52 protein-coding genes (1 of these 52 running past the window's edge) are annotated in these 56,585 nt (G+C 60.3%); 30 read left to right on the top strand and 22 right to left on the bottom strand.

Annotation, left to right across the window (positions count from 1 at the left end; all coding sequences use genetic code 11):
* The 3 genes from AC07FD_RS05385 to AC07FD_RS05375 form a co-directional block, all read right to left on the bottom strand.
* Positions 1-604 carry the 5' portion of a branched-chain amino acid ABC transporter permease gene (locus AC07FD_RS05385; protein ID WP_478348989.1) on the bottom strand. The gene continues 434 nt to the left of window position 1, outside the view, so 604 of the gene's 1,038 nt are visible here — the first part of the coding sequence; the start codon lies at positions 602-604; its stop codon lies beyond the left edge, outside the window.
* Positions 601-1,473 carry a branched-chain amino acid ABC transporter permease gene (locus AC07FD_RS05380; protein WP_478348988.1) on the bottom strand — a complete coding sequence of 291 codons (873 nt, stop codon included), beginning with the start codon at positions 1,471-1,473 and terminating at the stop codon, positions 601-603. The genes AC07FD_RS05385 and AC07FD_RS05380 overlap by 4 nt, the downstream gene beginning before the upstream one ends.
* A 129-nt stretch (positions 1,474-1,602) precedes the next feature.
* Positions 1,603-2,817, bottom strand: a complete 1,215-nt coding sequence (locus AC07FD_RS05375) for an ABC transporter substrate-binding protein (protein WP_184871728.1) — start codon at positions 2,815-2,817, stop codon at positions 1,603-1,605.
* A gap of 162 nt (positions 2,818-2,979) precedes the next feature.
* On the opposite strand from AC07FD_RS05375, the gene AC07FD_RS05370 reads away from it, so the two are divergent.
* Complete coding sequence (locus tag AC07FD_RS05370) at positions 2,980-3,966, top strand: aldo/keto reductase (RefSeq protein ID WP_478348987.1); 987 nt, start codon at positions 2,980-2,982, stop codon at positions 3,964-3,966.
* Between the two features lie 201 nt (positions 3,967-4,167).
* Positions 4,168-4,677, top strand: a complete 510-nt coding sequence (locus AC07FD_RS05365) for a hypothetical protein (protein WP_478348986.1) — start codon at positions 4,168-4,170, stop codon at positions 4,675-4,677.
* Between the two features lie 696 nt (positions 4,678-5,373).
* Here AC07FD_RS05365 and AC07FD_RS05360 read toward each other — a convergent pair.
* The 4 genes from AC07FD_RS05360 to AC07FD_RS05345 all read right to left on the bottom strand — a co-directional run bounded on the left by AC07FD_RS05360 (position 5,374) and on the right by AC07FD_RS05345 (position 10,746).
* Positions 5,374-6,093 carry a Crp/Fnr family transcriptional regulator gene (locus AC07FD_RS05360; protein ID WP_477289915.1) on the bottom strand — a complete coding sequence of 240 codons (720 nt, stop codon included), beginning with the start codon at positions 6,091-6,093 and terminating at the stop codon, positions 5,374-5,376.
* A gap of 183 nt (positions 6,094-6,276) precedes the next feature.
* Complete coding sequence (locus AC07FD_RS05355; RefSeq protein ID WP_478348985.1) at positions 6,277-6,486, bottom strand: hypothetical protein; 210 nt, start codon at positions 6,484-6,486, stop codon at positions 6,277-6,279.
* Between the two features lie 405 nt (positions 6,487-6,891).
* A complete protein-coding gene (locus tag AC07FD_RS05350) occupies positions 6,892-9,198 on the bottom strand; it encodes an AGE family epimerase/isomerase (RefSeq protein WP_478348984.1) in 2,307 nt (768 codons plus the stop codon).
* Positions 9,199-9,225: 27 nt separating this feature from the next.
* Positions 9,226-10,746, bottom strand: coding sequence for a phosphomannomutase/phosphoglucomutase (locus AC07FD_RS05345; protein WP_478348983.1), 1,521 nt, complete (start codon positions 10,744-10,746; stop codon positions 9,226-9,228).
* 217 nt (positions 10,747-10,963) lie between these two features.
* Here AC07FD_RS05345 and AC07FD_RS05340 point away from each other — a divergent pair, with 217 nt between their 5' ends.
* From AC07FD_RS05340 to AC07FD_RS05330, 3 genes are all read left to right on the top strand, one after another.
* A complete protein-coding gene (locus tag AC07FD_RS05340) occupies positions 10,964-11,299 on the top strand; it encodes a hypothetical protein (RefSeq protein ID WP_478348982.1) in 336 nt (111 codons plus the stop codon).
* Between the two features lie 220 nt (positions 11,300-11,519).
* Positions 11,520-13,403, top strand: a complete 1,884-nt coding sequence (locus AC07FD_RS05335) for a GumC family protein (RefSeq protein ID WP_478348981.1) — start codon at positions 11,520-11,522, stop codon at positions 13,401-13,403.
* Positions 13,404-13,524: 121 nt separating this feature from the next.
* Positions 13,525-14,319, top strand: coding sequence for a sugar transferase (locus tag AC07FD_RS05330; protein WP_478348980.1), 795 nt, complete (start codon positions 13,525-13,527; stop codon positions 14,317-14,319).
* Positions 14,320-14,331: 12 nt separating this feature from the next.
* Here AC07FD_RS05330 and AC07FD_RS05325 read toward each other — a convergent pair whose 3' ends face one another.
* From AC07FD_RS05325 to AC07FD_RS05310, 4 genes are all read right to left on the bottom strand, one after another.
* On the bottom strand, positions 14,332-14,562 hold the full coding sequence (locus AC07FD_RS05325) for a hypothetical protein (RefSeq protein WP_095080619.1): 231 nt from the start codon (positions 14,560-14,562) through the stop codon (positions 14,332-14,334).
* Between the two features lie 75 nt (positions 14,563-14,637).
* Entirely contained in the window at positions 14,638-14,781 is a 144-nt protein-coding gene (locus AC07FD_RS05320; RefSeq protein ID WP_478348979.1) for a hypothetical protein, read from the bottom strand.
* A 69-nt stretch (positions 14,782-14,850) separates the two neighbouring features.
* A complete protein-coding gene (locus AC07FD_RS05315; RefSeq protein WP_478348978.1) occupies positions 14,851-16,161 on the bottom strand; it encodes a polysaccharide biosynthesis/export family protein in 1,311 nt (436 codons plus the stop codon).
* Positions 16,162-16,175: 14 nt separating this feature from the next.
* Positions 16,176-17,048, bottom strand: a complete 873-nt coding sequence (locus AC07FD_RS05310; RefSeq protein WP_478348977.1) for a glycosyltransferase family 2 protein — start codon at positions 17,046-17,048, stop codon at positions 16,176-16,178.
* Between the two features lie 246 nt (positions 17,049-17,294).
* On the opposite strand from AC07FD_RS05310, the gene AC07FD_RS05305 reads away from it, so the two are divergent.
* Positions 17,295-18,527: a glycosyltransferase gene (locus AC07FD_RS05305; protein ID WP_478348976.1), complete on the top strand. Its 1,233-nt coding sequence runs from the start codon at positions 17,295-17,297 to the stop codon at positions 18,525-18,527.
* On the opposite strand, the gene AC07FD_RS05300 is transcribed toward AC07FD_RS05305, so the two are convergent.
* Positions 18,520-19,650 (bottom strand): glycosyltransferase family 4 protein, encoded by a 1,131-nt coding sequence (locus AC07FD_RS05300; protein ID WP_478348975.1) that lies wholly within the window; start codon positions 19,648-19,650, stop codon positions 18,520-18,522. The two genes, AC07FD_RS05305 and AC07FD_RS05300, sit on opposite strands and share 8 nt — an antisense overlap.
* A gap of 196 nt (positions 19,651-19,846) precedes the next feature.
* On the opposite strand from AC07FD_RS05300, the gene AC07FD_RS05295 reads away from it, so the two are divergent.
* The 5 genes from AC07FD_RS05295 (at position 19,847) to AC07FD_RS05275 (ending at position 26,058) form a co-directional block, all read left to right on the top strand.
* Positions 19,847-21,124 carry a glycosyltransferase family 4 protein gene (locus tag AC07FD_RS05295; RefSeq protein WP_478348974.1) on the top strand — a complete coding sequence of 426 codons (1,278 nt, stop codon included), beginning with the start codon at positions 19,847-19,849 and terminating at the stop codon, positions 21,122-21,124.
* A gap of 39 nt (positions 21,125-21,163) precedes the next feature.
* Complete coding sequence (locus AC07FD_RS05290; RefSeq protein WP_478348973.1) at positions 21,164-22,342, top strand: glycosyltransferase; 1,179 nt, start codon at positions 21,164-21,166, stop codon at positions 22,340-22,342.
* Between the two features lie 280 nt (positions 22,343-22,622).
* Entirely contained in the window at positions 22,623-23,939 is a 1,317-nt protein-coding gene (locus tag AC07FD_RS05285) for a polysaccharide pyruvyl transferase family protein (protein WP_478348972.1), read from the top strand.
* Positions 23,940-24,064: 125 nt separating this feature from the next.
* Positions 24,065-25,042 carry a glycosyltransferase family 2 protein gene (locus tag AC07FD_RS05280; protein ID WP_478348971.1) on the top strand — a complete coding sequence of 326 codons (978 nt, stop codon included), beginning with the start codon at positions 24,065-24,067 and terminating at the stop codon, positions 25,040-25,042.
* A gap of 80 nt (positions 25,043-25,122) precedes the next feature.
* Positions 25,123-26,058, top strand: a complete 936-nt coding sequence (locus tag AC07FD_RS05275; protein ID WP_478348970.1) for a glycosyltransferase family 8 protein — start codon at positions 25,123-25,125, stop codon at positions 26,056-26,058.
* Between the two features lie 60 nt (positions 26,059-26,118).
* Here the strand turns inward: AC07FD_RS05275 and AC07FD_RS05270 are convergent, their stop codons facing one another.
* A complete protein-coding gene (locus AC07FD_RS05270) occupies positions 26,119-27,576 on the bottom strand; it encodes an oligosaccharide flippase family protein (RefSeq protein ID WP_478348969.1) in 1,458 nt (485 codons plus the stop codon).
* A 319-nt stretch (positions 27,577-27,895) separates the two neighbouring features.
* On the opposite strand from AC07FD_RS05270, the gene AC07FD_RS05265 reads away from it, so the two are divergent.
* The 5 genes from AC07FD_RS05265 (at position 27,896) to AC07FD_RS05245 (ending at position 34,523) form a co-directional block, all read left to right on the top strand.
* Positions 27,896-28,963 carry an acyltransferase family protein gene (locus tag AC07FD_RS05265; RefSeq protein ID WP_478348968.1) on the top strand — a complete coding sequence of 356 codons (1,068 nt, stop codon included), beginning with the start codon at positions 27,896-27,898 and terminating at the stop codon, positions 28,961-28,963.
* A 163-nt stretch (positions 28,964-29,126) separates the two neighbouring features.
* The gene (locus AC07FD_RS05260) at positions 29,127-30,560 is read left to right on the top strand and encodes a DUF4214 domain-containing protein (RefSeq protein WP_478348967.1); all 1,434 of its coding nucleotides are present in this window, start codon (positions 29,127-29,129) and stop codon (positions 30,558-30,560) included.
* A gap of 20 nt (positions 30,561-30,580) precedes the next feature.
* Complete coding sequence (locus AC07FD_RS05255) at positions 30,581-31,912, top strand: glycoside hydrolase family 140 protein (protein ID WP_478348966.1); 1,332 nt, start codon at positions 30,581-30,583, stop codon at positions 31,910-31,912.
* 224 nt (positions 31,913-32,136) lie between these two features.
* Positions 32,137-33,198: an NAD-dependent epimerase/dehydratase family protein gene (locus AC07FD_RS05250; RefSeq protein ID WP_478348965.1), complete on the top strand. Its 1,062-nt coding sequence runs from the start codon at positions 32,137-32,139 to the stop codon at positions 33,196-33,198.
* Between the two features lie 5 nt (positions 33,199-33,203).
* Positions 33,204-34,523, top strand: a complete 1,320-nt coding sequence (locus AC07FD_RS05245; protein WP_478348964.1) for a DUF4910 domain-containing protein — start codon at positions 33,204-33,206, stop codon at positions 34,521-34,523.
* Here the strand turns inward: AC07FD_RS05245 and rfbC are convergent.
* A complete protein-coding gene (rfbC, locus tag AC07FD_RS05240) occupies positions 34,518-35,069 on the bottom strand; it encodes a dTDP-4-dehydrorhamnose 3,5-epimerase (RefSeq protein ID WP_478348963.1) in 552 nt (183 codons plus the stop codon). The two genes, AC07FD_RS05245 and rfbC, sit on opposite strands and share 6 nt — an antisense overlap.
* Positions 35,070-35,418: 349 nt before the next feature.
* On the opposite strand from rfbC, the gene AC07FD_RS05235 reads away from it, so the two are divergent.
* From AC07FD_RS05235 to AC07FD_RS05220, 4 genes are all read left to right on the top strand, one after another.
* Positions 35,419-36,714 (top strand): methyltransferase domain-containing protein, encoded by a 1,296-nt coding sequence (locus AC07FD_RS05235; protein WP_478348962.1) that lies wholly within the window; start codon positions 35,419-35,421, stop codon positions 36,712-36,714.
* Complete coding sequence (locus AC07FD_RS05230) at positions 36,711-37,526, top strand: sugar phosphate nucleotidyltransferase (RefSeq protein ID WP_478348961.1); 816 nt, start codon at positions 36,711-36,713, stop codon at positions 37,524-37,526. The genes AC07FD_RS05235 and AC07FD_RS05230 overlap by 4 nt, the downstream gene beginning before the upstream one ends.
* Positions 37,523-38,176 (top strand): PIG-L deacetylase family protein, encoded by a 654-nt coding sequence (locus AC07FD_RS05225; protein WP_478348960.1) that lies wholly within the window; start codon positions 37,523-37,525, stop codon positions 38,174-38,176. Before AC07FD_RS05230 ends, AC07FD_RS05225 begins: the two co-directional genes overlap by 4 nt.
* 146 nt (positions 38,177-38,322) lie before the next feature.
* On the top strand, positions 38,323-38,661 hold the full coding sequence (locus AC07FD_RS05220) for a hypothetical protein (protein ID WP_478348959.1): 339 nt from the start codon (positions 38,323-38,325) through the stop codon (positions 38,659-38,661).
* A 221-nt stretch (positions 38,662-38,882) separates the two neighbouring features.
* Here AC07FD_RS05220 and AC07FD_RS05215 read toward each other — a convergent pair whose 3' ends face one another.
* The 3 genes from AC07FD_RS05215 to AC07FD_RS05205 all read right to left on the bottom strand — a co-directional run bounded on the left by AC07FD_RS05215 (position 38,883) and on the right by AC07FD_RS05205 (position 42,127).
* Positions 38,883-40,304 (bottom strand): glutamate-1-semialdehyde 2,1-aminomutase, encoded by a 1,422-nt coding sequence (locus AC07FD_RS05215; RefSeq protein ID WP_478348958.1) that lies wholly within the window; start codon positions 40,302-40,304, stop codon positions 38,883-38,885.
* A 386-nt stretch (positions 40,305-40,690) separates the two neighbouring features.
* On the bottom strand, positions 40,691-41,449 hold the full coding sequence (locus AC07FD_RS05210; RefSeq protein WP_478348957.1) for a LuxR C-terminal-related transcriptional regulator: 759 nt from the start codon (positions 41,447-41,449) through the stop codon (positions 40,691-40,693).
* 453 nt (positions 41,450-41,902) lie between these two features.
* Positions 41,903-42,127, bottom strand: coding sequence for a hypothetical protein (locus tag AC07FD_RS05205; protein WP_095080680.1), 225 nt, complete (start codon positions 42,125-42,127; stop codon positions 41,903-41,905).
* Positions 42,128-42,678: 551 nt separating this feature from the next.
* Here AC07FD_RS05205 and AC07FD_RS05200 point away from each other — a divergent pair.
* The gene (locus tag AC07FD_RS05200) at positions 42,679-44,106 is read left to right on the top strand and encodes a hypothetical protein (RefSeq protein WP_478348956.1); all 1,428 of its coding nucleotides are present in this window, start codon (positions 42,679-42,681) and stop codon (positions 44,104-44,106) included.
* A gap of 102 nt (positions 44,107-44,208) precedes the next feature.
* Here the strand turns inward: AC07FD_RS05200 and AC07FD_RS05195 are convergent, their stop codons facing one another.
* The 5 genes from AC07FD_RS05195 to AC07FD_RS05175 form a co-directional block, all read right to left on the bottom strand.
* Complete coding sequence (locus AC07FD_RS05195; protein ID WP_167458684.1) at positions 44,209-44,382, bottom strand: hypothetical protein; 174 nt, start codon at positions 44,380-44,382, stop codon at positions 44,209-44,211.
* 32 nt (positions 44,383-44,414) lie between these two features.
* On the bottom strand, positions 44,415-45,536 hold the full coding sequence (locus AC07FD_RS05190) for a WD40 repeat domain-containing protein (protein ID WP_478348955.1): 1,122 nt from the start codon (positions 45,534-45,536) through the stop codon (positions 44,415-44,417).
* Between the two features lie 12 nt (positions 45,537-45,548).
* A complete protein-coding gene (locus AC07FD_RS05185) occupies positions 45,549-45,872 on the bottom strand; it encodes a hypothetical protein (RefSeq protein WP_478348954.1) in 324 nt (107 codons plus the stop codon).
* Complete coding sequence (locus AC07FD_RS05180) at positions 45,869-46,342, bottom strand: hypothetical protein (protein ID WP_478348953.1); 474 nt, start codon at positions 46,340-46,342, stop codon at positions 45,869-45,871. Before AC07FD_RS05180 ends, AC07FD_RS05185 begins: the two co-directional genes overlap by 4 nt.
* 248 nt (positions 46,343-46,590) lie before the next feature.
* Positions 46,591-46,791 carry a hypothetical protein gene (locus AC07FD_RS05175; RefSeq protein ID WP_478348952.1) on the bottom strand — a complete coding sequence of 67 codons (201 nt, stop codon included), beginning with the start codon at positions 46,789-46,791 and terminating at the stop codon, positions 46,591-46,593.
* A 114-nt stretch (positions 46,792-46,905) separates the two neighbouring features.
* On the opposite strand from AC07FD_RS05175, the gene AC07FD_RS05170 reads away from it, so the two are divergent.
* From AC07FD_RS05170 to AC07FD_RS05130, 9 genes are all read left to right on the top strand, one after another.
* Positions 46,906-48,579: an aromatic/alkene/methane monooxygenase hydroxylase/oxygenase subunit alpha gene (locus tag AC07FD_RS05170; protein WP_478348951.1), complete on the top strand. Its 1,674-nt coding sequence runs from the start codon at positions 46,906-46,908 to the stop codon at positions 48,577-48,579.
* A gap of 57 nt (positions 48,580-48,636) precedes the next feature.
* Entirely contained in the window at positions 48,637-49,698 is a 1,062-nt protein-coding gene (locus tag AC07FD_RS05165; RefSeq protein ID WP_478348950.1) for a 2Fe-2S iron-sulfur cluster-binding protein, read from the top strand.
* A gap of 48 nt (positions 49,699-49,746) precedes the next feature.
* On the top strand, positions 49,747-50,805 hold the full coding sequence (locus tag AC07FD_RS05160; protein ID WP_478348949.1) for an aromatic/alkene monooxygenase hydroxylase subunit beta: 1,059 nt from the start codon (positions 49,747-49,749) through the stop codon (positions 50,803-50,805).
* 16 nt (positions 50,806-50,821) lie between these two features.
* The gene (locus AC07FD_RS05155) at positions 50,822-51,193 is read left to right on the top strand and encodes an MmoB/DmpM family protein (protein ID WP_478348948.1); all 372 of its coding nucleotides are present in this window, start codon (positions 50,822-50,824) and stop codon (positions 51,191-51,193) included.
* 73 nt (positions 51,194-51,266) lie between these two features.
* The gene (locus AC07FD_RS05150; protein WP_478348947.1) at positions 51,267-52,289 is read left to right on the top strand and encodes an amidohydrolase family protein; all 1,023 of its coding nucleotides are present in this window, start codon (positions 51,267-51,269) and stop codon (positions 52,287-52,289) included.
* 5 nt (positions 52,290-52,294) lie between these two features.
* Positions 52,295-53,092, top strand: a complete 798-nt coding sequence (locus AC07FD_RS05145) for an iron-sulfur cluster assembly protein (RefSeq protein WP_478348946.1) — start codon at positions 52,295-52,297, stop codon at positions 53,090-53,092.
* 77 nt (positions 53,093-53,169) lie between these two features.
* A complete protein-coding gene (groEL, locus tag AC07FD_RS05140; protein WP_478348945.1) occupies positions 53,170-54,801 on the top strand; it encodes a chaperonin GroEL in 1,632 nt (543 codons plus the stop codon).
* Positions 54,802-54,846: 45 nt separating this feature from the next.
* On the top strand, positions 54,847-55,890 hold the full coding sequence (locus AC07FD_RS05135) for an NAD(P)-dependent alcohol dehydrogenase (protein ID WP_478348944.1): 1,044 nt from the start codon (positions 54,847-54,849) through the stop codon (positions 55,888-55,890).
* Positions 55,891-56,032: 142 nt separating this feature from the next.
* Positions 56,033-56,530, top strand: a complete 498-nt coding sequence (locus AC07FD_RS05130) for a DUF1097 domain-containing protein (RefSeq protein WP_478348943.1) — start codon at positions 56,033-56,035, stop codon at positions 56,528-56,530.
* The last annotated feature ends 55 nt before the right edge of the window (positions 56,531-56,585 follow it).

Below are 56,585 nucleotides of genomic sequence, written 5' to 3'. Positions count from 1 at the left end.
TGGCGCGCAGCGTGCGGCCATAGGACGAGTTGATGATCGCCCAGCTCGCTACCGCCGCGGCCGTCACGAAAGCCACCACCATCAGGTAGTAGCGCGTCAAATCGCTCATATCGGCGCCGAACAGGGTGACCGGGCCGGCGAGGTCAAGTCCTGTTGCAGCGCCGGTATAGTCGCCGCCATTGGTGAGGACGATGGCGAGCAATTGGCCGAAGGCAAAGGTCATGATGACAAAATGGTGGCCGCCGACGCGCAGCGACGGAATGCCGACGATCATCGCGAACACGGCACTTGCCAAAGCCGCCGCCGGCAGTGCTGCCCAAAACCCCACGCCAAAGTCCCGCGCCAGGATCGCCGCCGCATAGGCGCCGACGCCGACCAGCGCCGCGTGCCCCATCGACAGGATGCCGGTCTGGCCGAACAGCACCGACAGGCCGTAGAGCGCGATCACGTTGATGCCGGCCGAGATCGCCAGCGACAGGAAGCGGTTGCTCGGCGAGAACAACGGCACCAGCGCAATCAGCGCCAGGATGACCAGCACCGGCAGCAGCGATCGCAACGCCTTGAGGCCGGAACCCGCGCGATCCTGGTGGAGGCCCTCCTTCATGACGCCATCCTGGGTCCGCTGGTGCCGCCGAACAGGCCGTGCGGGCGGACGATCAGCACCAGGATCATCAGGGCGAAGGAGTAGGCATCGGTCCATTGCGAAAAGCCGTAGCCGGCGCTGAAGCCTTCGACGATGCCGAGGATGAGCCCGGCGGCGACGGCGCCGTAGATGTTGCCGAGCCCGCCGATCAGCGCCACGGCAAAGCCCTTCATCACCATGGTGCCGCCGGTGAACGGCGTGATCGGAAACAGCGCGATCAGCAATGCGCCGCCGAGCCCGGCCAGCGCACTGCCGAGCACGAACACGCCGGTGATGTAGCGGCGCACCGGAATACCCATCAGGGCAGCCGTATCGCGGTCCTCGACGCTCGCCCGCAACGCCCGGCCGTAGCGGCTGGCGGTTATCATGCGGAAGCTGAGCGCCACCACGACAATGGTGATCGCGATGACCATGACCCGCACCGAGGCGATGCGCACGCCGCCGACCTCCCAAACCGTGGTCAGCGGGCGCGGGATGCTCTTCTGGTTGGGGTTCCAGAACAGCACGACGACATGCTGCAAGACGACGATCAGGCCGAGCGAGACGATGAAGCCGTTGGTCGGCCGCTCCAACGTGAAGCGGAAAAGGCCACGCTCGAGGACGTAACCCATCAGCCCGACCGCCAGGATCGCCAGCACCACGGCCAGCGGGAAGCCGAGGCCGGCGCTGACGGCAAGCCAGGTGACGATGCCGCCGATCATTAGGAATTCACCATGGGCGAAGTTGATGATGCCGGTCAGGCCGAAGATCAGGGTGACGCCGATGGCGATCAGCGTAATCACGCTGGCGATCGAAAGCCCGTTGAGGATCTGCTGTATGAAAATGTCCACGGCTCGCTTCCGCTGTTGACGTGGTGGGCGCTGTTGACGTGGTGGCCGGTGATCCGGCTCTGCCTGCATTCCGGGAGGCATGAGTTGGCGGCGCGAGTGACGCCGCCAACTCAAGGTCGGTTCGCCAGATCAGCTCTTCGGCGCTTCGGCCGGCGGCTGCTGCATCGAGCAGGAGATGGCGCCGCCGGGTGCTGCGGCGCAGACCTCGGTGGCATGGGTGACCTGGTGGGTTGGATTAAAGGTCAGGTCATCAGAGACCACACCCTGATGGTGCAGTGTCAGCAGCGCCTCCACCGTCTTGTCCGGATCGAAGCTGCCGGCCTTCTCCCAGGCCTCGGCGAGGAAGTGGACGTAGTCGTGGTAAAGCAGCGACACCGACGAGGTCACGCCGTGCGGCGCGCCGGCGGCGAAGTAGGCGTCGAAATAGGCCTTGGCCTTCGGGTTGGACGACTCGCCCCAGCATACCGGAACGCAGCTCATCGCCACCGGCACGTCGGCCGAAAGCTGCTTTTCCTTCCAGATGCCGGGGTCGACGCCGAACAGGAAGTAGCTCTTGGCGGCTCCCAGTTCGAGCGCCTGCGGCAGCGCCGTCAGCGTTGAATCGCCATTGTACCAGAAGTGGATGATATCCGGATTGAGGCTCTTGGCGCGGGTCAGGAACGGCGAGAAGTCGGTCGTGTCAGGCGGATAAAAGATGATGTCGGGAACGTCCTGCCCCTCGGCCTTCAGCGCCTTGAAATAGTAGGACGACAGGAACTGGCCGGTGGCGTCGTTGCCGACGATCATGACCGACTTCTTCGGCTTGTAGCCAAGCAGCGGCTCGAGCAGCGTCAGCACGCCGCGCGCGGTCGATCCGGACCGCTGGAACTCCTGCGGCTCGGACTGGAACAGATAATGATCCTCGCCGCCCGGCTTGACCGAGTCCGGTGTCAGGATTTTCGCCAGCGTCGAATTGCCGGCGAAATGGATGATCTTGGCCGGCTGCGTGATCTTGGCCATGGCCAGCGTGAAGTCATGCGTTTCCGATCCGAAGATCGCCTGCACCTTGACGTCGCGCACCAGTTCTTGGGTGGCGGCGATTGCGGTCGCGATATCCGTGCGGTCGTCGCGCTTGACCATTTCCAGCTTGTAGTTCTTGCCGCCGACATTGATGCCGCCGGCGTCGTTGATCTGTTTCACGGCAAGTCCGACGCCTGCCGGCAAGGTATGGCCGGCGGAGACGAACGAGCCCGACTCCGCCGCGACGACGCCGATCTTGACGATGTTGTCCTCGGCGAATGCCGGATGAGCAAGCACGCCAAGGCACAAGGCCGCCGACGCGCCCATTTTCAGAACGGTTTTCAACTTGAGATCCTCCCGACTCCAAATCATTGCAGTCTTACCGTGTTGTCATACAACCCTGTTATCTGGTAAATCTAACGAACGGGGATGTCAATCGCGTTGCCATGCGATAAAAGGCGGCCCGCAGATCAGGAATCACCACCAAGCCGCAGTTAGGAACAGGACATGCAGTCACGGAAATTCGGCCGTACCGGCCGCGACGTCAGCGAGATCGGCTTTGGCTCATGGGCGATCGGCGCCGCCTGGGGCGAGGTCAATGACGACGATGCGGTGGCTGCCCTGCATGCCGCCCTCGACGCCGGCGTCACCTTCATTGATACCGCCGACGTCTATGGCGACGGCCGTTCCGAAAAACTCATTGCCAGGGTGATGAAGGAGCGCGGCGGCGAGCGGCCGTTCATCGCCACCAAGGCCGGAAAGCGCCTGCCGCAGCAAACGGTCGAGGGGTTCAACCAGAAGAACCTGACCGACTGGATCGACCGCAGCCTGAGATATCTCGAGGCCGACACGCTCGATCTGGTGCAACTGCATTGCCCGCTGACCGACCTCTACTACCACCCGGAAGTGTTCGAGCGGCTCGATCGGCTCGTCGAGCAAGGCAAGATCCGCAACTACGGCGTCAGCGTCGAGCGCGTCGAGGAGGCGCTGAAGGCGATGCAGTATCCCGGCGTCGTCAGCGTCCAGATCATTTTCAACGCCTTCCGCCAGCGGCCGGCGGAACTGTTCTTCGACCTGGCGAAAAAGAACGATGTGGCGATCATTGCCCGCGTCCCGCTGGCCAGCGGTTTGCTGTCGGGCAAGTTCAAGGCCGATACCAAATTCGAGGACAGCGACCACCGCAAATTCAACCGCCATGGCGAGGCCTTCGACGTCGGCGAGACCTTCTCGGGCGTGCCCTATGAGGTCGGTTTGGCGACGGTCGAGCGCATCCGACCGCTGGTTTCCGACGACACGACGATGGCCAAATTCGCCCTGCGCTGGATCCTGATGTTCGACGCGGTCACGGTGGTCATCCCGGGCGCCCGCAATCCGGCGCAGGCGATATCCAATGCCGAAGCGGCGGACCTTGCGCCGCTGTCGGATGAACTCATGGGCAAGATCCGGGATATCTACGACCAGGACATCAGGCCCCATGTGCACCAGCGCTGGTGATCGAAGGCCCGCAAAGCCTCGTCAATTCACGGACAGCTTCGTGATCGCCTGCCACGGGCTGCGTCCTTCCGGACGCATTTTCCCCTCGACTATCCACAGGTTCGCCCGGCTATTTCGATGCGCGGGGCGGTGGCGTAGAATGACGCGCAATTCGATGGGTCTGCGGCCACCAATGGCTTGGGAACGAAGTGGAGAGCTTGAATGCGGAACACGATGTTGGGCGTCGCGGCACTTGCCCTGGCCGCGTGCCAATCGGCTCCTGAACCGCCGCAATCGGCCGCTCCCGAACCTGCGTTGAACCCCGCTGCCATTGCTCCCCTATCTACCTTGGATCCCGCTGCTGCTGCTCCTGGTTCGGCAACGATGGATCAATCCACGACGATCACCCCGCCAGCGAAAGGCGTTCCAGCAAAGTACGCCGCATTCTCGGGCATGTGGGCTGGACGGTTGGAGGGGACGTCCGAAGCCAAAGTCGCTGTGCAGACGATTTCTCCCAGAGGCGATGTGACGGCCACCGTTGCGTGGGGGAATCTGGGCGACAACAGTCCCGGAGAGGCAGCCGGCGCTGGAAGAATTTCGGGGAGTACATTGAAGCTCAAGCGCCTCCCGAATGGCGCGGACGTCAGTCTTGTGATGCTGCCCGAAGGAACCTTGGCCGGAACCGTAGCGCTTGCCGGCCAGACCTACACGGGCCCGTTCATCAAGCAATGATCACAGAACCATCCAACCGGCGCATTGATTGCGCATTGCCTTCCGGTTCATCGCGGACTGTTCAAGCGTTCCGATGGGCGCCGGGAAGGACGCAACAGACGCCATCGTCTTGGCGCATGCCTCTTCTGCTCGCGGTTTGATTGGAGCGGCCCGGCATCCCTTCTGTTGGGATGAGCTAGGACACCGGGCCTAACCGACAGGATGCCTGTGAGGAACAATGCCGCCGGCTGGGTAATTTATGCGCTTCCGCTAATGTAAAGTGAAGCCCTCCGAACGAGGGAACGCAACGGCCTGGCGATGACCTGCATCGTGAGCGTGTTCGAGAAGCCTAGCTGGCCTACCGTTTTGACGACGAAGGACAAGGCGAAAGGCCTTTGATCTCGCCAAGGAGATCGGAGACGAGGTGCGGACCGAAGAGATCACGCCAAGAAGCGAAAACTGAAAATGGCCGGCACCTGTTGGGCGGGGGGCCTGGTTGGGGTAAAGGCGCCGGCCAAGCGGAACAGGTCCGCCACCCGAACAATCTAACAGACGGACCGCTGGCGCCTATGGTGTTATCGCGGAAGCAGGGCCGGACACCGGTGGACCCGCAATGGGATGCCGCCGACGCACACATGGCGGTTTGGTCCCGCTACCCCTGACACATGATTTCTCGACGGGAGACTTCAAGGACCAGGCGTCGTATGCCGATACGCCCTAGCTTTCGATATATTCGTGCTCGAATCCAGCAAACTTCGTCAGGCCCGGTTGATCGAGCACGCGCACCTGGCCTTGGCGGAACTCGAGAAACTTGCGCTCGCGCAGTTCCCGCAGCATTCGATTGACATGAATCGGAGTGAGGCCGAGAGCGTCCGCGAGATCGTACTGGGTGAGAGGGCATTCAAAGCTGTTCTGGGTAACAGAGCCGGTCCGTTCCAGGCGCGCCTTCAGTTCGAGGAAGAGATGCGCTGTCCGCGCCAATGCGCTGCGTCGTCCTACATTGGTGAGATGTTGAGCGATAACCGCTCCATTGTGCACGAGGGTTTCGAGAACAAGGGAGAAGAGATGGGGCGACTGCATGGCGGCAAGGGTAAATGTCTTGGTCGAAGCCACCAGCACCGTAAGTTCGGTCTGAGCCACGAACGTTTCAAGAGCGCTGCCCGAGTACGATTGAGGCAGCACGATATCGCCTCTCAGTGCAAAATCCAGGATCTGTCGCTGCCCGCCGGCGAGTTCATGGGATCTACAGCCCCAGCCCGACTCGACTATGAACATGCGATCGCTGTCCTCGCCCTGATTGACGATGACCGTCTCCGCCAGATAGCGCTTCGGCGTGAATCCCAACGTCTTGATAAGCGCCGCATCGTCGTCGTTAAGTCCGACATACGATGGACGATTTTCATTCCCGCGCAAAAAAGGATGTGAAGCGTACGTCATCTATAGCCCCGCCCATTGCCCCAAAATACCTCCCTCTGATGGAATGTACATCAAATTTGATGTGATGAGTATCCGTTGATGGCAAACTATCGATCGATGTAGCGACGGCGCTTTTCGATGAAAATGCGCAGGTTCCACCGGCTCGCCACCGGCACGCTTCGAAATTGGCACGTGGCGGCAGGATCAGGTTTTGTTTCTCTTGAAACTTTCCCGCATGGAGTCGACGATTTCGCTGGCAATGAGGCAGCTGCGATTGTCGACCTGATCGGCGGCATTTCGTAACGTCGTCGACGCGTCCTTCAGCAATCCCCTGATCTCTGCCGCGGACAACACCTCGGAGGATTCGAGTTCCAGCAGCACGGATTCACTCACGTGCAGCGCGGCAAGCGCCACCGCTCTCGGCCTGGTAGCAAGCAGTTTTAGAAGGTCGCCGCTGGGCCTGGCACGCGCTTTTTTTTTTGCCATAGTTGCGTCTCAACCGTTCGGACATGAAGGTTCATAGGCTCAAAATTACAACGACTCGACGAGTTAGCCGCAACTCCAAGATCGGAAGAGGTCGCCCAATGCCTCTCTTTGAGGCATCCTGTAAGCATACTATCCCGGTTTGCAGCCACGACACAGAGGCACGGGATACCGAATTAGCCGTAGTTACTACCTCCCTACCACCTCTGGGCTACCGTGGTTACAAGCAGACGCAGGAGAAAGCATAGCTGCTCGTAGCCTCTTTGGATTGGCGTCGCTTTGGTTCGCCGTATACGACCACAGTGGCACGATACATCGTATCCCAGGATCGGCGCATTAGCGGCGGCTGAGGACCTGCTTCAGACCTGGCTTGCCCACGTCCAAAGCTGGAAGCGGGAAAGGCTCGACCTGTCCACCGGTCTTGTCCAGATACTGCATCAACGCCGTCACCAGATGGTAGAAGATGCTTGCCGGGACTTCCGTCGCCACTGATCTTCCGCGCTCGTCGATCCTGTCGACCCACAAGCCAAGCGGTGCGGGATCGATATGCCATCTGAACAGGCGAGCGACACGAGCTTCGATCTCGGGTTTCAGATCAGGCCCGCCGATGCCGTCCAGGGCGACGGCTGCCTTGACGGCTTCGCATTGCGGCCAACTGCGGGAGAACCGGTCGAGAGGCATTCCCTGCCGCGATACGGCTGCGTAAGCCAGACCCGTGGCTCGGTTCAATCCACTGGCGACCGCCGACGAATAGAGCTTCCTGGCGTAGGCGACCAGGTCTTTTTGCCCGCTCGCCCGCGCGAACTCGACAAGGAGCGAGGCCCATTCGAAATGATGCCCTGGTTCGGTCCATTGTCCTTTGTCTCCCGGCAAGGGCAGCCAATCGACGTCGAAATATTCCCCAAGCGTCCAGCTTTCCTGGTCGAAGAAATGGCACCGGAAGAGATCGATGACGCGTGCCGCCCGTCGCAGATAGGCACGGTCGCCGGTGACGCCGTACCAGGCAAGAAAGGATTCCAGCATGTGCATGTGCGGGTTCGAAAACCGTGCCCCGTTGGAGCCGGGGCTCTCGAGGAACCCGCTCAGGCTGTCGTCCTCGAGATGGGTGTCGACGAAATGAAATGTCTGTTGTGCAAGCCGCAGGGCGTCCTGATGGCCGCATCGATGAGCATGAGCCAGCGCCAGGAGCACGCAGGAATGATCGTAGGCGTCCTCGGTCGGGTCAGCCACGCTGCCGTTGGCATTGAGAGTGCGCACCCAGCCGCCACGGTCGGTGCGGCCGTATTTCGCGATGAAGTCGATACCGTGGTCGATGAGTTTGTCGGCCGGTCCAGTCCAGCCGCGTTCCTTGGCCACCGCGAAAGCATAGATCTGGCGAGCCATCGTCCGCATGCGCTTGGGTTTGCCCAACGGCCTTGCATCGAAGCCGAGAGCCTCGTGGAAGCCGCCATGCACATCGTCGACACCGGCAGTGGACCACAATGGCAGGGTTTCTTCGAAGAGCCAGTGTTCGACACGCTTGCGCCATGATCCGCTGATGATGACCCGGTCTTCCGAGGCGGTGAATTTCGTTTCGAGGCGTCCGCTCTTCTCCAGCTGTTCGACGACCTTCTTCACGTGCTGGCTGTGGCTGACCGGGGCGACGAACACCGCGTCCGGCGTCGCAACTATCGCTACATCCTTCATTCCGACGACGGTCAGCAGCCTGCCCTGGCTTCTGAGGTAGGAGTTGCCGCAATCCATGGCGACGATGTCACCCATGACGACGTTGCCGTCGCCGTCGGTTGGGCTGGCTTCCAGCAGCGATTGCCACGATCCAAGGTCGTTCCAGCGGAAGGAAGCCGTGACCATCGCGATGTCGCCCGCATGCTCCATGATCGCGTAGTCGATCGACGTCGAGGGGACAGCGAGGTAGAAGCCCTGTGGCAGGTACAGACCCGAGACCTCGCTCCGCGCTGTCTTGTAGGCCCGTTCCGCAGTCTCCCAGAGGTCCGGCTGGAAATCGAGAAAGGCCTGCCGCATGGCGTCGGCACGGAAAAGGAAGATGCCGGCGTTCCAGTAGAATCGTCCCGAAGCCAGGTATTGGCGGGCCGTCTCGGCGTCTGGCTTTTCGACAAAACGCGAAACGGAGGCTACTCGGTCACCATTTGCCGTGGCCTCGATATAGCCATATCCGGTTTCGGGATGCGTCGGCTTGATGCCGAACACGATGATACTTCCTGCATCGGCGGCAGGCACGCCCGCCTCGACGGTTTCCCAGAATTGCGCTTCGGTCGATATCTGATGGTCGGACGGGACCACGAGCACAAGCGAGTCGGCGCCATGTTCGGAGATCGTTTGCAGGGTGGCTATGGCGACCGCGGCGGCGGTATTGCGGCCGACCGGCTCGAAGATCGGTCTGCCACCGTTCAGGCCGAGCGGAGCAATGTCCGAGATGACGCGGTCGGCATGCCGTTCGGACGCTATCAGGTAGATCGGCGTCTCACCGTCCGGCCGCGCCTTGAGGCGTCGAACAGTCTTCGCAAGCATGGAGCCGTCGCCCGAAAGGTCGTGGAATTGCTTGGGATTGTCTTCGCGCGAAAGCGGCCACAGCCGTGAGCCGACGCCCCCGCTCATGACGAAGCTTACGATCCGGTCCGGCATGGTCCAATTCCTCTCAGCCAATTCCCATCAGAATGTCTGGTTGTAGGCTCCGACCTCTGGATTGCGGCGCAGCACGGCATCGAGAGCCTCGAACATCTCGCGACGTCGTTCCGACGAGACGGGGCTTTCCACCACGACGACAATCTCCGGTTTGTTCGACGAAGCCCTGACTAGACCCCATGTGCCGTCCTGGGCAACCACACGCACCCCATTCACGGTGACGAGATTGGCCAGCGGCTGGCCAGCGAACTCGATCCCGTCCCGCTTCATTTTCGTGAATTCCCCGACAACTTTCGCGACCACGCCGTATTTCACCTCGTCCGGACAGTGGGGCGACATGGTCGGGGTGCCGAAGGTCAGCGGCAGATCGCGGTAAAGGTCGGCGAGTGTCTTACCCAGGTTGCGGTCGAGCATCTCGCAGACGGCGATCGCGGTGAGGAGCCCGTCGTCGTAGCCGCGTCCAATCGGCGGGTTGAAGAAGAAATGCCCCGACTTCTCGAAACCAGCGATGGCATTGAGTTCGGCAACGCGCCTCTTGATGTAGGAGTGCCCGGTCTTCCAGTAATCCGTCCTTGCACCGTTCTGCAGGAGGACGGGATCCGTCATGAAAAGGCCCGTCGACTTGACGTCCACGACGAAGGCGGATTTCGGATGCAGGCCGGAGATGTCTCGCGCCAGCATGACGCCGACCTTGTCCGCGAAAATCTCGTTGCCTTCGTTGTCGACCACGCCGCAGCGGTCGCCGTCGCCGTCGAAGCCGAGCCCGACATCGGCACCCGTCTCCAGAACCTTGTCCCGGATCGCGTGCAGCATCTGCATGTCTTCGGGATTGGGGTTGTAATGCGGAAACGTGTGGTCGAGCTCAACGTCCAGCGGGATGACTTCGCAGCCGATGCCTTCCAGCACCTGCGGTGCAAAAGCGCCGGCGGTTCCGTTGCCGCAGGCCGCCACCACCTTCAGCTTTCGGCCGAGGTTCCTTCCGGCAGTCAGGTCTTCGATGTATCTCTCGCGAAATCCGGACACGAATTCATAGCTTCCCCCGCCTATGAGATCGAAATCGCCGTCCAGAACGAGCGCTTTCAAAGCGGTCATCTCATCAGGCCCGAATGTCAGAGGCCTTTGCGCTCCCATCTTCACGCCGGTCCAGCCGTTCTCGTTGTGGGAGGCCGTCACCATGGCCACCGACGGAGCGTCGAGCGCGAACTGGGCGAAATAGGCCGTGGGAGAAAGTGCCAGGCCGATGTCCTTGACGCGCGCGCCGGCCGCCATCAGGCCGGAGACCAGCGCCATCTTGATCGCCATGGAATAGCTGCGGAAATCATGGCCAGTGACGATGTCCGGGCCAACACCCATTCGGCGGATCAGGGTGCCGAGCCCCATGCCGATCGCCTGCACGCCCATCAGATTGAGTTCGGGTTCTTTGTCCGAGCCTGGCTGCCCGAACCACCAGCGCGCGTCGTATTCCCGGAAGCCAGTGGCTTTGACCAGGGCACTGGTTTCGAAGGCGAACGTGTTTGGCCTGGCTTGGCCGACTATGGTCACGGTCACGGTTTCCGCTCTGCAGTTACAGGCGAATAGTCCTAGCACGGTGCCGGACGCAGCCCCCTTCATGAATTCGAGTAGCCCTAACGCGCTGGTTTGCACCCCCTCATCCAATAGGAGCATGACCGCCGATGGCCGAAAGGATGTCTCGTCCAGGCAATGGGGTCTTGTATTCTATAAGGTGCGTCCTGCTCGGGCGCTGACGAGAAAGGTGGGCTGCAAGATGCCGCTGACCGCATTCATGTACCCGTTCCGCGAGGATGTCGACGAAAGGCGGTTCGGTCGCCTGGCTCGGCTTCTCGAGCTCATTCAAGTGGAAATCGAAAGGGAATCCGCGGCACTGCGTCCGTCCGTGGAAAGGATGACGGACTGCGCCGCGTTCGCTTTGGAGGCCATGGAAAATGGCGAGAGCCCCGAACGCATATCCGCGCGGATCGATTCCCTCGCGCGCGACCTAGCACTCAGCCGCGGACGGCAGGCCTTGCTGGAACAGCAGATGTCCTTTGTCGACAGGACGAGAGCAGGGCTGCCAGGCATTCTCCCTTCCCATAGGGCGTAGGTCCCTACGCCAATTGGCGGCGTTTAACCTTCCCTGACGCGGGCGTAATCTTTTCGCGGCAGTCTGGGATCGAGGGGCCTCTGCTTTCAATGAAAACATCGGCTGAATGTCATCGACCGCCAGCATGGGGACCGCCAGCATGGGGACCGCCTGCATGGGAAGCGCCTGCATGGGGACGGCGTGCGTGCAGGATTTCCCGCGCGCCTGCAGGAGAATTTGAATGAACCGCATGTTTCCCAATCAATGGCCTCCGGCAGCGGACCAGCAGGCTTCCGTCGGTCAGGAGTTTATTGGCCTGTCCGACATAACCGAATTTCTGCGGCACTACGCTGGAACCATCTTCGCCTGTCTTGCTGCGGCTCTCTTGGTGGCCGGGTTCTACAATTCGACCACCGACCCAACTTTCATCGCCAGCGCGCAGATTCTGATCGAGCCGAAATTGCCACAACACCTGCAGGAGGGTGGCGAAGTAGATCTGTCGTTGGACACCGCCCAGGTGGAAAGCCAGATAGCAGTGATGCAGTCGGAAAAGATCGCCGCGATGGTCCTTGAACGGTTGAAACTCGTCGACGACCCCCAATTCAACCGTCCGCAGGCTCCGACTTTGCGGGAGAGATTCAATGAGATAGGAACAGTTCTGCTCGATGCTTCCGAGCTCAAGAAGAGCGCCTGGTTGACGTCGCTTGCGGAGCATTTCGGCCAAAGCGCGCCTGAAACACCCGCGACGCTGACCGATTACCAAAAGTCCCGGCGCAGCATGTTGATTTTCCGCAACGGCCTCGACGTCCGCAGAGTGGGCGTTTCCTACGCGATAGACATATCCTTCACCTCTCTCGATGCCGAAGGTGCAGCCAAGGTTGCGAACGCCACGGCCGATGCCTTCGTGCGGGAGCAGATCGAAACCAAGGCCGATGCGGCAAGGGAAGGCGGCGCGTGGCTCGAGATGCGCCTTAAACAACTGCGCACCCAGATGAACGAGGCCATGGCGAAGGCGCAAGAGTTCCGGTCACGGCACGATTACAGCGTCGGCAGTGAAGCCACGGAGGAGGGTGGGGCGAACGCTGTGCCGACGCTCGAAGAACTCGAGGTGACTGCTGAAACCTACCAGAAGATGTACGAGAGCTTCCTGCAGGCCTACACCAACTCGGTAAGCCAACAGTCGTACCCGGTCGCCGACGCAAGGATGATCACGGCTGCGGCGGCGCCACTCTATCCGAGCACTCCAAGGCCGAAGTTGATGCTAGCCTTCGCGGCGGTTGCCGGGCTCATTTTCGGCATCGGACTTTCGTTTGTGAGGCATACGTTCGACTGGACCATCAGGTCAGCACGAGTGATCCGGGACAATTTGGGTGTCGAATGCGTCGGAGAGCTGCCGCCCACCACCAGGAGAAGGGAATCCGGCCACCTCGACGAAGTCGCAAGATATCCGCACTCCCGATACAGCCACAGTCTCAGGAAAGCGCGAACCGAAATCAGCCTTGCGGAAACCAGCCGCCCGATCAAGTTGCTTGGGTTGACGGCTGTATCCAACGACAGTTCGAAGAGTTCGGTCGCCAGCAATCTTGCCACGCTATATTCGATGTCCGGCCTGAAGACGTTGGTAATTGACGCCGACATCAGGCGACCGACACTGACCACGCGGCTGCTCGGCCCGTCGGGCGCCCTCGACAAACCGTGCCAGGACCCCGTCCGGCTTAACATCGTCCGCGCTCCTGGGCGGCCGTTCGACTTGCTTCCAAGTTCGGTGGTGGACGCCAGGCACCTGCTGGCGCCAAGCAACATGGAAGCGTTCCTCTTGGATCTGACCGCTCGCGACCTTGCCGCCTACGAACTTGCCGCCTACGACATTGTCATCCTGGACCTGCCGACGCTTGCCTCGGGAGCCGACGAACTGATTGTCGGATCCGTCCTGGATGGCGTCGTCGTCGTTGCCCAGTGGGGCAAGACACATGTCCAAACGCTGCGGGAACTCGTCAGGACGCTGCAGGCCAGCAGGACGCCCATCCTGGGCGTGCTCCTGACGAAGGCCCGCGCGATGAAGGCCAAGCCCCGCATGAAACTGGTGGCGAGACATTCCTCCCTCGGAAGTCGCAAAAGCGTGTAGGGGGATCGTTCCTTGGGATTAGGGGGTAGCCCTGGAGCGTCACGCTACCTCCTTTGCCTTTCTTGCCGACAAGCCCCGACCTTGGAAGAGTGACCGGAACAATTCGAACAGCAATCGTCCCATGTCAACAAACGCCTTCGAGTCGCATCAGGGAACACCGATCTGGGTTCAGCCACCTCTTCCCGTGGCGGCTGACAGCCCAACGGCAGTCCTGCACGTTGTTCCTGCGCCCGACCACAACAGTGCCGGGGCAGTATTGACAGACCTGTCGCCCGCCATCAGGACGGGAACGACGAACCCTCCCATCGGAGGTCTCCTGAAGCGGATCATGGATCTGGTCATAGCGGGCACGGCGCTTATCATGGCCGCGCCTGTGATGATCGTCGTTGCCCTGCTGATCAGGATGACGGCAGGAGGCCCGGCAGTGTTCTCGCACAGCCGTATCGGGTTCGGCGGAAAGCCGTTCGATTGCTATAAGTTCCGCTCGATGGTTGCCAATTCGGAAGAAGTTCTGAAAGCATATCTCGAAGCCAACCCTCATGTCTGCAAGGAGTGGGAAGAGACCCACAAGATCAGGAACGATCCCCGCGTCACGCTGCTTGGGTGGATGCTGCGTAAGTCGAGCCTCGACGAACTCCCCCAGCTCTTCAACATCATCCGTGGCGACATGAGCTGCGTGGGCCCAAGGCCCATCGTAAAGGACGAACTCATACGCTACGGCGACCACCTGGGGGAATACCTTCGGACAAGGCCGGGACTCACCGGTCTCTGGCAGGTGAGCGGAAGAAGCAGCATGGACTACGCCAACCGCGTGGCGCTCGACAGCCAGTATGTGCGGAACTGGTCGATCTGGCTCGACATCGTGATCTTGTTCAGGACGGTTTTCGCAGTGATGCGCTTCGACAGGGCTGCCTGAAGTCCCGACCGCTCACCCTTCCGTCCGCTTCCAGTGGACGGACAGCGACAGGCCGACGATGTAGGCGCAAGCCAATACGAATGCCAGGATCAGGAATTTGGTGACGGTCACATGGCCGGGCAACCCAAGGCCATTCCAGGCAAAGCTTCCGATCACAAGCAGCGCGGTCGCCGCGATCAGGGCGGGAGCCTTGAACCGCAGTCCCAACAGAACGCCCCCCGCCGATACAGCCACGACACTCATGAGCACCGAAATCTCCAGTGATACCCGCAGGACTGATCGCCTCACTGCGGCAGGGAAGGTTTCGTCAGCGTGTGCTCACTGATATGCGGCCTCAAAGTGCATGGCAAGTGCCAGGGTATTGCGCAGATGATCCGGGTAAGCATCGCCCCCAGTTTTCTTGCGCCCTTGTTTTCTTGCGCCCTTGTGTTCTTCGCGCTTCCAGGCGGCTTCCAGCCGCAATTTCAGCTTCCGAAGCCCACGCCAATGGGTGCGGCGAGTCGTGGACCTCACTGAACCATGCAAGGTTGATCAGTTGGTGCCCTGAATCGGGAGCGTCTCTGCCTGCACGCTGCCGCCTGCAGGTAGGGCAGCCAAGCCGGACGGGGGCGGGGGGATATCGATCTTCACGGTATCGCCTGGCTCGATCGGCGTCGTTTCCTCAGCCGTGAGTTCTTGCGAGCCGCTGTCCGTCATCCTCACGATCTTGAAGATCGGCTTGGCCCTTTCGCCGCGCTCTCTAAGGGCGAGCAGAGCAGGTGCCGTGACCTCGGTATCGTGCAGCAACTGCACCGCAGTGTTGGCCTTGCTGGTCACTTCATTGAGCTGCAGCTGCGTCTCGCGCAAGGAAGCGGCGACTTCGCTGGCTTGGCTATTGCCGAGGTTGAGGATCTCGATGTCGGTCTTGCTTATCTCCTGCCTGACTCGCAAAAGCGAGGTCTCGGCAACCAACCTGTCGCTCTGCATCTGTGCGACCGTTCCCTGTAGAGAGAGTTCCCGCGGTGCAACCGCCAACCCCTTCTGGACAAGGGCCGAAACACCCGCGAGTTCCTTCTGGATGAGTTCGATCTGTTGGTCGTGGAAGGCCATCTGCTGGCCGAGCGAGGTCAGTTCCTTTTCGAGGAAATCCTTGAGTTCGCGCAGGGCACGGAGTTGCGTCGCCATAGCGTCCTTGCGGACAGCGAAGACCTTGCGCTCCTGCTCCATCGCCACCGCGACCGTCTCGTTCGAAGCTCTGTCCTTCAGTTGCGCAGGGAAGGCGATGTCGTTGCTGCCAGCCAGTTCCGATTCCAGCCGCGCTTTGCGGGCGAGCAGACTGACGTTGCTCAGCGCCAGCAGACCCACGTCGCCCTGGCCCGCGATGACTTCACGCTCGAGCCTCGACATGTCCTCCTCGCGTGTTCGCAAGCCGCCGGCGATTCCCATCGCCTGCAAGACCGTCAGTCCGGGTCTGAAGGGAAACTCGCCGGGCTGCGTGACGTAGCCGACGATGTAGAACGGCCTGTACTGGACAATCTCGACGGCGACGTCCGGCTGGCGGCCGAGTCCCATCTGCTGCATCAGGCGGTCGCCGATCGCACGGGCGAGGTCGCCGGGGGCGGTGCCTTGCGCCCGTATCTGACCGACAAATGGAAGGAAGAGCGTGCCGTCGGCACCGACAACGAAGCTGTCGTTGAGAGCCGTCCATTCGAAGATCACGTCGCGTGATGCGCGCCATTCGTAAACCTTGAGCCTGACCTTGTCCTGGGGGCCGAGGAGATACTCGGCAGCCATCGTCGGCAAGGGGCAGGCAGCCGCTGCCGCCAATGAAGCCGCCGCCACCGTCAAAAGCCATTTCCGCATTGTCTTTCCCGCCGTCAGATTTTCAGGATGTATTCGGGTTCGATTCGTCCCATGGCGATGTGCAGGATCGCCAGCATATTGCCCCTGAGCCTGCCCCTGCGATCGATATACGGCTCGGGCCGCAGGCTCTTTGCGAGGTTGGCCGCAATATTCCTGAACATCAGGGGAAGCGCGAAAGAGGCCGGAACGGAGCCCTTCCTGATCAGGTAGATCGCATTCGCAACCTGGGAATAGCCGAACCGCTTTCCGCTGACCCGTCCTGACTTGATACCGAGGTGAACGCCCGTGATTGCAGTGACGCAGACCACGCGACCTTTGGATCTCATTTGACTGGTGAAGTCGATGTCTTCCTGCCAGCCGTACAGGACCAGGCGCTCGTCGAAGCGCAAATCTCCCACAAAGGAGGACCGGAAGGACATGTTGCATCCGTACGCACCGACATGATCGACCACCGGTGGCCCATCATGTTTTTTGCCCCGGGTTTCCCGCAAGGCGGCTTCGGCATCTTCCCAGGTGAGGCCGGCATTCGTGGCGCCGTCCCTGACGACCATGCCCATCACCACCGCCCATCCGTCATTTTCCACGAAAGCTTTCTCGACCTGCGCCAGGTATTCGGTGGACGGAACGAAATCGTCGTCGAAGAATGTGATGATGTCGAAGCGCGCCAGGGAAGGTACGAGAGCCGTGTTCCGCTGGGCAGACGATCCCATCGGTCCGAAAACGAGCGACAAGGGGAAAGGACAATCTTCCGGCAGTTCGACATGCGTGGCGTCGGGCGCCGACACGATGACCTCGTCAGGAAGTCTCGTCTGGTCACCCAAATACCGAAGCAGGCGCGCGACCTGTCCGCGGCGGCCAAGGGTCGGGATGATCACTGCGAGTCTCATGCTCGATCCAGTTTCGGTTCCCGCCGAACCTAGACCGACGAGGGGACCGAAACAGCCTGCATAAAAGGTGACGGAAGCAGCTTGGCCTACCCCCGGACACAGGCTTTTCGGAGTATCCCTGTAAACGACCCACAGCCATAAGTATTAGATAGGCATGCGTCCGGAACAGCCTGTAACCGATCGTACAACTTGCCGGGGCAACAAGATGGAATGGAGACTACTGGCCTGACGAGGTTAGGGGGAACCATGCTCCACGAACGCTCTTCCGATTTGGCGGTCGCGGCCAAGGTCGATGTGCCCATCGAGGACTTCCCGGCCGCACCGGGGCCTGGAGTCGACAGGTATGCGAAGATAGCCGTCGTTCATGACTGGTGTCCGAATTTCCGGGGAGGGGAACGGGTTCTGGCGCAAATCTGCAAGCAGTTCCCCAATGCGGAAGTCTTCACGCTTTTCGATTTCCTGCCGCCCGAGGTGAAGGAGCAATATTTCCACGACGTGGAATTCCATACCTCCGCGGCCAACCGGATCCCGATGGTCCAGAAATTCTATCGATCCCTCTTCTTCTTTTGTCCCTTCCTGATCGAACAGTTCGACGTGACAGGCTACGATGCGGTGATCTCGTCTTCGGCCGCATTTTCGCGCGGCGTGATCACCAGGCCGGACCAGCCGCATCTATGCTATGTGCACAGCCCCGTCCGCTACGCCTGGGACGAGCAGTTTTCCTATCTTCAGCAAGGGCGGCTTGGCTTCGGGCCCAAGGGAATGCTCTATCGATACATGCTCCATCGCCTGAGGACGTGGGACACGAGAACCGCGCACGGTCCGAACCTGATGCTGGCGAATTCGAACTATGTCCGCTCCCGAATCCAGCATATTTACGGGCGCGAGGCGCGCGTCGTTTTCCCGCCGGTCTCACTGCGAGAACTGCCCTGTGTGGAGGACAAGGACGATTACTACGTTTCGGCGTCCTTCCTCGCCCCTTACAAACGCACCGACCTCGTCATCCGGGCCTTCAACGAGATGCCGTCGCGGCGACTGGTCATCGTTGGCGAAGGACAGCAATCAGCCAGCTTGCGGGCGCTTGCTGGTCCCAACATCACCTTCTCGGGTTACCTGCCCCGGAAAGACTATGTGGACACCCTGGCGCGGGCGAAGGCGATGGTCTTTGCGGGCTGCGAGGATTTCGGCATAGCGCTGGCCGAGGCGCAGGCCTGTGGGACGCCGTTGGTCGCCTTCGGCCGCGGCGGGGCCGTCGACATCGTACAGCGCCTGGGATCATCCCCCGAGCCGACAGGGGTCCTGTTCAAGGCTCAGACCGTCGAGCACCTCAAGGAGGCCGTCGAACGGTTCGAAGCGAACAGCTATGCCATCACGCCCCGCGCTTGCGCCAGAAATGCCGGACGCTTTTCCGAGGAGAACTTCGACCGCGCGATCCTGGAATCACTCGGGGCCGTCCAGGCACTTCACGAGATCATGTGAATTCGCGAGCCCTGACGATCTTCGCTTCCGCATCGACGCCGTCCGCGGCCGCCATCGCCTTGAGATAACGCACGGCCGTCGCCCTCCAGCTGTATGCCGAGGCTCTCGCCCTTCCCTTGCCTATCATCTGCAGTCGCAAGGCCTGGGAACCGCGAAGCTGCGCGAAACTGTCGAACCATGCGTTCGGGTCGTTGGGAGGTGCAAACAGGGCTGCGCCGCCGCAGACTTCAGGCAGGCTGGCGCGGTCGGAAACCACCACGGGGCAGCCGACGGCCATCGCCTCGAGGGCCGGGAGTCCGAAGCCCTCGGTGAGCGAGGGGAAAGCCAGGCATAGCGAGTCCCTGAGCAGGGCCGCCAATTCGCCATCGGAAACGCGGCCGAGCCAGTGGATGTTTCGAGCTTCGGTCCTGGCCGTCCCTGACCTGAAGACGCGCGAATCCGACATGCCGACGATCGCTATTCTGAGTCCGGCCTCGCCGAGACGATCAGCCATGTCCAGGAGGAGATCCACATTCTTGTGGGGTGCGGCACTGCCGATCAGAACAACGGTTTCCCGCGAGGCCGCCAGCCGTGTCTGTGCCGAGTGTTCAGGCTTCCATCGCAAGGCATGCTCATGGCCGTTCGGCGCGACGAAAGCCCGTTCTGCCGGGATGACGCCGCGGCGAACCAGTTCATCCAGGGAGTAGTTGGAAACGGTCGAAATTCCGCACGCCGTCTTGCCGAGGCCGGGCAACAGGTTCCTGTAAAGAAGCCTGAAGGCAAGGGAGTAGCTCTGCGGGGCGTTCCAGACATTTGCATCATGGATGCAGACGATATGCTTGCTGGAAAGCAGCGGCCCGGTGTTGCAGAGGCTGAGCAGTCCGCTGCCATCGAGGGATGAGGGGAGCTGCACCTGCTCCCAGACATGCCCGCTCGTGCGGCCGATCTCGCGACGTTCGATGAAAGCCAGCGGGATGTCCCCGGACCCGGGCGGACAGTGCAGACTGAGTTCGAGGCCGCGGGCGAGCGGCTCCTGTTCCGCGATCAAGGCGTCGAGAGAGTGGACGACCTCGCGCGCATAACGCTGGACACCTGTTGTCGGCTGGGAAAGAAACCGCCCATTGATGGTCCAACGCCGAGCCATGTCGTCCCCCTTTGAAACCTTCAATGTGGAGCCGCAAAGACGCCAGGTCACCATGGCCATCGGGTCATCCGGCTAGGCGGCAATCATCCGGATAGGCGAGGTCGGACAGCGTGCCTACCTCAAACGTTTGAGGGCCTTGGTGCCCCTGGGGATGCTAGTCTGGCCCAAGGTGCGGGAAGGACCGGGGAAGGGGGACATGGGCAAACTCGAGTTCGACACGACGGAGTCGCCGCCACCAAGACGGGCCAGACAGGTGAATGGACACCGAGCCGACACACCCCTGGCCAGATCTGCTGCCGACGGCGCCGAATTCCTGATCGGGCATTCGGCTGGGGTGTGCGTCGACCCGGAAGCGCCGAGACGACGCTGGACGATAAACGGAGACTTCACGACGCTTCGGCCGACTGGAGTGGCCCGTTACGCCCGCGAGGTCACCTTGGCTCTCGACGCCCTCATTTCGGAAGGGCATCCCCTCGGTCGCGACCTGGAAATCGATCTCGTGGTGCCGCGCCCGCTTTCCGAACCTCTCAGCCTCGATGCCATCTCCGTGCGTGTCGTTCCCGAATTCAACAGGCCGCGACTTCCCCAATTCTGGGTGCAGGCGCAGTTGCCCTGGCATGTGCCCGGAGGATTGCTGAGCTTCTGCAACCTCGCTCCAGTCGTGCTGAGGCGCCAGATCGCGTGCATCCACGACATGCACACCAGGCTCATGCCGTCGAGCTACGCGCGGGGGTTCCGGTGGGCGCACCGCCTGATCCTGCCGGCACTCGGCAGGCGGGCCGCCCGCATCACCACGGTCTCGCAACTCTCGCGCAGCCACCTGGTCGATTTCGGGATCGCGCCACAGCAAAACATCGTCGTCACCTACAACGGCAGCGACCATGCGAAGAGATGGGATGCAGCGAGATCGTCTCTGGTCGTCGACCGGGGCAGGCCGTATGTCCTTTGCCTTGGCAGGCGGGACCAGGAATACAAGAACATGGGGCTGCTCGCCAGGCTGGCCCCACTCCTCGACGGGATGGGTCTCGACCTCTGGATGCCAGGCGATGTCGACGAGACCACGGTCCTGAGGTACGTCCCGGAAATGCCCGGAAACATCGTCCTCCCTGGCCGCATAGGGGATGACGACTTCAAGAAGGCGCTCGAAGGCGCCCTGTGCTTCCTGTTCCCGTCACGAATCGAGGGCTTCGGGCTGCCCGCTGTCGAGGCGATGGCTTCGGGCTGCCCGGTCGTGGCCTCGACCTCGCCGTGTCTTCCCGAAATCTGCGGGGATTCGGCCCTCTATGCCGATCCCGACGACGTCCAGTCATGGGCCGAAGCCATCCGCCTGCTGATGCTTTCCCCGGACTTGCGGCAACGGCTGGTCACCAAGGGGCACGCGAGGGCGAGCAGTTATTCCTGGCGGTGGATAGCATGGAAATACCTCGAACTGATGGTTCAGGTCGACGCCGATTTCGGGGAGTACGGCAGTTGACCGGCAGCCAGTACAAGGATTGATCTCCAGGAGAGCACGATGAACGAGCGGCCCGACCCGCACGACCTACGCGCCGCGAGCAGACAGGCATCCGCCAGCTTGCTTCTTTTCGACAACTCCCTGTCGATCCTGAACAGGACTGGCGCCTACCACATTGCCAAGGACCTCACCGGGGAATTTGTCCCGGGCCAGGCCAGGGTCCGCTACTGGCGGCTCGGTTCCTTTGCGCCCGAGGGTCTTGCCCGCAAGATAGTCGCCCGGCTGATGATGCTGGAAATCAACTGGCTCCGCGATAGCGAGTTTCTCCTGATCCGTGACGGCGTCGAAGAGCGTGGCTTCCGGCTGTTTCTGGATCCGCTCTACGTCCTGAGGTCACGCCTGACCGAGAAGGATATCGTCCTGTGCCACGATGTCGGTCCGCTGACGCACAAAGAACTCTACAGCGAACGGACTTGCGCCAACTACCACCTCGCTTACGAGAAGATCCGGCGCATCAAGCCGGGGGTCGTCTTCGTCAGCAATTTCTCTTCGAAGCAATTCAAATCTCTTTTTGGCTCTGGTTTCCGGTTCCTGACGACAATCCCGCTGTATCTGCGCACCGAACTGTTTGACGGCCCTGCGGAAGCAATCTCCGGCTTGAGCAGTCGGTATTTTCTTACCGTGGGCGCGTTCGAAACCCGCAAGAACCAGATCGCCGCCCTGAAGGCGTATCGGGACGGTGGATTCCATCGTGAGGGAATAGAATACGTCTTGTGTGGGTCGCGTGGCGATGGTCATGCAGAGACCGCGGAACTGGCGGGATCCATCGCCGGAGTAAGGCTCATGGGCTACGTGCCCGATGCACAGCTGCGCTGGCTCTATGCAAACGCCGAGGCATTCGTGCTGCCGAGCCTTCTCGAGGGTTTCGGGATGCCGGCACTGGAGGCGGCTTACATGGGATTGTTGCCGATAGTGTCCGCGGACAGTGCGCTCGTGGAGGCGGTGGGAGGCCAATGCTTGCAGGTGCCGCCGAACGATCCGGCGGCGATCGCAGACGCGATGCGAAAAGCGCTTTCCCGAAGCCCTGCGGAGAAGGCGGAAACAAGCCGCTCGCTGCGCAACGCGGCGTCAGCTGCAACCAAGGATCGGTTTCTCCAACAATGGAGGGATTTGCTGGTCGCAGACGCAGCCAGACGTGCAGGTTTGCGCAACCTGCAGGCAACAAAGCCCATTGGCTGAAATGCCCGGCTAGCCCGTTACCTTGCATGCGCTCGCACAGCTGACGGATTTTTGCGGCGATGGTATCCCGCAGCGGTCGGGTCAACCGGCTTTTGGGCGCAGATCAGCCTCATGAGGTGCGCCGCCGGACAAGGCTTCGATTGCTGGACGCCCGGCCACCCGCAGGCGCTGACACACCCAAAAAGAGGTGTTGTTCAGCCCATAGGTTGAGGCGAAGAAACGGACAGGTGGTTCTATAGTGCACTGCACTCACTCACTCACTTGAAAGCTACGGGTTCTTATGCAGTCCCAAAAAACGCAAACTGAAACCGTGCTTGAGCCTCAGCTCCGATCGCATCGATGGATCAATGGCTACGACCACGCGCATGCAGTGCCAAGCACCAAGCGAATTCGGATTGGCTTGATCGGGCAGTTTGGCGTCGGCAACTTCGGCAATGACGGCTCACTCAAGGCAATGATCGACACGCTCAGGCGGATTTGCCCCGAGGCCGAACTTTCCGTGATTTGCACATGGCCCGAATCCGTCGAGCAAGCCTTCGGCGTGGAGACCATCAGATTGACGCGGTCGGCTATCAAGTCGCGTTGGCTCGACTTGGCGAACCGCATGCTTGGTCGAGTGCCCTACAAGATGTGGGGGCCGATCCGCGCCTTCCTCAAACTTCGTGGCTTTGATGCTGTCATACTGCCCGGAACTGGCGCGTTCGATGATTTTGGCGACACTCCGTTTGGAATGCCCTACGTTTTCCTTAAGTGGTTGCTGATGGCGCGGCTAAGGGGCTGTGTCGTCGCATTTGCGAGCATCGGGGCCGGGCCTGCTTACCACCCCCTCAGTCGCGTGTTCTTCGCCTGGGCTGCCCGCTGCGCGTCATATCGTTCGTTTCGCGATAGGATTTCACGCGAATTCGTCGGGAGCCTCGGGGTCGATGTTGCGAACGACCGGGTTTTTCCCGATCTTGCGTTCGGACTACCAATCCTGACCGCCGAGCGTGAGGTCTCTGAGACCACTGTTGTTGGCGTGGGCGTGATGAACTACCGCGGTCGCACGGGTGGAGATGACTCGATTTATGAGACGTACATTACCAAGCTCGCGGAGTTTGTCGCACGCTCTGTGACACGAGGCTTCGCCATTCGACTTATCCTGGGCCAGGACAATGACGAGGTTGCGGTGGTCGATGTCATCGAGCGACTCCGCGGCCGGCTGTCCGAGGCTGATTTGGCCCGGGTCGTTTTCAGTCGGTCTGCATCGCTCCACGACGTCATGGCGCAAATGCAGACTACCGACGTCGTGGTCGCCACCCGATTTCACAACGTTGTTTGTGCCCTGCGGGTCGGGCTCCCTGTCATATCTCTCGGATACCTCGAAAAGCACGACGCACTTGCTGCCGACACCGGTCTATCGGCCTTTTGCACCAGCGTCGAAACCTTCAGCGTCGAGTGGCTGGAGTCGCGGCTGGACGCACTCCTTGCCGAGCGGGAATTGCGATCGCAGGAAGTTCGCGAAACGGTTTCGCGATACCGGCAACAACTTTTGGACCAGGAGGTTCTTCTTCGAACACAAGTTTTCGCCCATGCGTTGTCTCGTCCGATCTTGTCGTGAATCTGAGAGCGGCGGGCATGGACGACGCAAGAATCCGTCAAAGCGACACCGAAGGTCGGATCGCCGTCTTGGTGAGACAGATGAGCAGATGCTCCCACGTCCAACAAATTCGTGAAGGTTGATCAATGCCACTAATCGACGTTGTGATTCCAAATTACTGCTACGGGCGCTACTTGCCTCAGTCCGTCCAGAGCATCGTGCGCCAGCAAGTAGAAGACATCAGGATTCTGATCGTTGACAATGCGTCAACCGACGACAGTGTCGATGTTGCAAATGAGCTGGCAAGCCATGACAGGCGGATAACGGTTATCGCACGGGAAAAAAATCTAGGGTTGCACGCATCCTGCAATGAGGGCATCGATTGGGCCGTGTCGAAGTATTTTGTGATACTTTGTGCCGACGATCTGATCGTCGAGGGTTGTTTTAACCGTGCCCTGTCGGTTCTTGAGCGAGAACCCGATGTTTCCTTTGCGTGTGGAGGCGAACTGGTTTGGCATGAGGACCGGCCCTTCCCGGCAGTGGAGAACTCAGACGCACATGACTGGCGATTTCTGTCCATGGAATCGTTCGCCCTGGAACGGTCGCTTCCCAGCAAAGTGTTATTTGGAGGCGGCGCAGCGGTGATGAGAACCGCCGACCTCAAACGGGTTGGCCATTTCAGGCCGGAGATATCGTTCAGCGAGGACTTGGAAATGTTCTTGCGGCTCTCACTGGGCCGGAGAGCGGCGCTAACAAAGGCGATTCACGGAATACGTCGCGTGCACGGCGCGAATCTATCCGCCATATTCTGGCAGGACTTCAAGCGGGACATGATCGAGAAGAAACTCACCTTCGATAGTTTTTTCTCGCACGAGGCAGCCTCCGTGCCCGGGGTGGAACGGTTGCGCAGGGGCGTTTACCGAAACCTCGGAAAGCGTGCATACTGGTCCGGCCTTTCACACATCGCGCGCGGTGAGCGAGCGGCTGGCCTTGATCTGCTTAAATTTGCGGCTCAGCTCTCGCCAAGCTTGGCCTACATTCCGCCTGTAGACTATCTGGCCCATTTGCCCAATCCGCTAGGCCACATCCGCACGCGCCTGGCGGAGGCCTGGAGCCGGCATTGAGAAACGATGTGACCGGCCATGTGGCTGCCATCACGAGGGTTCAGCCTCGGATCGGATGCCGACCGCGTAGAGGATAACGCATGACCGAAAAGCGCATCGGGGTCGTTTACCTGACCGACGGCAAGCGTGATGACCTGACTTATACCAGCGCGGTGGCGTTGGGACTAAATCATGCACGGGGGATAGACATCCACATCGTCCAATCGGGGTTCAACTCGGCCCCCCCGCCGACGGTGCTCAGGATCCTCCAGGCGAAGGGTCATCGGCTGGCGACCCACAGCCTTGCGAAGGTTGATCGGGGTTTACCCGGTCATGGCCACATAACATCGACTGCCTATGAAAAAACCGCAGCGATCGCCGCCGTTTCGGGCGATCACGATGTCGTCTGTTATCTCGACAATGATACGCTGACCGTGCGGCCTCTTGACCTGGCAGCTGTCGCCCCGACGACGCGACCTCTCGCCGCCGTGCCCGACCTTTCCATCTGCACAGGTCTCGACAACCGCGCATTCTTTGAGAATTGCGACAAGCATGGCCTCGAACGGCGTTACTTCAATTCCGGCTTTATGGCTATCGATGTGTCTCGATGGATTGGGTCGGGAATTCCTGAACGGTTCTCTTCCGCTCTAAAGTCGCACGCGTACTTCTGTCCCTATTGGGACGGCTCATGCACCCATATCGACCAATGCGCCTTCAACATCGCCGCCCAAGGTGCATGGGAGACGCTTCCCGTGGAATTCAACGTGCAGAAGTCGGCATTCCAGACCAGCTATTGGGATCGGGCGTTGATCCGCCACTATACGGGGCCGGAGAAGTTCCTGCCGGCGGTGGCACATCGCATCGACAGCCAGGAACGGTCTATACTCGGCCGCATATCTTGCAACTGCGGGGAACTCGGTCTGAATATTCCTCCTGCGTATCTGGGGTTAACCTACAAGGTCAACAGATTGCGCAGGAGAGCGTATCGGATCAGAATTTCGAGGCTCATTGGACAGCTCCCGGGGCCCTCCATCTGAGCAGTCCTCCCGTCGACTTGCCGCGAGTTGATGGCGCGGGATCTCGGATAAGTTTCGGTATCAACCTACCGAAACCCGTGCTCGCCGGAGTCCCGGGAAAATCTTGATGATCTCATCGAGCAGGGGATGCCGGGTGATGATCAATCCAGCCGACCATCCCCCGAACGCCAACAGGCCCGCCGCAATGGCTTCCATATTGGAGAGCTCGAAGCCGGAACCGGAAATCCCCACGGCTGCGAGGGGAGGGACCGCGCTCGCGAAGGCAACGACAGCACTTTTGCTTAGCGCTGCGGCGATCTCCATGCGTCCAAGTCCCAGGCTGCGCCGGACGAAGCTCAGGGCAATATATGCCTGGAAGGGAACAGTCATTAGCATGCACCAGGCGGCCGCCTGCAATCCGCCGAAGACAATGGCTGCGGAGAGGAGAATGCCCGAAATTGGGAAGGCGATCAGCGCGCGGATGTACAAGTCGCGGATCGCCCCCATCGCAACCATTACGGGGTAATTGAGTTCGAAACTGAAGGAGAACAGCAACGCGATTGCGACGATTTGCACGAGCGGTGCGACCTCGGTCCACTGGTGGCCGAGCACGATGTTCACGGTCGGGTACGCCAAAACCGACAGCACGAGGAGCGCCGGCCAGTGGAGCGCGGTGATGAGGGAAAGGGCGGATAGATAGGGACGTTTCAAATCCCTGCCTTGCCTGACCTCGGCCGAGAAGGCGGGCAGCACGACCGCCATGGCACCTCCGATAACCAGCTTGTCGGGTATCTGGCCGATCCAGAGCGTCCTGCTGAACAAGGCTGCAGCATTCGGCGATATGAAGCGGCCGAGCAGGAGTAGGGGCAGCGCGTCAAAGATGCGGAAAAGAATGGCGATGGCGCCGTTGTATCCGCCGAACAAAACCATTCCTCGCCAGTTGGCGAGGGACGGTTTGAACATCCAGAAATGGGGCCATAGGGCGAAGGCGAGGCCTGCGGCAAGACCGCTGCCGATCAACCACGCCCAGACAAAACTCATGTAGCTGAAGCCCGCCAGTGCCAGAATGATCGTTGCTGCGGAATTCGTCACCGCTGCCACTATGTCGATGGCCGCAACCTTGCCGAAGGACATTTCCCTCCGCAGCAGAGCGGTTATCAGCGTCAAAGAGGTGTCGAGAAAGAGACAGGCCGCGACAACCCTGAAGTAGGGGATGAGGGTCGGCTCGCTGTAGAACGAGGCCAGAAGAGGGGAAACGACGACGAGAGCGACGGCGATGACCCCGGTGAGGATGAACATTACAGTAGAGGCGCCGCGGATATCTTCACGGCTGAGTTCCTCGCGCTGGATGAGGAAGCTCGCACTGGAGAACTCCCTTAGGGACAGGGCCATCGCCATGATGGCCATGGCGATCACCGACACCCCGATCTCCTTGGGCGTCAGTATCCGGGAAATCAAAGCTGCTGTGGCAAAATTCGTCACGAGCAGCACGTAGCGTTCGCCCACGCTCATCAGGAGTGCGCGTTTCACCGAAAGCATGCGTGTACCTTCCCGACCGAGGCGACCCGCCGCCTGCGTCCCGAGGGATAGTCGGACAAACCCAGTTGAAAGTCATGGCGTCCAATAGGCGAGGAATACAGCCGCCTAAAGCGGTAGCGCAAACCCAAGTGCTCCGTCTGCGCCTGAGCCGGCTCGCCAGCTGCTGAAGTCGTCGGGGCGGTCGGTTGGCGGAATATTTGCCGAACGAGCAAGCAGGGATCATTCGTCGGACGTAGGAGGGCCACGTCGGAGGGATGCCTTGTATTAAGTCAGGTTGGACGTAGGTTCAGTGACCCCTTTTCTCACAGGACGGGATGGGATGGACCGGCAGGATCGCGAACTGTATGGACTGCAGATACTCCGTGCGATCGCAGCCTCGGGCGTCGTCATTCGCCACACCCTAGACATGTCCGATGGATCGGAAGCTGGGCGGTTCAGCCCGGTCTGGATGACGACATTCGGTGCGGCAGGAGTGGATCTTTTCTTCGTAATCAGCGGTTTCATCATGGTGTATGTGAGCTTTCCGCCTGGTCGGGCTGCGGATACGCCTGGGCGCTTCATGATCAAGCGGGCGAGAAGGATATTTCCGCTGTACTGGATCTGCAGCGCTGGGATACTGGCAATATCGCTTGTTGGGTTTTTGAAGAACAAAAACATCGATGCGCTTTCAATAGTTGATTCAATATTTTTGCTTCCAGGAGACAAATTAATATTCGTTGCATGGACGCTTTCATATGAGATGTATTTTTATATTGTTTTCGCGATATGTCTATTTTTTGGGAAAATTATACAGACGTCCGTCTTGACAATTTTACTTATGATATGCGGGATTATGCTGGGGCGATGGGTTCAGGATTCGAGTTTTTCTGATTTTATCTCTAGTCCTATCGTGCTCGAGTTTTGCTTCGGTATCGCCCTGGCGCTATTGTTTACTTCAAGAAGTAAATGGGAATATCCGGCGGCTCTCGGCGCGCTCGGGTTTCTTTTGATAATTGTTTCTCCAATTTTCGTCAGCCATCCCGGCGATACAGCCATATTGCGTGTCATCGCATGGGGGCTTCCAGCAACTTTGATAGTGGGGGCCTTCCTCAAGACCAAGCGACCGCGATCGAAGGCCGGCCGGGCAGCGATCCTGCTTGGAGATGCATCTTATGCCATTTATCTAACCCACATCTTTGTCATGCTGGGCTATGGTTGGCTTATCAAGGCGACATTCGTTGGGGGAATATCACAGGCTCCCGTCGCTGTTTTGATCATATGCTTGTGTCTTATTGCCGGGGTTCTGACGCATCTCTTTGTGGAAAAGCCAATTCTGGAGCTGCTACGGAAGGTCACAATACTTCAACGGAGGCCGCCGCCGCTGGAGGCTGGCAGGTTACCAAGGTAATCCAACCGGCGGCTGCCCATGACGACGCGGGGGCCGACTAAGGAGCAGTCTCCGAAAGGGGTAGTGCGAGCACTCCGTTCACCCGTATGAGCAAATTGCTTCCCAGGATCACATGCTCGACAATCCAGGCTGAATTTGAAATCGGGCAGAAGAGGCTATTGCCATGTCCTTTCGTTTCGCAACCGCTGCGGCCTGCCTGCTGGTGGCCGTTGCGCCTGCTTCCGCAGATGTCCTCTGGGGCATCAACGGCCATCCGATAACCGCCTATCCGGGCATCCCGGTTGAGTTGCAGCTCGACTATGTCAAGAATCTCGGCCTGAAATCATACAGGGTCAACATAACCGGCGAAGACAACGCAGATATGCTTGCCGCCCTTGTCGACGCCGGAAAGGCGAGAGGGATCGAGATCCTGCCGTTGATCACCCCCGCGGGCATCGACTTGGACAAGGATACCCCGGAAGAGCTCTACGGCAAGACCCGGAAACTGGCGATCGCCCTTGGCACCAGGTTCAAGAACGACATCCGCGTTTGGGAACTTGGCAACGAAATGGAGAATTACGCCATCATCAAGCCCTGTGAGAAACGCGATGACGGCTCGCAATATCCATGTGGATGGGGACCTGCAGGAGGAAGGGGAGCGCTCGACTATTTCGGCCCGCGCTGGATGAAGGTGAGCGCCGTCCTCAAAGGTCTTTCCGACGGAATGACAGAGGTTGATCCGGGCATCAGGAAGGCGATTGGAACCGCCGGATGGGGCCACACCGGCGCGTTCGCGCGGATGAAGCAAGACGGGATCGCTTGGGACATCTCGGTCTGGCACATGTATGGCGACGACCCGGAATGGGCTTTCCGCGAAATCTCGGCATACGGCAAGCCGATCTGGGTCACCGAATTCAACAATCCCAATGGAAGTCAGCGCAGCGAGCGGCAGCAGGCCGATGGCATCAAGCAGACGATGACGCGGCTTCGCGAACTCAATGAGAAGTACAAGGTCGAGGCCGCGCAAATCTACGAACTGTTCGATGAGACCTACTGGGGCTCTGGCTTCGAAGCCAATATGGGGCTGGTGAGGCTGACCGCTGCATCCGATGGCAAATGGAGGGCCGGCGAGCCGAAGCCCGCTTACAAGACGGTACGTGACTTCACCCGCGGCCCGCAGCCGCAGCCCAAGCCACATCGGGAGTGCGACCTAGAGACGACGGCCGCGAATAAGTCCGAATATGTGAGGCAGGCGAGCTTCGCCTACTGCCTCGTGCTGGGGCATGAGGGCGACACCGCCAGCGTGGATCAGTGGTCGGCAGCTCTTGAAAGCGGCGACAGGACGGTCGCTGGAATGGCCGTGGAACTGATGCGCTCGGATGAGTTCCAGATCAGCTATGCTACGATCGGCCTTACGGACCGCGCCTACATCGGTTTCCTTTACATGCTGTTTCTCAACCGTCCCGCTGACGATTATGGGGTAGATACCTATTCCCGGCAGTTGCGCTCGGGGACCATGACACGCGAGGACTTGGCCTTCGGCATCATCGACTCATCGGAGTTCAAATCCCAGCACGCTGCCACCCGCGAAGTGTCCGCAGCGCCGCCCCCCGGGTGAGCAAGAGGAGCGTCAAGGCAGTGCGCCTCGCATCTGTTCTGATGGCCGGCGCCGTTTTGGCGGCCATGGCGACCGGAAGCTTGGCCTGTGAGCGCTATGGCGGGACAAAGTTCCCGCTTCGGATCGAATCCGGAAAAAACTACCCGGTCGACAGGGAAGGCCATCCGTTCTTCATGCACGGAGACTCGCCCTGGTCGCTGATCGGCGACCTGACGGACGAGGACGCTTACCTCTACCTTGAGGACCGCAAGGCTCGCGGGTTCAACACCGTGCTGGTCAACCTGATAGAGCACCGATTTTCCCGCAACTCGCCTGCAAACGCGTATGGTGACAGACCATTCGCCGACAACGAAGATTTCGTTGTTCCGAACGAGGCATATTTCGCCCATGCCGATCGCATCCTGCAGAGGGCTTGCGATCTTGGTTTCCTGGTGCTGCTCGCCCCGGCATATCTCGGATATGGCGGTGGCGGTGACGGTTGGTATCAGGAAATGGCGGCTGCAGGGGCAGGGGAGCTTGCGGCCTATGGCCATTTTGTTGGACGTCGCTACCGACGCTTCGATAACATCATGTGGGTCAACGGCGGCGACTACAATCCTGCGGACAAGGATCTGGTCAGGGCTCTCGCCAAAGGCATCATGGACGAGGACCCCGATGCTCTCAGCACGTTCCACGGCCATTCCGATACGGCACCGCTGGATTTCTGGGATCAGGAAACCTGGCTGAAGGTGAACAACGTCTTCACGTATGGCCCGGTCTATACGGCAGCGATCAGGGAGTACGATCTCGCCAGGGGTATGCCTTTCTTCCTGATCGAGACTGCCTACGAATTCGAATACGATGCCGACGAGTACCGGATCCGCGTCCAGGCTTACCAGGCGATCCTCTCGGGCGCATTCGGGCATCTCTATGGCAACAACCCGATCTGGCATTTCGAGGGGCCCGGCCTCCATCGGCAGACCATGGAGTGGAAGGAGGCCCTCGACAGTCCCGGCGCAAAGAGCATGGAGGTGCTTATAGCCTTCATCTCGTCGATAAAATGGTGGCTGCTCGAACCCGACAGCAAGAACAGATTACTCGTCGATGGCATGAGCAAAGACATGGGGAGGGCGGTCGCCGCGATGGCCAAGGATGGCTCCTACGCCGTCGTCTACATGCCCAGCAACGAGGCCGTCACCGTCGACCTCGCGCAGCTTTCGGAGACTATCGTCCACGCCCGCTGGCGCGATCCCACCAGCGGGGAATTGACGGATGTCGAAGGTTCCCCTTTCAAGGCGGAGCGCACAGCTTTCAAGCCGCCAGAGCTCAACAGCCGCGGCTACCCGGACTGGATTCTGGAACTCACGCCTTAGGGTCCTATGGAGCAAGGCCAACGCCGTGAACGAGCTGCGCGCGGTCACCGACGGACCTCTGACGGAACGCTCGCCGAAAGGATTAGGCGCGCACCACCCGAAAGAGGTAGCGGGCGGCGAGGCTTCGTCCAACGGGCCATCCTGATCGCCTATTGGCGTTCTCCCTCACTGTTTTCAGCCCAAGTAGCCTCTGCGCGATCATATCCGTTGGGGAAAGGTGTGCGATGAAAGTCATGGTAACCGGCCATCAAGGCTATATCGGCTCGGTGATGGTGCCTATGCTGCTCCGTGCGGGGCATTCGGTCACGGGCTACGACAGCGATCTCTACCGGCGCTGCACCTTTGCTTCGGGCGGAGAGCAGGCTTCCGTTCCGTCCATCCAAAAGGACGTCAGGGACGTGCATGCGCGCGACCTCGAAGGGGTCGATGCCGTCATCCACCTGGCGGCTCTTTCCAACGACCCGCTGTCCGACCTCGATCCGGACATCACCTACGAGATCAACCACAAGGGCAGCGTTCGTTTCGCGAAGGCGGCCAAGGAGGCCGGCGTGTCGCGCTTCCTCTTCGCCTCGTCGTGCAGCAATTACGGCCAGGCGGGCGAGGGGATGGTCGATGAAACGGGCGAGCTGAACCCGGTCACGCCCTACGGCTGGTCCAAGGTGCTTTCTGAGCGGGATATCTCGGAATTGGCCGACAGCAGCTTCTCTCCGACCTATTTCCGGCCCGCCACCGCCTACGGCGTGTCACCCCGGCTCCGCTTCGACATCGTGCTGAACAATCTGGTCGCCTGGGCCGTCACCAAAGGCGTGATCCTCCTGAAGTCGGACGGGACACCGTGGCGGCCGATCGTCCACATCGAGGACATTTCCAGGGCGTTCATCGCCGGACTGGAAGCGCCGCGCGAGGTCGTCCATAACGAGGCCTTCAATGTGGGACAGACGGACCACAATTACAGGATCCGCGACATAGCCGAGATTGTCGCCAAAGTCGTGCCGGGCTGCCGGCTTGAATTCGCGTCGGATGCTGGACCCGATAAGCGGTCCTACCGCGTCGACTTCGGCAAGATCGCGCGCTCCCTTCCTGCCTTCAAGCCGCAGTGGGATGCGCGCAAGGGCGCCGAGCAGCTTTACCAGGCCTACGGCAAGTCCAATGTCACTCTCGAGGAATTCGAAGGACCGCGCTTCCAGCGTATCGGCCATATCCGGTATCTTCTGGCCAACCGGCTTCTGGACGAGCGGATGCGGGTCACGGAACCTTCGCGAATGCTGGAGGCAGTGGCAAGCTAACCGGAATGGAACACATAACCCCCGAGGGACTCGGCGCGCCGCCGTCTTCCACCGACCCCGGCCAGGAAATCTATGCCTTGGCCGAACGTCTGTTTCCGATTTGCAGGAGCATCACCGGGGACGGTGTGCGGCAGACGCTGGATATCCTGTCGGGGTACGTCGACCTGGACCGGCATGAGGTGCCCACCGGCACGCAGGTGTTCGACTGGACTGTTCCAAAGGAATGGAACGTCCGCTCGGCCAGCATCATTGGCCCGGACGGGCAAACGATCGTGGATTTTGCCGACTCCAACCTGCACGTCGTCAACTACAGCGTACCCTTCAAGGGGATCCTGCCGCTCAACGAGTTGATGTCGCATATCCATACGCTGCCCGACCAGCCGCAATTGATCCCCTACCGCACCAGCTACTACGCCCCGACATGGGGCTTCTGCGTGGCTTACGACCGTGTCGCCAAAATGCCCGACGGTCTCTACCGGGTGGAGATCGATGCCGAGCTCAAGGACGGCAGCCTCACTTACGGCGAATACCTGCATCGCGGGCAGACCGAGCGGGAATTCCTTCTTTCGGCACACATCTGCCATCCCTCATTGGCCAACGACAACTGTTCAGGCCTGGCCCTGCTGGCAACCCTTGCGAAAAGCATGAAGGCAAGAAAAACACGATACAGCTACCGCTTCCTGTTCGCTCCGGGCACGATCGGGTCGATCGCGTGGCTGTCTCGCAACGAGGGCCGGACACATCTCATCGACCACGGTCTGGTGCTGTCATGCGTGGGGGACGCGGGACGCCCTGCATACAAGCGCAGCCGTCGCGGCGATGCCTTCATCGATCGCGCCATGGCTCACGTGCTGGGGCGTGAAGCCGGGGCAAAGTTGATGGATTTCTCCCCCTACGGCTATGACGAGAGGCAATATTGTTCGCCGGGCTTCAATCTTCCGGTCGGCATGTTCCAGCGGAGCGTCCACGGCACCTTCCCCGAATACCACACCTCGGCTGACGATCTCGACTTCATCAAGCCGGAGTACCTGGAGGATTCCTTCCGCATCCTGACGGACGTGATCGACATCGTCGAAGGGGACTGGACGCCGTTGAACCTCTGTCCCAAGGGCGAACCACAACTCGGCAGGCGCGGCCTCTACGCCGCCCTGGGCGGGCAGGCGTCTTCGGGAGCAACCTCGATGTCCCTGCTTTGGGTGCTCAATCTCGCCGACGGCCAGCATTCGCTTCTCTCGATGGCGGAGCGCTCGGGTCTGCCGTTCAGGGAGCTGGCCGCCGCCGCGAGATTGCTGTCGGATCACGGTCTGCTGGCCGCGGCTTCATAAGGCTCCAGCGGCCGTTCTTTGCTTGAGCAACGGCCACGCCTTATCCCTTTCCGACATCGCCGTCGGCATCAACGGCCAGGCTATCGAAAAGGCAGGGTCGTTGTAGCGCACGCCCGTCGACGCATGGGGCGTATAGAATTGCGATATGAGATACGAGACCTCGGCATCGTCCGTAAGGGTCTGCAGCCCGTGGGCGAAGCCGGCAGGGATGTAGACCTGCCTCATGTTCTGGGGCGTCAGCTCGAAGCCCAGCCAATTGTAGCGTGTCGGCGAGTTCGGGCGCAGATCCACCACGACATCGAAAATCGCGCCGCTGACACAGGAGACGAGCTTCACCTCGGCGTACGGGTCGTCCTGGAAATGCAGCCCCCGCAGTGTTCCCTTTTTGACCGAATGCGCGCGGCTGTGCTGGACAAAGCGCGTCGCCAGCCCGCAATCGGCCATCTCCTTTTCACAGAATATGCGGGTGAAGGAACCGCGATCGTCAACCACCGGTGTCGGCTCGATCAGCCAGACACCCTTCAGCTCCGTTTCGGTAAACCGCATACCCAAATCCCCAGTAGCCGGGCCCAGTTAGCCGGGCTAGCACCGCGGTCGGATTGTCGGCACCGACTGCCTGGGCTGGAAGAGCTACCTAAGCCTTAGGTGGCTTCTCCGATCGCGGTATGCCGGGCCGACCGCATTACCCCGTTCGGAGGTCCTTGTGCAGTCATTGCCCCCGCCGTTTCCCTATAAGGATTAAGGCACCCAACGGATTGGCAAATCGAACTCGCGGGGCGCCCCGTCCTAACCTGCGTTGAAAAGATGCACTCCCTGCGGAGCGCGGCGGGCACAGGTTCATCGTCAGGCCACCGCGTCTCCGTTTTTTCAAACCAGGGCGACAGAGGGGTACGGAATGAATATTCAGGCTGTCGAAATTGCTCGCGACCAGAACACGGCACGCCGCAATGTCAGCTGCAGGCTGTGCGGATCGCGCCTGCGCCACAGTCTGGTCGACCTGGGCATGTCGCCACCTTGCGAGAGCTTCCTGCAGGCCGACCAGCTTGACCAGATGGAACTCTATTACCCGCTCAATGTCCTGGTCTGCGAGCGCTGCTACCTGGTGCAGCTCAAGGAGTATGTGAGCCCCGAGACCATTTTCAACGAGTATGCCTACTTCTCTTCCTTCTCGACAAGTTGGGTGGCCCACTCGAAAGCTTATTGCGAAGCGATCACGAAGCGACTTGGGCTTGGCGCCGACAGCTTCGCGGTAGAACTCGCAAGCAATGACGGCTACCTGCTGCAGCACTTCCTGCCCCTCGGCGTTCCCGTGCTTGGCATCGAGCCGGCGGCCAACGTTGCGCGCGCTGCGGTCGAGAAGGGCGTGCCCACCCGGGTCGACTTCTTCGGGGTGCGGCTGGCACTTCAGATGGTGACCGAAGGACTCCGCGCCGATCTGATCATCGGCAACAACGTCCTGGCGCAGGTGCCCGACCTCAACGACTTCGTCGCGGGAATAAAAATCCTGCTCAAACCCGAGGGCGTGGTCACTCTCGAGTTCCCGCACATCGAGCGGCTGATGATGGAGAACCAGTTCGACACCATCTACCACGAGCATTTTTCATATTTCTCACTGCTGACGATAGACCTGATGGCGGCCCGCCACGGGCTGCGGTTGATCGACGTCGAGGAACTGCCCACCCATGGCGGCTCGTTGCGTGTTTATCTCGCCAACGAGGGCAGCAGCTGGGCCACGGATGACAGTGTCGCCGAACTCCTCGAGCGCGAAAAGAGGCATGGGCTTACGGAAATGACGACCTACGCCTCTTTCGGCTACAAGGCGCAGCGCGCGAAGCGCGATCTCCTGGCGTTCCTGGTTTCGGTCAAAAACGAGGGCAAGACGATTTGCGGTTACGGCGCGCCTGGCAAGGGCAACACGCTGCTCAACTATTGCGCCATCGGCACCGACTTCCTCGACTTCACGGTGGACCGCAATCCTTACAAGCACGGCCGCTTCACGCCGGGCATGCACATCCCGATCAAGCCCATCGACGCGATCGACCAGGCCAAGCCAGACTACATCCTGATCCTTCCGTGGAACCTGAAGGACGAGATCATTCAGCAGATGCACCATGTCGCCGCCTGGGGCGCGAAATTCGTGGTGCCAATTCCTTTTGTGACAGTGATCGATCTATCGGAGTTACGGAGATGAAAGTCGTCCTTTTCTGCGGCGGCCGCGGGACCCGGATCCGCGACTATTCCGAAAGCATACCAAAGCCGATGATTCCGCTCGGCCACCAGCCGATCCTGCGCCACGTCATGCAGTGGTACAGCGATTACGGGCATGACGAATTCGTGCTGTGCCTGGGCTACAAGGCCAACGTCATCAAGGATTTTTTCCTGAACACCCGGCCACAGACCTTTTCCGATTGCGTGGTTACGCACGGAGGCCAGGACGTGAAGCTGCTGGGTGACACAGTCAAGGACTGGAGCATCACCCTGCTCGATACTGGCATCTGGCGCAACATCGGAGAACGCCTCTGGGCTGCGAAGGATCACGTCAAGAACGAGAAGATGTTTCTGGCCAACTACTCCGATGGCCTGACCAATGTAGACCTCGACGATGTGATCGCGAAGTTCGAGGCCAGCGGCAAGATCGCCTGCTTCCTCGCCGTACGCGCGCCGCTGACATACCATTTGGCCGACATCGCTGAAGACGGTCGCGTACGCGAGTTCCGCACGACGGAGACGTCCGAGATCTGGATCAATGGCGGCTACTTCGTGTTCCGCCCCGAAATCTTCGACTACATGCGTGACGGCGAGGAACTCGTTATCGAACCTTTCAAGCGATTGATCGATGACAACATGCTGATGGCGTACAAGCACGACGGGTTCTGGCGTTCGATGGACACGCTGCGTGATTGGCAATCGCTCGAAGACATGGTCGAAAAGGGGGACATGCCCTGGAATAGGAGGGTCACCGCAGAGAAAATCAGGCGCAGCATGGTGTTGGCTGCATCATGAGGGGACTTGGCCTCGCACGTCGCGGGGAGAAACTCTCGATCCTCTGCCTTGGTGCCCATTCCGACGACATAGAGATCGGTGCGGGAGGCACGATCCTCGGACTGATCGCGTCGGGGGTCGAACTGGATGTCGACTGGTGCGTGTTGAGCGCCGGCGGCCAGCGGTCTGCCGAAGCCACGACTTCGGCCGAGGCCTTTCTCCAAGGATCGCACTCGTCCACTGTCCACGTCGCCGATTTCGAAGACAGCTACTTTCCGACCCATAGTCGATCCATCAAGCAGTGGCTGATGGATCTAAGATCGCGGGTTAATCCCGACGTGGTGTTGACCCACGCCAGGTTCGACGCCCATCAGGACCATCGGGAGGTCAACCAACTGACCTGGAACGTCTTCCGCGACCACCTGGTGCTCGAATACGAGATTCCGAAATGGGACGGTGATCTTTGCCAGCCCAACGCCTACGTGCCGCTTACGGCCGACGTGCTGGAACGCAAAATCGAACTCCTTCACGAGCACTTCGGGACGCAGCGCTCCAAGGACTGGTTCGACCGCCAAACATTCGCCGGCCTTGCCAGGTTGCGCGGGATGGAATGCCGGGCACCCGAGCATTTCGCCGAGGCGTTCACGCTTCGAAAGGTCAAGATTTTTTAGCGGCTTTTCCCATATTTTTTCGCCAAGAAGAGAATGGTGGATGACCGAATGAATCGGGTGAAAAGGGGGTTGAACTGACCGGACGATCTGTTACTTAAATCGCTGCATCTGAGTGAAAAATACCACAGAAGCGGGCCATCGATCCAATGGCTTTCCTTTCTGCTTTTTCTGCCTTCCATTTTGAAATTGAAGGGATTTTTATCAAAATGGGCAATGCAATCATTGCGCCGGGATTCTCTTTCAGCGAAGCTCGCATCGGAACAGTCGAGGGCGGAGAATCCGGGGTTCTGGTGTGGAAATCCGACCAACTGGTCGCCGTGCTTACCCAGATCGACGAGGAAGCCTACTGCACGAAAGGCAAGTGGTTCCTCGAGACAGGCTTCGGGCTGCTGAGCGGGCTGCACAAGAACTTCGATACGATCGAGGAAGCCGTTAAATGGGTGGGCATATACACCTTCCCCGAGCCTGTTCCTGCAGTAGATTGATCGGCGGATTCCGCGGCAGCAAAGCGCCTGTGCAAGCCAGCGATGGCTTCGGCCCGTGTCCTGTACCTCACTCGCCTGAAGGGCCTTGACAGCCCGCACCTTGCTGCTTTCGCAGCCGACGTGAGATCCTGTCCCATCGCCTCATACGGAAACAATGCGGGATTGCCGCATAAGGGTCCGTCTTTGGTCCAAGAGAACGAGAAAGCAACGCCTTCGTGGCGTCAGGATGTTGCCGCGAGCCGGGCTTCAGATTGCCCCATGGTCGCATTATTCGCGGCTGGAGGGTTCTCTGGAGTCGTCATTTCACCTCGGCCGTCACCATTGTTGTAACGGCGGAAGACAACCTGCGTGGGGCGGCCTACCAAGAAACGGCTCGTTCCCGATTCCAGGGCCTGCGCATAGACCGCCAGGGCACCGTCGACGGCCTCTATCGTCTTCATGACGGCCGCGTCGTCGTGGGTGTAGCTGACGACGAGAGACGGCATGAGCACTCCACGCCTGATCGTCTCCTGCAGGAACAGCGAGCGGTATGTCTGTGACGGCTTGCCGTTGGGGTCGAGCGTGGCATATGCCAGGCAGCAGGGACGGCCGACAACCTTGAAGTGCCCATCCACCCCATGCCGTCTGGCAGCCTCTGCGATCCCCGTCCTCAGTTTCGTCCCCTGACGGTGCAGGTGTTCGATCACGGACTCGTTCTGGTAAGTCCGCATGGTCGCGATCGCCGCCGCAAGCGCATGGGTCTCCGCGCCATGCGTGGTCGACAGCAGAAACACCCTTGGGCGGTCCGTATGCTCGAGGCCGCCGAGCCGCATGTATTCGCGTTTGCCGGCCAGGGCCGAGACCGAAAACCCATTGCCAAGCGCCTTGCCGAATGTCGACAAGTCCGGCTCTATGCCATAGAGCTTCTGCGCCCCGGCCGCATGCCATCTGAACCCGGTGATCATCTCGTCGAGGATGAGCAGTGCGCCCTTTTCCCTGCAGAGACGCTGGACTTCATGCAGGAATCCGTCAACCGGATCGTCGCCGCGGGAAGGCTCGAGGATCAGTGCCGCCAGCTTGCCGGGATGCCTGTCGAACAAATCCCTTACGCTGGCGATGTCGTTGTACCGGAAAGTGACGGTGAGCTTTCGGACCGCCTCCGGAATTCCGGCATTCATCGGTGTGGTCCCGATGAACCAATCGTCCGTCGAAAAGAAGGGATGGTCGGCGCAGCAGGCAACGAGATCGCGACCCGTGTAGGCGCGGGCAAGGCGAACGGCTCCCGAAGTCGCATCCGATCCGTCCTTGCAGAACTTCACCATCTGCGCGCCGATGAGCTCCAGGAACGTCTCGGCGCAGTCGACTTCGATCCTGGCGGGCCGCGTGAAATTGGATCCACCTTGGAGGGCTGTCTCCACGGCTCTGACCACGGTCGGGTAGGCGTGTCCCAGCCCGACGGAACGGTTGCCCATGCCGTATTCGATGTACTCGTTCCCGTCGACGTCCCAGACATGGCATCCCAAACCACGCTCGATGAAGCCCGGCGCGAGGACGGGATACTGGTCTTCGCCTTTTGCGTAGGTGTGGCTACCGCCCGGGATCAGTTCACGACCGCGTTCCTGCAGGCGGACGGATTTGCGAAAACGAAGGCTTTGCTCAGACATGCCGACCACTCCATCCCGGCAGGAAGTCTACATGCTCGGCTCAGGATTTCGCGTTCTCCATAAGGTCAGCGGTTAGCACTTATGGTGGATACACAGGTGGGCACCGACTGATACCGAGCAAATGGAACAGCCTTTCAGGGTGCCACAGAACTGGATCATCGCTACGGATCCAGGCGTTTCGGAGCACTCCGCAAATGTCCACCTGCGGCACACTGTCGGGAGTTAGGGGCAACGATTCGCGTCGGAGCGCGACCGTAAATCTCAGACGGCTCCCGACGCCATTCAAGGCAACGGAAATCCATCGGCCGTCATTGAATGAATCTGTAGTACGGTACAAATACGACCCGCCAGGGTTCACCCAAGGCGGGTCGTCTTGCTGTTTGCAATCACTCTTCGGCCAGAGCTCCCTCTGCGAAGAGATCATTGACCTTGTAGGCCACTTCCGTGCGGTTGCTGGCCTTCAATTTCTTCATGATGTTTCGGATGTGGACCTTCACGGTGCTTTCGCGCAGGTTCAGCTCGTAGGCGATGATCTTGTTCGCCTTGCCGCGCCGAAGCGCCTGGGCGACCTCTGCCTGCCTGAGCGTGAACATGCCCGTCAAAGGCTGCGTGTCGCGGCTACCTGAACCTATAAGGTGCCGCATGGAAAGGACACTGCTCGCCGGGACGAAGATGCCTCCCGCTGCCGCAAGGTTGATCGCCTCGACACAGACGTCGATCCCGACCGAGGTCGGAATGTAGCCGCGTGCGCCGCATTCGAGAGCCGTCAGTATCTGTCCAAGGTCTTCGGTGTCTGCCAGGATGACCACGGGGACCGACTTGAATTCGGACGAAATATGCCTGATCTCGTCGGCGATGCCATGATCGGTGACCTTCCGGCCGCCAAGGTTGAAGAGGATAGCTGCAAGTGGAGGGGCTGCCCCCTTCTTCATGCGCCATTCTTCGATCGAGCCCATGGCGACGACCGCCATGCCGAGTTCGTGATCCTCGAGGGCCGATGCAAGACACTCGCGGTCTAGTGCCCTTCCGTCCAGCATGAGAAGGTATTGCTTGCCTACCTGCTCGTGGACATTTTCTATTCCGCCAGACGGAACACCCGATTGATTTGTCGAAGTGTAGTTATGCAGTCCTACTGTGGAACCCATACTTATACCCACCCTTTCCCCAACGAAAGCCGCTTAGCGGCGCCCAACAAAGCCCCTCATCTCTTGAATTGAAAGTTTGATACCCAACCCATTTTAAAGCTTCAGGCCGTTACCCCAACCTGGAGCCTTGAGCAGTTCTTGGCTGCCAACATGTACAGCAGCTTGGGCAGTCTATGGGCTATCCATAAGCAGTCTCTAACTTAGGTTAATTTTCGGTAAAATTTTTAAGTCTGTGTATGAAACGTACACAGTGGATCCCGAGCGCTGCGAGACCTTGGATGGGACGGCCCGGCCGTTCCCAGTGCGCAACTCCGCGCGGCGAACCCGCCGTCAAGCCAGGTCCCAAGAGGTTGATTTGGAACGGCAAGCAGGATCTGCCTGCGGGCAGGCTGACGTGGGAGAAATGAAGTCCTTCACTATATAGCTTCACAGACCCCAAGACGAGGCCTGGTCTCAGGCGTTTCCCTGGGGATTGGCCTCGCTGAGCCACTTCACATCCAGAACCGTCCCGTCAACGTGGATCACGGTTTCGAAGGCCTCTATAAGCCTTTTGGCGGCTTTGCTGGCAATGTGGGACTCGGGATAATTTGCCTCCACTACCCGCGCCCGCTCGTAAACTTCCTTGAGTTTCGTGACCTGCTTGGGACCGAATACGCTCTGTACAACCTGAGTGGTCATACCGCTTCTCCTCCTGGTGCTGGAACTCAAACAACCCGCCCTTTGCCCAGCGCTCCCACAATTTCATCATTAACACAGGATTTTGCAACTGAAAGCAAAAACAAGCCTGCAACCGTACTGTAAGATTACTATTTTCTTTGGTCGAGGCGTTCTTTAGTAGGCGTTCGCGGACCGTGGGTTAGCCGTTTGCAGGAGGCGTAGGCCGGACTGCCATCGCGAAACAAAGAAGCCCACCGACCTGCTGGTCACCCCTCGCTCGAAAACGAAAAGGCACTCTTTTCATATCCTCCGATCTGCCGCCGTGAATTTTACAACGCAGCAGCCGTGACCGGGACATTCAGCTATTCAACCTTTAAGCGTACGCCGGGCGGACGATCACGCTTCGGCACCCACCGCGGGGAGGAGCACCTGCACGTCCTGCGGATGCGGGTGTCAGGCTACGTCCTTTGGCTCTCTTGCCCGCGATATCCATCTGCCGAAAGATGGGCGGTCGGACGGCTTCCTGCGTCCGCACAGTCTAGGGCCAAACCAAGCGGGAGGCTCGATCAACAATGCAGGTCTCTTTGGTCGGGCTGCTGGTGTGCGCGGCGATTTTGGCCGTTGCCCGATATTCCAGGGGAATGCTGATCATCGGCCTGATCGCGTCCCAGGCGTTCGGTGCGACCGCCATCGTGACGCTAACCTTTCTAGGAGGGTCGTCTCCGCTGATCTACACCATGTTTGCGGCCCTGCTCGTCATGGCCGTGACAGTCAGGCGGCGCATCTGGCTCGACCTTGGAAGTGTGCTCGGGAGCATCCGCCCGGTCTGGGTTCTCACAAGCCTCATGGCTTACGCAATCATCGGGGCATGGCTGTTTCCAAGATTCTTCGCAGGACAGACCGCCGTCTTCGTGCAGTCGAAAACCCGGGGCGCTGTCGTCGAAGCGTCCTTGGCCCCCGTTTCGGCCAACACCTCGCAGACGGGCTACTTCATTCTTGGCGGGCTCACCGCCATCGCGCTTTGTGTGCTGCTGCTCCACTCCCAAAGGATCGACCAAGTCCGCCGCGGCTTCTTCTTGTGGTGCGGTCTGCACACGGGCATGGGGCTGGTCGATTTTATCGGCAAGAATGCAGGAGCGGGAGACTTGCTGGCCCCGATCAGAACCGCCAATTACGCACTCATAACGGAAGCGGTCGAGCAAGGTTTCGTGCGGATCACGGGACCATTTGCGGAGGCCTCTTCGTTCGCCAGCGTTTCGCTCGCCTGCCTGGCATTCTGCTACACCTACTGGAGAAAGACCAAGTCACGCCTTGCCCAGTGGCTGGCGGGCATCCTGCTCTTCCTGACCATTCTGTCGACTTCATCGACCGCCTACGTCGGTCTTACTCTCCTGTGCCTTCCGGTCGCCTTCTCGATGTTGGTTTCAGTCCTCAGGGGGCGGGTTGAGCGCGAGGACATAATGGTAACCGCTCTGATGGCGATAGGCGTGGTCGCCATCATGGGCATCAGCCTCTACCATGCCGGAGCCATGGAGCCTTTCGTCAGACTGATCAACAGCACCATCATCAACAAAGCGGATTCTGCCTCAGGCCATGAGCGCACCTATTGGAACGTCAAGAGCCTGCAGTCCTTCCTGGACACCAGCGGCCTTGGCGTCGGTTTCGGCAGTTCCAGGGCATCGAGCTGGCCGATCGCAGTCCTTTCCCAACTTGGCCTGTTCGGATCGCTGATGATGGCGATCCTGCTCGGCGTCCTGGTCGGCGGATTGGGACGGATGCGGGAATGGGTGGACCCAGAAACCGAAGCAGTCGTGACGAGCGTCAGGAATGCTTCCCTCGCCGGCATAATTGCCAGCTCACTGTCGGGTGGCAGCGCCGATCCAGGCATCCTCTTCTTCATCGCACTTGCGGTGGTTTGCGCCACGAAGGTCCATGCTCGGCGCACGTTGACAGCGTTTGAGCGAACCGCCTGGCATCAGACAGCGGCAGAGGCAGCATGAATGGTTTCGCCGTCTGGCACGCTGCAACCATGACGTAGCAACGCCGGCGGCTCCGCTCCACGGGATCGCCTCGTCACCTGAGGAACGGACAGTCCCGCCAGCCTAGTTGGTCTTCAGCTTGCCGACCCGGTTTTCGGCGATCCAGCGGGCGGCCAGCACCAACGCGCCCATGCTGAAATCCTTGCCATGCCTGGCCACCATCTCTTCCGACAGCTTGGCCAGCCGTTCGAAAAATTCGTCCTTGCTCTCGTCCTCTGCGGTGAGTTCGGTCTGCATTTCATCCTCCTGTTTCAAGTCGACTGTGTCCGCTATTTGAACATCTGCGCGGGAAAGGTGACGATCGCGGCTGTGCCGTCGACGGTGCCCATCGCCAGATGCCGCCCGTCGCCGGACCAGGCGAGAGCGGTGACAGCGCTGCCTAGGGGCCTGACGAGAAGCTCGTCGCGTGACCCGATCTGGGCGACGATGATACGGCCGTTGGCGTAACCCGCGGCAATCAGCTTCTTCTCGGGGTGCGCCGCCAACGCTTCGACCAGAACCAGCCCGGCGCGACCCGTCTCCAATGCGCCCGAGGTTTCACCGCCAAATGGCGGAGCGGTCATCGACCAGCCGGCGACCCGGAACGCGCCCGAGGCAAACAGCGCATTTGCCGGCGGGCTCCAGCACACCGTCCGAACGGACGATGGAAATCCCGCGACGATATCCGCTCGGCCATCGGCCAGGCTGATCAGCGCAAAGCCGCCTGTCTCCAGCCCGCAGGCCAACCAACCTCCGTCGCCGCTCCAGCGGATCGACACCGGGCGCGATGAAAGAGGGATGTCTCGTATCAAGGCAGCGTCGCCTTCGGCCGACCAGATCGACAGCCCCTCATCAAGGCCGCAGGCGAGGCGTGTCCCGCCGGGTGAGAACGCAAGGGCGTCCATGGACGATGTCAAGGCATGTTTCAGCTTCACCGCATCGCCCTGGCCACTCGATAGGAAGACATCTTTTCCGTTGCTGACGGCGGTCGTCCGGGCGCTGCAATCGATGGCCACGATCGGCCCGTCGATCCTGACCACGGGTTCGGCGACTTCACCGCCGGCGGTCAGATGCAGCGCTTCGCCGCTGGCCGCGCCGACCAGAAAGCCAGAATGCGCATGAGTGGCGAGCGGGACGTCGCCGTCCCCGAATGCCGCCGTGGCGATCAATGGTACCGGTGGCTTTTCCCTGGGGCGGATCGTCGTCTGGCCGAGATCATTGCTCACCCTGATCCGCGACTCCGGCGGCTCGTGATCCGCGACCGCGGCAATGACGACGGTTCCGTCGACGGAGGTAAAGGCGACAGCCGAACCGTCGGCACTGAAGCGCAGATCGGCGATCGCTGACGGTCGCTGCCAGCTGCGGGCCAAAAGATCGAACAAGGTCAGGTTCTGCATCGTCTGCTGGTTCATGCCATCTCTCCGTCAGTCCTCGTTCGCTGTTGCCGCAAGCCGGCGATCAACGTCCTCGATGTCGCCTTCCGCCGCGACGATGCGATCCTCGCAAGCCATGCATGCCTGCATGATCGCCGCCGCGCTCTGCTCTGCTTCATGCAAATCCTGCACCAGTTGTGCATTGGCGCCGCTTCTGCCGATTTCCAGCTCCAGGCGCAGGACGTCCATTTCGATGCCGGCGCGTTTCTGATTGAGCCGCAGCGCTTCGGCGGTGAGGGCGGAGACGCTGGCGACGAGGTCAAGCCGGCGGGCAAGCAGCGCATCACGCCTGGCAGTATCGGGTCCGCCGGTCATTTTTCGCTCCCCAAAGATCCCTGCGGTTTTTCGAAAGCCGACAGCAACTTGGGCAACGTGCCGGCCTGCGAATGGAACTGTTTTTCGGCCGTCTCGATGTGGCTCTTGAGCTGATCCCAGATGTCGACGCGGATCATCGATGTCGTGTCGCCGGTCAAGCGCTCGATCTCGTCGACGCGGAACTGGCGTGTCAGCGAAACGCCGGAAAACACGAAGTCGCGCAACAGGATCGCATGGTTTTCGATGAACAGATGGATCATCGGATGCGTCTCCGTGGTGACACCGCCGGCGGCAAGCTCGGCCCGGATGAAGTCCTGGAAATGGCTTTGCAGGCGGTGCTGGCTCTCGCCCATGAAGCGCATGACAAAGACCAGATCGCGAGGCATCAGCTTGACAAGATCGCCGGTGACGCCGTCGGCATGGCTGGACATTGGTCGGGGCTGCCCGCTCCTGTCCTTATCGTTCGACATGGTCTTTCTCCAGCGCCAGGCCCGCCCCGGGCTGTGCTTTAGATAGTAGAGAAAGACAGAGAGTTAAATAGATGGCGTCAGCGTTTTGGTATTTGTTGCGACTGCTAACTAGATATGTTGCAGTTGCGAATAGATGGGAAATATTACAGTCGTAAGTTACACCTGTAAGATAACGTTACAGTTTGCTGTCCACGCATACGCCGAAAAGATGGCGATCTTGTTTCAAGCGCTGGCCGCGGACCTTGTTTTCAAACTGGCACGACGCTTGCACTGTTTATTTTCACAAGAAGCCCATCGCGCTTGGCGCGGTGCCAAAAGAACGAAGGAACGGAGGAAGCAGAGACAAATTCCGCTTCGATACGCCCATCGCAATTGCGGTTGGCGCTGCGGGTCTCTGTCAAAAACGCCTCGAAAACCTTTGCCGCGATCCACTTGAATGGCCGGGCCATGAGTCGCGCCTCGAAGCGCAACCCTTTGTCATGCCGTTCGCACTCTCACTGCGGTGCTTTGCGCCGCTTCATGCCGGGGTCGAGGGACCCGCGGCCCTAACCTGGTGGAGGCTTATGACCATGACGTCTCTGACGCTCAACAAGATTACCTCGCAACGCGGAATTTCCGTCGGCGAGGCGACCAAGAAGATTGCCGATCTCGGCTGGAATCCTTCCTACGTGCAGGAAGCGATGACATTTCCAACCGACTACAAGATCAACAAGACGCCGCGCGATCCGATGAAGCAGGTTTTGCGATCCTACTTCCCGATGCAGGAAGAGAAGGACAACCGCGTCTATGGCGCGCTCGATGCGGCATTGCGCGGCGACATGTTCCGCAACGTCGAACCGCGCTGGGTCGAGTGGATGAAGCTCTTCCTGGCCATCATTCCCTTCCCGGAAATCTCTGCCGCCCGCTCGATGGCGATGGTCGCCCGCATCGCACCTGGCGAGGAACTCAGAACCGGCTTCACCATGCAGATGATCGACGAGTTCCGTCATTCGACCATCCAGATGAACCTGAAGAAATGGTACATGGAGAACTACATCGATCCGGCCGGCTTCGACATCACCGAGGAAGCCTTCGGAAAGTGCTACGCCACCACCATCGGCCGGCAGTTCGCCGAAGGCTTCATTACCGGCGACACGATGACCGCCGCCTGCATGTACCTGACCGTGGTGGCCGAAACCGCCTTCACCAACACGCTGTTCGTCGCCATGCCTTCGGAGGCCGCCCGCAACGGTGACTATGCGCTTCCGACCGTCTTCCTGTCGGTGCAATCGGACGAGAGCAGGCATATCGGCAACGGCCACTCGCTGCTGATGGCGGCGCTCAAGGAACCGGAAAATCACCTGCTGCTCGAGCGCGACCTGCGCTACGCCTTCTGGCAGAACCACGCGATCGTCGATGCCGCCATCGGCACCTTCATCGAATACGGCACCACCAACCGCGACAAGAACAAGGAGTCTTACGCGGAAATGTGGCACCGCTGGATCTATGAGGACTACTACCGCACCTACATGCTGCCGCTCGAGAAATACGGCATCAAGGTCCATCACGACGACGTCCAGGCTGCCTGGGAACGCATCACCAAGAAGAACTACGTCCACAAGGTCGGACAGTTCTTCGCGGTCGGCTGGCCGGTCAATTTCTGGCGCATCGAAGCCCAGACCGACAAGGACTTCGAGTGGTTCGAGCACAAATATCCCGGCTGGTACGCCGAGTTCGGCGACTTCTGGAGATGGTACGCCAAGCTCAGCCACAAGGGCGAGAAGGTGCTGCTTTTCAACAGCGACGTCGGCTACGTCTATCCGCACCGCTGCTGGTCCTGCCTCGTTCCTTGCCTGATCCGCGAGGACATGGTGGTCGGCGAGATCGACGGCCAGTTGCACACCTTCGCCCATGAACTCGACAAGTGGACCGCGACGGTGGCCTTTGCCGACGAGTATCAGGGCCGTCCGACGCCCGCGATGGGCCGCTTCAGCGGCAAGCGCGAGTGGGAGACGCTCTATGACGGCTGGGATCTGGCTGATGCGATCAAGGACCTGAACTTCGTCCGTTCCGACGGCAAGACGCTGGTTCCGCAACCGCATATGCGCTTCGACGACAAGGAGATGTGGACGCTCGACGACGTGCGCGGCAACACGCTCGGATCGCCGTTGAACGCGCTGCGCGGCATGTCGTCCGCGGACCGCGAGAAGCATTTGGCGGAATACGCCAAGGGCTTCACCATCACCCCTTGCAACTGATCAGGCCAAGGGGGGCGGGTTCGCCCCGCCCCTCGGCTCATCTCACTGGAGGTCCGCATGTCGGAAACCCACACGGTCAGGCTTAGCCCGGTCGGCGTCGATTTCGAGGTCGAGCATGGCGAAACGCTGCTCAACGCCGCGTTTCGCCAGGGGATTGCCCTGCCGCATGGCTGCAAGGAAGGGCAATGCTCGGCCTGCAAAAGCGTGTTGCTCGATGGCGAAGCCGAAATGCTGAAATACTCGACCTTCGCGCTGAACGACATGGAGAAGGAGAGCGGCCACGTCCTTTTGTGTCGCTGCATCGCCTACTCCGATCTGGAAGTCGAGCTTCTCAACTACGACGAGGAGATTTTGGCGAAAGCGATCGCCGTGAAGACGTACAAGGGCCGGATTGCTCGGGTCGAGCACCTGACCCACGACATTCGCGGCATCGAGATCGAACTCGGCTCCCCAATGAAGTTCTGGGCGGGGCAATATGTCGACATCACGGTTACCACGCAAAAAGGGGAGACGATTACGCGCTCGTTCTCCATGGCAAATACGCCGGACCAAACCCAAGAACTCTCCTTCATCATCAAAAAATACCCTGAAGGAAAATTCTCGGGAGAACTCGATTCCGGAGGCATCAGCGCCGGAGCCGAAGTCACCGTCGTCGGACCCTACGGAACCTGTTTCCGCCGCGACGAACGGCAAGGACCACTGATCCTGGTTGGCGCCGGCTCGGGCATGTCGCCGATCTGGTCGATCCTCAACGACCATCTGAAGAGCGGCGAGAAGCGTCCGGTTTATTTCTTCTACGGCGCCCGGACGCGCAACGACCTGTTCTATCTCGACAGGATCGCCGAACTGGTCGGCAATCATTCCGACGTCACCTTCATTCCCGTGCTGTCGCACGCGAACGATGACGCCGAATGGCAGGGCGAACGCGGCTTCGTACACCAGAGTGTCGATGCCAAGCTCAAGCAACTGGCGGTCGACGGGCAGGGCGATGTCCATGCCTGTGGCCCGCCGCCGATGATCGATGCGCTGCAGCCTGTCCTGTTCATGAACGGGTTCGAAACGGAGCGGATTTTCTTCGACAAGTTCACCACATCGGTAGGTGCAACGCCGGCCCATTGAGGGCGGCCACGCAAGGCCAATCGCAACCGCAACAAGGGAGAGAGAACTATGGCAGCTATTTCAAGTTCAGTCGGATCCGGAGCCGCCGGTGCGGCGATCTTTGCCGACTCCGACAGCCGGAAGTACCGGTATTTCGACCCGAAGGGTCAGCGTGCCACCCACTATGAGGACATGACGGTCGACGTGCAGCCCGATCCTGAGCGTTACCTGATCCAGGACTGGATCATCTCGTTTGCCGACGGCAAGGGCGCCTACGTCAAGCAGAATACCGCCGCGCAGAGCTCCAACTGGCATGCCTTCCGCGCCCCCGATCAGGAATGGGAGCGCACCCACTACCAACGCCAGTCGAAAATCGAGACGATGGTGCAGAGCGTCATCAACAATGCCCGCAAGTCGGGCGCACCGAAAACCTTCGACAAGGCCTGGATCAAGATCCTGCAGACGCAACTCGGCGCCTGGAAGCACGCCGAATTCGGGCTCGGCACTTCGCTGATGCAGGCGCAGCGTTACGGCTACACCCAGATGATCAACAACGCCACGCTGACCAACTCGTCCTACAAGCTCAGGCTTGCGCAGGACATCACGCTCTACCTTGCCGAGATCGGCATGGACCTGCCTGGCTGGGACGACGAACTCGGCAAGAAGGCCTGGCTCGAGGACAAGAACTGGCAAGGCACGCGCGAAGCGGTCGAGACCATCATGGGTGCGTCCGATTATCTCGAACAGTATTTCGCCATCAACATCATCTTCGAACCCTTGGTCGGCGAAGTGTTCCGCTCCGGCTTCCTGATGCAGATTGCCGCTGCCAACCACGACTTCATCACACCGGCGGTGATTTCGGCAGCCGAAGCCGACTATGAGCGCAACCTCGCCAATACCATCGACCTCATGCACCTCCTCGCCAATGACGAGACGCATGGCGCCGCCAACCGCAAGCTCTTCCAGGGTTGGATCAAGAAACACGGCGCGCTGGCCGACAAGGCAGCCATCGGCCTGCAGCCGATCTGGTCGATGCCGCATTCCAAGCCGGTCGCATTCGCGGATGTCCGTGCCAAATCCGACGAACGGATTGGCCAGATCCTTGGCGAACTCGGCCTCAAGCGCTGAAAAAAGGGAAATTGTCATGTCATTAGCAGCACGCGACGCCACTCATTCCAACATCTTCAAGGAGATGAAGGACATCACCTTCGAACAGACGATTTCGCATCAGTGCGGCGTCACCATGAACGACTCGGTCGAAGCCAGGGCCATCGCCGAATTCATGGGCAAGAAGCCCGGGGTGACGATCACCTACCAGCCGGCGATGATCCGCATCGATGGCAGCGGCAAGCTGATCTTCAAGATGGATGAGATCAGCGAATATCTCGGCCGCGAGATGACGGCGGAAACCTTCGAGGTCAACAGCTCCACCCACTACGGCCGGATGGTGCGCATCGACGACAACACCGTGATCCTGTTCGGCAACATGGACGAGATGTTCGAATACATCGAATAGACGCCAAAGAATCAGGCGCGCCGCGTGATGGCGGCGCGCCGAACCGATCAACACCCATCTCGCGGAGGGAAGAATGTTTAGGACACCGGAAGGCAAGGATATTTTCGTGGTCGACGGCCACACCCATTTCTGGGACGGCAGCCCCGAGAACCAGAAAAATGTCCATGGCAAGCAGTTCATCGAGTGCTTCTATGCCTATCACACGGGGCTGAGCCCCAAGGACCAGCTGTGGGAGAAGTCGAAGTTCGAAAAGTACAGCGCCGACGATCTCTATCGCGACCTGTTCATCGACGGTCCCGACGATGTGGCGATCGTCCAGTCGACCTATCTCAAGGACTTCTACAAGAATGGCTTCAACACCATCGAGCGCAACGCCGAAGTGGCCAAGCGCTACCCGGAGCGTTTCATCGTCAATGGCGCATTCGATCCGCGCGATGGTGAGAAGGCGCTCGAGTACATCCACTTCCTCAAGGAGACCTATGACGTCAAGGGCGTGAAGATGTACACGGCCGAATGGAACGGTGCCTCCAAGGGCTGGAAGCTCACCGATCCCGATGCCTACAAATGCTTCGAACTCTGCGACAAGCTTGGCATCAAGAACATCCACGTCCACAAGGGTCCGACCATCATCCCGCTCTCGAAGGACGCCTTCGACGTCCATGATGTCGATCATGCTGCAACGGATTTCCAGAACCTCAACTGGATTGTCGAGCATTGCGGCCTGCCGCGCCTCGACGATTTCTGCTGGATCGCGACGCAGGAAACCAATGTCTATGGCGGCCTGGCGGTGGCACTGCCCTTCATCCATTCCCGCCCGCGCTATTTCGGCGAAGTCATCGCCGAACTGCTGTTCTGGATCGGACCGGAGAAGATCCTGTTCGGTTCCGACTACGCAATCTGGACGCCGCGCTGGCTGGTCGAGAAATTCTGGGCCTACCAGATTCCAGAAGATATCGCCGCGGAACGCGGGGTGCAACTGACCGACGAGATCAAGGAGAAGATCCTCGGCCTCAACGCCGCGCGTCTCTACAACATCGACATTGAAGCCAAGAAGAAAGCGCTCGCCAGTTCGCCCTTCAGCATCGCGGCGGAGTAGGGGCCATGGTGACCGCCAGCGTTTCCGGCAACCGCGAGAAGGAACTCTGGCGGCGCCTTGGTGAGGTCAACGACCCGGAGCTCGACGAACCGGTCACCGAGATGGGCTTCGTCGAGCGGGCGCAGGTGACGGGCGAGGGCAGCGTGGAGATAGACTTCCGCCTGCCGACCTACTGGTGCTCGCCCAACTTCGCGTTCCTGATGCTGGACGGCGTCCGCAAGGCGCTCGACCAGCTCTCCTGGGCGCCGGCCTATCGCATCAAGCTGCACGACCACATGTTCGCCGAAGAGGTCAATCGCGGCATGGAGGCCGGCAAGACATTCGGCGACATTTTTGCCGAGCTTGCCGAGGATCAGGATCTCGGCGCTTTGCGCGAAACCTTCAGGATGAAGGCGTTCAAGCGGCGCCAGGAGGCGGTCTTGCGCGGCCTGCGGCAGCACGGTCTGACCGATCGCGAGATTCTCGGGATGGACCTGCCGGCATACGACGCTGCCCGGTTCGAACCGGGCGAAGCGGACAAACAGAAGCCGAGATACAGGGCGGTTCTGCTTGAGCGTTTTCCCGACCACCGGCTCGATGATCCTGTCTTCGTGACGTGGGATGGGGAGCGGATTCCGCCCGCGGCCCTGACTGGGTATCTCGGCGAACTGCGCGGTGTGCGCATCAACATGGAGTTCAACGGCGCGCTTTGCCGGGGGCTTAAACACACAAGATACAAGGAACTGGATGTGATCGACGGCGAACCGACACTGGTCGATTTCATCATGGATCGCGTGCCGGCTCGAGCCGCGCCGACCGCCTGAGGCAGAACTGACAACAACGGCCTCCCTAGCACGAGGCCCCTAACCAACAACCCGCCCGTAAGGCGGAAGGAGGAATCATGCCCAAAATTATGCTTCACAATTCCGAGGCGCGTCGTGCTCTTGCCCGCGGCGTCTTCCGGTTGGCCGCTGCTGTCGAGCCGACGCTCGGCCCCAAAGGCATGAACGCCATGATCGACCGGCCGATCGGGACACCGATGGTGACCCGCGACGGCGTCAGCATCGCCTCCGAGATCGAACTGCACGACCGTTTCGAAAACATGGGCGCGCAAGTGGTCCGCGAAGTGTCGATGCAGACCAACGAAATCGCCGGTGACGGCACCACGACCGCCATCGTGCTCGCCAACGCGCTGATCCAGGGCGGTGTCGAGGCGAATGAACGCGGCGTCAAATCCGTCGACCTCTGCAAAGGCATCGATCTGGCGGTGGCGGCGGTGGTGGCAGCCCTCAAGGCTTCGGCGAAGCCGGCAAAGGGCAATGGCATCCTGGCTTCGGTCGCCAACATCGCCGCGACCAACACCAAGCTTGGGGCGCTCGTGGCGGAAGCCCATCAGCGGGTGGGAGCCGAAGGCGTCATCACCACCGACTTCAGCGTCACCACCGAGACCACGCTCGATGTGGTCGAGGGCATGTCCTTCGAACGCGGCTACCTCTCGCATCACATGGTGACCGACCAGGAGAAGATGGAGGCGGTGCTCGAACGGCCCTACATCCTGATGACCGACCTCAAGATCAAGGAACCCGAGGCGCTGGATGCGGTTCGCCGCATTGCAGACGAGGCTGGCCGGCCGCTGCTGATCGTGTCCGAGGAAATGTCGCCGGAAGTGGTGGTGACGCTGCTCGGCAAGCGGGGGCCGGGAAAATATCTCGTCGTCCATCCGCCGGAATATGGCCACTGGCGCAAGGCGATGATGGAGGATCTGGCCATCATCACCGGCGGCAAGGTGATCGCCCGCGATCTCGGCGGCCGGCTCGAGGACGTCACTGCCGAGGATCTCGGTACCGCTGACCGGGTGAAGACCAGTTCGTCCTACACCTCGATCATTCGTGGCGGCGGCGACCCCAGTGCAATCGCATCGCGCCGCGCCCAGGTGCAGCGGCAGTATGAAGCCTCGCCGCCCAACATCGATCAGGACAAGCTGCGCGAACGCCTGGCCAAGCTCTCTGGCGGCACCGCGATCCTCTATGCCGGCGGTGTCACGCCGGTCGAGCAGAAGCGGACCATCCAGCTGATCGAGGATTCCTTGAATGCGGTGCGCGCCGCGTCCGAGGAGGGCGTCGTCGCCGGCGGTGGTTCGGCACTCGCGCAGATCGCCCCGTTGCTCGACAAGGTCGCGGCCGGCGTCGATGGCGATGTCGCCGAGGGCGTGCGCCTGGTGCGCTCGGTCCTGTCGCGACCGCTGTGGCGCATCGCCGCCAATGCCGGCGCCGACCCGGAAGCCGTGGTGGTCGAGGTCACCCGCATCAACGGCGGCTATGGCTACAACGCCTCGACCGGCGCGTATCAGAACATGTTCGAGGCAGGCATCATCGATCCGGTCCGCGTGACCTACACAGCGCTCGCCAACGCAGCTTCCGTGGCGACGCTGATCCTGACCACAGAAACGCTGATTGGCGATCTGGCCGAGGATGAGGATCCGACCGCCGGACCGGCGCGTGGCGGCGGGTCGGAAAAGCTCGGCCGCGCCTGAAGCAACATTGCAACGGAACGATTTCGACGTTGAAAGGACACAGCCATGAAAGCCGCCAGACTCTACGAATACGACCCGAAGATGAACGTCCTGCTCAAGATCGAGGAGGTCAAGGCGCCGACGATCACCGCGCCCGACGAGGTGATCGTGCGGGTCGGTGCCGCCGGCCTCTGCCGTACCGATTTGCACATCATCGAAGGGGTGTGGAAGCCGACCATGGACCCTGAAGGCACGCTGTTACCCTATATCATGGGCCACGAGAATGCCGGCTGGGTCGAGGAGGTCGGCAGCGGCGTCAGATCGGTCAAGCGCGGCGACGCGGTGATCTGCCACCCCTTCCGCTCATGCGGCATCTGCCTCAACTGCCGCCATGGCGAGGACATGTACTGCGACAACGGCCAGTTCCCCGGCCTTGGCATGAATGGTGGCTTCGCCGAGTATTTCATCACCAGCGAACGTTCGCTGATCAAGCTCAACGCCAACATCACGCCGATCGAGGTGGCGCCGCTGGCCGATGCCGGCATCACCGCCTACCGCGCCGCCAAGCGCGCCGCCAAGCTGCTGCGGCCGGGGAGCTACTGCGTGCTGCTCGGCATAGGCGGGCTCGGTCATATCGCGTTGCAATCGCTGCACGCGATTTCGGGTTGCCGCATCATCGCCGTCGATCGCGAACCTGCAGCGCGGGTGCTGGCCAAGGACCTTGGCGCCGACTTCGTCCTCGATGGCGGGCCAAACATTGTCGAGGAAGTCAGCCAGATCACCGGCGGTGGCGCGCATGTGGTCATCGATTTCGTCGGTGAACTCGGTGTCGAGAACATCTGCTGGAAGATGGTGCGCAAGGGCGGGCAACTGTTCGTCGTCGGCTATGGCGGCAACATCAACGTACCGACCGCGCATCTCGTCATCGAGGAGATCAACATCGGCGGCAGCCTGGTCGGCAATTTCACCGAGCTTGTCGAACTGATGGAGCTCAACGCCGACGGCAAGGTGAAGATGCACTACACCGAATACAATCTCGCCAGCATCAACACCGCGCTCGACGATTTCAAGAACCGCCGGTTCACCGGCCGTGGTGTCATCGTTCCCTGAAAAGCCTCTGGACTGAACGCGGCACGAGACGGGCGTGCCGCGTCATGGCCGATGCCATGACGTTTGCAGATCGGGAACGTCGGCGAAGCGCGATCCCATACGAGTTTCCTTGCTTCGTGGTGTTTAAAAACGGGAGGACAACATGGATCTTGTGACAGGACTGGCCGTCGTCATCGGCATTATGGGAGGCATTGCAACTTGGGCCGCGATCGCGATCGGCAACCCTTATCTGCTGATCTGGGCGGTTTTCGTCGGCTGGGGAAGTTTCTATCACTGCGGCGGCAAGGAGGCCGGGTTCAAGAACTCGGCGGTTGCAAACCTCTGGGGCGCGATCTGCGCGGTCGGCGCCTTGATAGCCCTGACGTCGATTGGCGTTACGGCGATCATGGCCGGTATTTGCGTCGGCATTTCGATCATCGTCCTGATCCTCGCCGCCAAGCTGCCGTTGCTGAGCGCCATTCCGTCGGCGGTCTATGGCTATGCAACGACCGCGGCACTTTTTCTGCTAGGTGCGGCCGCCTATGGCGAAGGTGCCGCCGGCATCGTCAAGGTCGCGACGGCCGTGGTGATTTCACTGATCATCGGCAACATCCTCGGCTTCGTCTCGGAGAAAGTGGCTGGTGCTGTCGCGAAGACCTGATCATGTCCGTGACCGCTGCCTGAAGGCAATTCGGTAGACGAGCTTCCCCAAACCC

This window comes from Mesorhizobium waitakense, from assembly GCF_056431085.1.
The sequence above is the reverse complement of the archived record's forward strand: the minus strand, read 5'-3'. Positions and strand labels throughout refer to the sequence as shown.

What these genes read in the sequence shown, in the direction of transcription:
- AC07FD_RS05340 (WP_478348982.1), top strand. Translation starts at nt 10,964, where the DNA reads ATGCCGCTGACCGCATTCATGTACCCGTTCCGCGAGGATGTCGACGAA.
- AC07FD_RS05330 (WP_478348980.1), top strand. Translation starts at nt 13,525, where the DNA reads ATGTCAACAAACGCCTTCGAGTCGCATCAGGGAACACCGATCTGGGTT.
- AC07FD_RS05195 (WP_167458684.1), bottom strand. Translation starts at nt 44,382, where the DNA reads ATGCAGACCGAACTCACCGCAGAGGACGAGAGCAAGGACGAATTTTTC.
- AC07FD_RS05265 (WP_478348968.1), top strand. Translation starts at nt 27,896, where the DNA reads ATGGACCGGCAGGATCGCGAACTGTATGGACTGCAGATACTCCGTGCG.
- AC07FD_RS05210 (WP_478348957.1), bottom strand. Translation starts at nt 41,449, where the DNA reads ATGGGTTCCACAGTAGGACTGCATAACTACACTTCGACAAATCAATCG.
- AC07FD_RS05190 (WP_478348955.1), bottom strand. Translation starts at nt 45,536, where the DNA reads ATGAACCAGCAGACGATGCAGAACCTGACCTTGTTCGATCTTTTGGCC.
- AC07FD_RS05335 (WP_478348981.1), top strand. Translation starts at nt 11,520, where the DNA reads ATGAACCGCATGTTTCCCAATCAATGGCCTCCGGCAGCGGACCAGCAG.
- AC07FD_RS05150 (WP_478348947.1), top strand. Translation starts at nt 51,267, where the DNA reads ATGTTTAGGACACCGGAAGGCAAGGATATTTTCGTGGTCGACGGCCAC.
- rfbC (WP_478348963.1), bottom strand. Translation starts at nt 35,069, where the DNA reads ATGCGGTTTACCGAAACGGAGCTGAAGGGTGTCTGGCTGATCGAGCCG.
- AC07FD_RS05165 (WP_478348950.1), top strand. Translation starts at nt 48,637, where the DNA reads ATGTCGGAAACCCACACGGTCAGGCTTAGCCCGGTCGGCGTCGATTTC.
- AC07FD_RS05325 (WP_095080619.1), bottom strand. Translation starts at nt 14,562, where the DNA reads ATGAGTGTCGTGGCTGTATCGGCGGGGGGCGTTCTGTTGGGACTGCGG.
- AC07FD_RS05260 (WP_478348967.1), top strand. Translation starts at nt 29,127, where the DNA reads ATGTCCTTTCGTTTCGCAACCGCTGCGGCCTGCCTGCTGGTGGCCGTT.
- AC07FD_RS05145 (WP_478348946.1), top strand. Translation starts at nt 52,295, where the DNA reads ATGGTGACCGCCAGCGTTTCCGGCAACCGCGAGAAGGAACTCTGGCGG.
- AC07FD_RS05270 (WP_478348969.1), bottom strand. Translation starts at nt 27,576, where the DNA reads ATGCTTTCGGTGAAACGCGCACTCCTGATGAGCGTGGGCGAACGCTAC.
- groEL (WP_478348945.1), top strand. Translation starts at nt 53,170, where the DNA reads ATGCCCAAAATTATGCTTCACAATTCCGAGGCGCGTCGTGCTCTTGCC.
- AC07FD_RS05130 (WP_478348943.1), top strand. Translation starts at nt 56,033, where the DNA reads ATGGATCTTGTGACAGGACTGGCCGTCGTCATCGGCATTATGGGAGGC.
- AC07FD_RS05155 (WP_478348948.1), top strand. Translation starts at nt 50,822, where the DNA reads ATGTCATTAGCAGCACGCGACGCCACTCATTCCAACATCTTCAAGGAG.
- AC07FD_RS05360 (WP_477289915.1), bottom strand. Translation starts at nt 6,093, where the DNA reads ATGACGTACGCTTCACATCCTTTTTTGCGCGGGAATGAAAATCGTCCA.
- AC07FD_RS05160 (WP_478348949.1), top strand. Translation starts at nt 49,747, where the DNA reads ATGGCAGCTATTTCAAGTTCAGTCGGATCCGGAGCCGCCGGTGCGGCG.
- AC07FD_RS05225 (WP_478348960.1), top strand. Translation starts at nt 37,523, where the DNA reads ATGAGGGGACTTGGCCTCGCACGTCGCGGGGAGAAACTCTCGATCCTC.
- AC07FD_RS05200 (WP_478348956.1), top strand. Translation starts at nt 42,679, where the DNA reads ATGCAGGTCTCTTTGGTCGGGCTGCTGGTGTGCGCGGCGATTTTGGCC.
- AC07FD_RS05205 (WP_095080680.1), bottom strand. Translation starts at nt 42,127, where the DNA reads ATGACCACTCAGGTTGTACAGAGCGTATTCGGTCCCAAGCAGGTCACG.
- AC07FD_RS05305 (WP_478348976.1), top strand. Translation starts at nt 17,295, where the DNA reads ATGCTCCACGAACGCTCTTCCGATTTGGCGGTCGCGGCCAAGGTCGAT.
- AC07FD_RS05135 (WP_478348944.1), top strand. Translation starts at nt 54,847, where the DNA reads ATGAAAGCCGCCAGACTCTACGAATACGACCCGAAGATGAACGTCCTG.
- AC07FD_RS05230 (WP_478348961.1), top strand. Translation starts at nt 36,711, where the DNA reads ATGAAAGTCGTCCTTTTCTGCGGCGGCCGCGGGACCCGGATCCGCGAC.
- AC07FD_RS05220 (WP_478348959.1), top strand. Translation starts at nt 38,323, where the DNA reads ATGGCTTTCCTTTCTGCTTTTTCTGCCTTCCATTTTGAAATTGAAGGG.
- AC07FD_RS05215 (WP_478348958.1), bottom strand. Translation starts at nt 40,304, where the DNA reads ATGTCTGAGCAAAGCCTTCGTTTTCGCAAATCCGTCCGCCTGCAGGAA.
- AC07FD_RS05185 (WP_478348954.1), bottom strand. Translation starts at nt 45,872, where the DNA reads ATGACCGGCGGACCCGATACTGCCAGGCGTGATGCGCTGCTTGCCCGC.
- AC07FD_RS05180 (WP_478348953.1), bottom strand. Translation starts at nt 46,342, where the DNA reads ATGTCGAACGATAAGGACAGGAGCGGGCAGCCCCGACCAATGTCCAGC.
- AC07FD_RS05245 (WP_478348964.1), top strand. Translation starts at nt 33,204, where the DNA reads ATGGAACACATAACCCCCGAGGGACTCGGCGCGCCGCCGTCTTCCACC.
- AC07FD_RS05315 (WP_478348978.1), bottom strand. Translation starts at nt 16,161, where the DNA reads ATGCGGAAATGGCTTTTGACGGTGGCGGCGGCTTCATTGGCGGCAGCG.
- AC07FD_RS05290 (WP_478348973.1), top strand. Translation starts at nt 21,164, where the DNA reads ATGAACGAGCGGCCCGACCCGCACGACCTACGCGCCGCGAGCAGACAG.
- AC07FD_RS05280 (WP_478348971.1), top strand. Translation starts at nt 24,065, where the DNA reads ATGCCACTAATCGACGTTGTGATTCCAAATTACTGCTACGGGCGCTAC.
- AC07FD_RS05275 (WP_478348970.1), top strand. Translation starts at nt 25,123, where the DNA reads ATGACCGAAAAGCGCATCGGGGTCGTTTACCTGACCGACGGCAAGCGT.
- AC07FD_RS05175 (WP_478348952.1), bottom strand. Translation starts at nt 46,791, where the DNA reads ATGGCCCGGCCATTCAAGTGGATCGCGGCAAAGGTTTTCGAGGCGTTT.
- AC07FD_RS05285 (WP_478348972.1), top strand. Translation starts at nt 22,623, where the DNA reads ATGCAGTCCCAAAAAACGCAAACTGAAACCGTGCTTGAGCCTCAGCTC.
- AC07FD_RS05295 (WP_478348974.1), top strand. Translation starts at nt 19,847, where the DNA reads ATGGGCAAACTCGAGTTCGACACGACGGAGTCGCCGCCACCAAGACGG.
- AC07FD_RS05370 (WP_478348987.1), top strand. Translation starts at nt 2,980, where the DNA reads ATGCAGTCACGGAAATTCGGCCGTACCGGCCGCGACGTCAGCGAGATC.
- AC07FD_RS05365 (WP_478348986.1), top strand. Translation starts at nt 4,168, where the DNA reads ATGCGGAACACGATGTTGGGCGTCGCGGCACTTGCCCTGGCCGCGTGC.
- AC07FD_RS05300 (WP_478348975.1), bottom strand. Translation starts at nt 19,650, where the DNA reads ATGGCTCGGCGTTGGACCATCAATGGGCGGTTTCTTTCCCAGCCGACA.
- AC07FD_RS05350 (WP_478348984.1), bottom strand. Translation starts at nt 9,198, where the DNA reads ATGCCGGACCGGATCGTAAGCTTCGTCATGAGCGGGGGCGTCGGCTCA.
- AC07FD_RS05310 (WP_478348977.1), bottom strand. Translation starts at nt 17,048, where the DNA reads ATGAGACTCGCAGTGATCATCCCGACCCTTGGCCGCCGCGGACAGGTC.
- AC07FD_RS05250 (WP_478348965.1), top strand. Translation starts at nt 32,137, where the DNA reads ATGAAAGTCATGGTAACCGGCCATCAAGGCTATATCGGCTCGGTGATG.
- AC07FD_RS05235 (WP_478348962.1), top strand. Translation starts at nt 35,419, where the DNA reads ATGAATATTCAGGCTGTCGAAATTGCTCGCGACCAGAACACGGCACGC.
- AC07FD_RS05170 (WP_478348951.1), top strand. Translation starts at nt 46,906, where the DNA reads ATGACCATGACGTCTCTGACGCTCAACAAGATTACCTCGCAACGCGGA.